The organism is Tenacibaculum ovolyticum DSM 18103 (genome assembly GCF_000430545.1).
GTDB lineage: Bacteria > Bacteroidota > Bacteroidia > Flavobacteriales > Flavobacteriaceae > Polaribacter > Polaribacter ovolyticus.
Genome location: NZ_AUMF01000009.1, coordinates 115,344 through 173,014 on the forward strand (window position 1 = coordinate 115,344; position 57,671 = coordinate 173,014).

General features: G+C 29.7%; 49 protein-coding genes and 1 other RNA gene (2 of these 50 cut by a window edge). 22 read left to right on the plus strand and 28 right to left on the minus strand.

The features are described from left to right. The 3 genes from trkA to H518_RS0101820 all read left to right on the plus strand — a co-directional run. On the plus strand, positions 1–278 hold the final stretch of the coding sequence (gene trkA, locus H518_RS0101810; protein WP_028887492.1) for a Trk system potassium transporter TrkA. 1,069 nt of this gene lie to the left of the window's left edge; 278 of the gene's 1,347 nt are visible here — the last part of the coding sequence; its start codon lies beyond the left edge, outside the window; it ends in the stop codon at positions 276–278. Then, positions 278–1,777 carry a TrkH family potassium uptake protein gene (locus H518_RS0101815; RefSeq protein ID WP_028887493.1) on the plus strand — a complete coding sequence of 500 codons (1,500 nt, stop codon included), beginning with the start codon at positions 278–280 and terminating at the stop codon, positions 1,775–1,777. Before trkA ends, H518_RS0101815 begins: the two co-directional genes overlap by 1 nt. A 513-nt stretch (positions 1,778–2,290) precedes the next feature. Next, on the plus strand, positions 2,291–2,857 hold the full coding sequence (locus tag H518_RS0101820; protein WP_028887494.1) for a phage tail protein: 567 nt from the start codon (positions 2,291–2,293) through the stop codon (positions 2,855–2,857). A 38-nt stretch (positions 2,858–2,895) separates the two neighbouring features. Here H518_RS0101820 and H518_RS0101825 read toward each other — a convergent pair whose 3' ends face one another. Continuing rightward, complete coding sequence (locus tag H518_RS0101825; protein ID WP_028887495.1) at positions 2,896–3,894, minus strand: SAM-dependent methyltransferase; 999 nt, start codon at positions 3,892–3,894, stop codon at positions 2,896–2,898. Between the two features lie 254 nt (positions 3,895–4,148). Between H518_RS0101825 and H518_RS0101830 the strand changes: the two genes are divergently transcribed. The 4 genes from H518_RS0101830 to H518_RS0101845 all read left to right on the plus strand — a co-directional run bounded on the left by H518_RS0101830 (position 4,149) and on the right by H518_RS0101845 (position 10,097). Beyond that, on the plus strand, positions 4,149–7,592 hold the full coding sequence (locus H518_RS0101830) for a T9SS type A sorting domain-containing protein (protein ID WP_028887496.1): 3,444 nt from the start codon (positions 4,149–4,151) through the stop codon (positions 7,590–7,592). Positions 7,593–7,606: 14 nt separating this feature from the next. After that, on the plus strand, positions 7,607–7,777 hold the full coding sequence (locus H518_RS21260) for a hypothetical protein (protein ID WP_169720512.1): 171 nt from the start codon (positions 7,607–7,609) through the stop codon (positions 7,775–7,777). 150 nt (positions 7,778–7,927) lie between these two features. Then, a complete protein-coding gene (locus H518_RS0101840; RefSeq protein WP_043706348.1) occupies positions 7,928–9,034 on the plus strand; it encodes a phosphoenolpyruvate carboxykinase (ATP) in 1,107 nt (368 codons plus the stop codon). Then, positions 9,024–10,097: a nucleotidyltransferase family protein gene (locus H518_RS0101845; RefSeq protein WP_028887498.1), complete on the plus strand. Its 1,074-nt coding sequence runs from the start codon at positions 9,024–9,026 to the stop codon at positions 10,095–10,097. The genes H518_RS0101840 and H518_RS0101845 overlap by 11 nt, the downstream gene beginning before the upstream one ends. Here H518_RS0101845 and H518_RS0101850 read toward each other — a convergent pair. Further along, positions 10,094–11,446 (minus strand): UDP-N-acetylmuramate--L-alanine ligase, encoded by a 1,353-nt coding sequence (locus tag H518_RS0101850; protein ID WP_028887499.1) that lies wholly within the window; start codon positions 11,444–11,446, stop codon positions 10,094–10,096. The two genes, H518_RS0101845 and H518_RS0101850, sit on opposite strands and share 4 nt — an antisense overlap. Before the next feature lie 154 nt (positions 11,447–11,600). Here H518_RS0101850 and H518_RS0101855 point away from each other — a divergent pair, with 154 nt between their 5' ends. From H518_RS0101855 to H518_RS0101875, 5 genes are all read left to right on the plus strand, one after another. Next, positions 11,601–14,480, plus strand: a complete 2,880-nt coding sequence (locus H518_RS0101855; RefSeq protein WP_028887500.1) for a gliding motility-associated C-terminal domain-containing protein — start codon at positions 11,601–11,603, stop codon at positions 14,478–14,480. A 4-nt stretch (positions 14,481–14,484) separates the two neighbouring features. Next, positions 14,485–15,438 (plus strand): PorP/SprF family type IX secretion system membrane protein, encoded by a 954-nt coding sequence (locus tag H518_RS0101860; RefSeq protein WP_028887501.1) that lies wholly within the window; start codon positions 14,485–14,487, stop codon positions 15,436–15,438. Positions 15,439–15,448: 10 nt separating this feature from the next. Continuing rightward, positions 15,449–17,500, plus strand: a complete 2,052-nt coding sequence (locus H518_RS0101865; RefSeq protein WP_028887502.1) for an OmpA family protein — start codon at positions 15,449–15,451, stop codon at positions 17,498–17,500. Between the two features lie 188 nt (positions 17,501–17,688). Beyond that, the gene (locus H518_RS0101870; RefSeq protein WP_028887503.1) at positions 17,689–23,844 is read left to right on the plus strand and encodes an alpha-2-macroglobulin family protein; all 6,156 of its coding nucleotides are present in this window, start codon (positions 17,689–17,691) and stop codon (positions 23,842–23,844) included. A gap of 47 nt (positions 23,845–23,891) precedes the next feature. After that, on the plus strand, positions 23,892–24,338 hold the full coding sequence (locus H518_RS0101875; RefSeq protein WP_028887504.1) for a hypothetical protein: 447 nt from the start codon (positions 23,892–23,894) through the stop codon (positions 24,336–24,338). 32 nt (positions 24,339–24,370) lie between these two features. Here the strand turns inward: H518_RS0101875 and H518_RS0101880 are convergent, their stop codons facing one another. The 4 genes from H518_RS0101880 to H518_RS0101895 all read right to left on the minus strand — a co-directional run bounded on the left by H518_RS0101880 (position 24,371) and on the right by H518_RS0101895 (position 27,990). Continuing rightward, positions 24,371–24,721, minus strand: a complete 351-nt coding sequence (locus tag H518_RS0101880; RefSeq protein ID WP_028887505.1) for a TfoX/Sxy family protein — start codon at positions 24,719–24,721, stop codon at positions 24,371–24,373. After that, entirely contained in the window at positions 24,721–25,242 is a 522-nt protein-coding gene (locus tag H518_RS0101885) for a DUF4136 domain-containing protein (protein WP_028887506.1), read from the minus strand. The genes H518_RS0101880 and H518_RS0101885 overlap by 1 nt, the downstream gene beginning before the upstream one ends. 102 nt (positions 25,243–25,344) lie before the next feature. Then, positions 25,345–26,826 carry a S8 family peptidase gene (locus H518_RS0101890; protein ID WP_028887507.1) on the minus strand — a complete coding sequence of 494 codons (1,482 nt, stop codon included), beginning with the start codon at positions 26,824–26,826 and terminating at the stop codon, positions 25,345–25,347. A 168-nt stretch (positions 26,827–26,994) separates the two neighbouring features. Then, positions 26,995–27,990 carry a M28 family peptidase gene (locus H518_RS0101895; RefSeq protein WP_028887508.1) on the minus strand — a complete coding sequence of 332 codons (996 nt, stop codon included), beginning with the start codon at positions 27,988–27,990 and terminating at the stop codon, positions 26,995–26,997. 90 nt (positions 27,991–28,080) lie between these two features. Between H518_RS0101895 and kdsA the strand changes: the two genes are divergently transcribed. From kdsA to H518_RS0101910, 3 genes are read left to right on the plus strand one after another with little or no spacing between them, the layout of a single operon-like run. Beyond that, positions 28,081–28,899 carry a 3-deoxy-8-phosphooctulonate synthase gene (gene kdsA, locus H518_RS0101900; RefSeq protein ID WP_028887509.1) on the plus strand — a complete coding sequence of 273 codons (819 nt, stop codon included), beginning with the start codon at positions 28,081–28,083 and terminating at the stop codon, positions 28,897–28,899. Positions 28,900–28,939: 40 nt separating this feature from the next. Then, complete coding sequence (locus tag H518_RS0101905) at positions 28,940–29,893, plus strand: transglutaminase domain-containing protein (RefSeq protein ID WP_028887510.1); 954 nt, start codon at positions 28,940–28,942, stop codon at positions 29,891–29,893. 32 nt (positions 29,894–29,925) lie between these two features. Then, positions 29,926–30,264 carry a hypothetical protein gene (locus H518_RS0101910; RefSeq protein ID WP_028887511.1) on the plus strand — a complete coding sequence of 113 codons (339 nt, stop codon included), beginning with the start codon at positions 29,926–29,928 and terminating at the stop codon, positions 30,262–30,264. Positions 30,265–30,283: 19 nt separating this feature from the next. Here H518_RS0101910 and H518_RS0101915 read toward each other — a convergent pair whose 3' ends face one another. Both H518_RS0101915 and H518_RS20320 read right to left on the minus strand, forming a co-directional pair. Continuing rightward, positions 30,284–30,637: a DUF1801 domain-containing protein gene (locus tag H518_RS0101915; protein ID WP_028887512.1), complete on the minus strand. Its 354-nt coding sequence runs from the start codon at positions 30,635–30,637 to the stop codon at positions 30,284–30,286. 15 nt (positions 30,638–30,652) lie between these two features. After that, positions 30,653–31,918, minus strand: coding sequence for a sensor histidine kinase (locus H518_RS20320; RefSeq protein WP_051263630.1), 1,266 nt, complete (start codon positions 31,916–31,918; stop codon positions 30,653–30,655). A gap of 304 nt (positions 31,919–32,222) precedes the next feature. Here H518_RS20320 and H518_RS0101925 point away from each other — a divergent pair, with 304 nt between their 5' ends. From H518_RS0101925 to H518_RS20325, 5 genes are all read left to right on the plus strand, one after another. Next, complete coding sequence (locus tag H518_RS0101925; protein WP_028887513.1) at positions 32,223–32,831, plus strand: hypothetical protein; 609 nt, start codon at positions 32,223–32,225, stop codon at positions 32,829–32,831. 2 nt (positions 32,832–32,833) lie between these two features. Continuing rightward, the gene (locus H518_RS0101930) at positions 32,834–33,130 is read left to right on the plus strand and encodes a winged helix-turn-helix domain-containing protein (RefSeq protein WP_028887514.1); all 297 of its coding nucleotides are present in this window, start codon (positions 32,834–32,836) and stop codon (positions 33,128–33,130) included. Between the two features lie 53 nt (positions 33,131–33,183). Beyond that, the gene (gene creD / locus H518_RS0101935) at positions 33,184–34,569 is read left to right on the plus strand and encodes a cell envelope integrity protein CreD (protein WP_028887515.1); all 1,386 of its coding nucleotides are present in this window, start codon (positions 33,184–33,186) and stop codon (positions 34,567–34,569) included. A 69-nt stretch (positions 34,570–34,638) separates the two neighbouring features. After that, positions 34,639–35,004: a ribosomal maturation YjgA family protein gene (locus tag H518_RS0101940; protein ID WP_043706349.1), complete on the plus strand. Its 366-nt coding sequence runs from the start codon at positions 34,639–34,641 to the stop codon at positions 35,002–35,004. 104 nt (positions 35,005–35,108) lie between these two features. Next, positions 35,109–36,014, plus strand: a complete 906-nt coding sequence (locus tag H518_RS20325; protein ID WP_028887517.1) for a transporter — start codon at positions 35,109–35,111, stop codon at positions 36,012–36,014. Between the two features lie 104 nt (positions 36,015–36,118). Here the strand turns inward: H518_RS20325 and H518_RS0101955 are convergent, their stop codons facing one another. From H518_RS0101955 to H518_RS0101965, 3 genes are all read right to left on the minus strand, one after another. Next, complete coding sequence (locus tag H518_RS0101955) at positions 36,119–36,946, minus strand: GEVED domain-containing protein (RefSeq protein ID WP_028887518.1); 828 nt, start codon at positions 36,944–36,946, stop codon at positions 36,119–36,121. A gap of 272 nt (positions 36,947–37,218) precedes the next feature. After that, positions 37,219–37,434 (minus strand): DUF3820 family protein, encoded by a 216-nt coding sequence (locus H518_RS0101960; RefSeq protein WP_028887519.1) that lies wholly within the window; start codon positions 37,432–37,434, stop codon positions 37,219–37,221. 44 nt (positions 37,435–37,478) lie between these two features. Beyond that, entirely contained in the window at positions 37,479–38,687 is a 1,209-nt protein-coding gene (locus tag H518_RS0101965) for an NAD(P)-dependent oxidoreductase (RefSeq protein WP_028887520.1), read from the minus strand. A 196-nt stretch (positions 38,688–38,883) separates the two neighbouring features. On the opposite strand from H518_RS0101965, the gene ssrA reads away from it, so the two are divergent. Both ssrA and H518_RS0101970 read left to right on the plus strand, forming a co-directional pair. Continuing rightward, positions 38,884–39,278, plus strand: a transfer-messenger RNA (tmRNA) gene (gene ssrA, locus H518_RS20725). Between the two features lie 222 nt (positions 39,279–39,500). Next, entirely contained in the window at positions 39,501–40,274 is a 774-nt protein-coding gene (locus tag H518_RS0101970) for an XRE family transcriptional regulator (protein WP_028887521.1), read from the plus strand. 134 nt (positions 40,275–40,408) lie between these two features. Here the strand turns inward: H518_RS0101970 and H518_RS0101975 are convergent, their stop codons facing one another. The 17 genes from H518_RS0101975 to tssR all read right to left on the minus strand — a co-directional run. Next, positions 40,409–41,458 carry a hypothetical protein gene (locus H518_RS0101975; RefSeq protein WP_028887522.1) on the minus strand — a complete coding sequence of 350 codons (1,050 nt, stop codon included), beginning with the start codon at positions 41,456–41,458 and terminating at the stop codon, positions 40,409–40,411. Between the two features lie 31 nt (positions 41,459–41,489). Further along, positions 41,490–42,536, minus strand: a complete 1,047-nt coding sequence (locus H518_RS0101980; protein ID WP_028887523.1) for a hypothetical protein — start codon at positions 42,534–42,536, stop codon at positions 41,490–41,492. A gap of 11 nt (positions 42,537–42,547) precedes the next feature. Then, a complete protein-coding gene (locus tag H518_RS0101985; RefSeq protein WP_028887524.1) occupies positions 42,548–43,033 on the minus strand; it encodes a hypothetical protein in 486 nt (161 codons plus the stop codon). A 4-nt stretch (positions 43,034–43,037) separates the two neighbouring features. Beyond that, positions 43,038–43,541: a hypothetical protein gene (locus H518_RS0101990; RefSeq protein WP_028887525.1), complete on the minus strand. Its 504-nt coding sequence runs from the start codon at positions 43,539–43,541 to the stop codon at positions 43,038–43,040. Between the two features lie 13 nt (positions 43,542–43,554). Beyond that, positions 43,555–44,382 (minus strand): hypothetical protein, encoded by an 828-nt coding sequence (locus H518_RS0101995; RefSeq protein ID WP_043706352.1) that lies wholly within the window; start codon positions 44,380–44,382, stop codon positions 43,555–43,557. An 8-nt stretch (positions 44,383–44,390) separates the two neighbouring features. Further along, the gene (locus H518_RS0102000; RefSeq protein ID WP_028887527.1) at positions 44,391–46,853 is read right to left on the minus strand and encodes a hypothetical protein; all 2,463 of its coding nucleotides are present in this window, start codon (positions 46,851–46,853) and stop codon (positions 44,391–44,393) included. Continuing rightward, on the minus strand, positions 46,843–47,340 hold the full coding sequence (locus H518_RS0102005) for a DUF4280 domain-containing protein (RefSeq protein WP_043706353.1): 498 nt from the start codon (positions 47,338–47,340) through the stop codon (positions 46,843–46,845). Before H518_RS0102005 ends, H518_RS0102000 begins: the two co-directional genes overlap by 11 nt. Positions 47,341–47,361: 21 nt before the next feature. Then, positions 47,362–48,372, minus strand: coding sequence for a hypothetical protein (locus H518_RS0102010; protein WP_028887529.1), 1,011 nt, complete (start codon positions 48,370–48,372; stop codon positions 47,362–47,364). A gap of 15 nt (positions 48,373–48,387) precedes the next feature. Beyond that, on the minus strand, positions 48,388–50,079 hold the full coding sequence (locus H518_RS0102015) for a T6SS phospholipase effector Tle1-like catalytic domain-containing protein (RefSeq protein ID WP_028887530.1): 1,692 nt from the start codon (positions 50,077–50,079) through the stop codon (positions 48,388–48,390). A 4-nt stretch (positions 50,080–50,083) separates the two neighbouring features. Continuing rightward, positions 50,084–51,109: a DUF2931 family protein gene (locus H518_RS0102020; RefSeq protein WP_081411138.1), complete on the minus strand. Its 1,026-nt coding sequence runs from the start codon at positions 51,107–51,109 to the stop codon at positions 50,084–50,086. Positions 51,110–51,165: 56 nt separating this feature from the next. Beyond that, positions 51,166–52,122 (minus strand): DUF2931 family protein, encoded by a 957-nt coding sequence (locus H518_RS0102025; protein WP_028887532.1) that lies wholly within the window; start codon positions 52,120–52,122, stop codon positions 51,166–51,168. Positions 52,123–52,191: 69 nt separating this feature from the next. Continuing rightward, the gene (locus H518_RS0102030; RefSeq protein ID WP_028887533.1) at positions 52,192–52,632 is read right to left on the minus strand and encodes a hypothetical protein; all 441 of its coding nucleotides are present in this window, start codon (positions 52,630–52,632) and stop codon (positions 52,192–52,194) included. Positions 52,633–52,649: 17 nt separating this feature from the next. After that, on the minus strand, positions 52,650–52,820 hold the full coding sequence (locus H518_RS0102035; protein ID WP_155995105.1) for a hypothetical protein: 171 nt from the start codon (positions 52,818–52,820) through the stop codon (positions 52,650–52,652). Between the two features lies 1 nt (position 52,821). After that, the gene (locus H518_RS19040; RefSeq protein ID WP_051263631.1) at positions 52,822–54,633 is read right to left on the minus strand and encodes a type VI secretion system Vgr family protein; all 1,812 of its coding nucleotides are present in this window, start codon (positions 54,631–54,633) and stop codon (positions 52,822–52,824) included. Between the two features lie 378 nt (positions 54,634–55,011). After that, positions 55,012–55,410, minus strand: coding sequence for a type VI secretion system tube protein TssD (tssD, locus tag H518_RS0102045; RefSeq protein ID WP_028887535.1), 399 nt, complete (start codon positions 55,408–55,410; stop codon positions 55,012–55,014). Positions 55,411–55,709: 299 nt separating this feature from the next. Continuing rightward, positions 55,710–56,486: a DUF5457 domain-containing protein gene (locus H518_RS0102050; protein WP_028887536.1), complete on the minus strand. Its 777-nt coding sequence runs from the start codon at positions 56,484–56,486 to the stop codon at positions 55,710–55,712. 1 nt (position 56,487) lies between these two features. Continuing rightward, a protein-coding gene (tssR, locus tag H518_RS0102055; RefSeq protein ID WP_028887537.1) for a type VI secretion system protein TssR domain-containing protein crosses the window boundary here: on the minus strand, positions 56,488–57,671 show its 3' end. It continues 1,219 nt past the right edge of the window; only the last 1,184 of its 2,403 coding nucleotides appear in the window; its start codon lies off the right edge, out of view; it ends in the stop codon at positions 56,488–56,490.

Below are 57,671 nucleotides of genomic sequence, written 5' to 3' on the forward strand. Positions count from 1 at the left end.
ATATTTTTCGCCATATACGTAAAGGAGAAATTTTAGCTTTAGCGAACTTACATAATATTGATGCTGAAGTTTTTGAATTTGAGGTACAAGAAAGAGCTAAAGTAACATTAAAACCAATTAAAGAATTACGTTTTCCTAGAGAGGCTGTATTTGGTGGTGTTATAAGAGATGGAAAACCTCATATGTCTTTTGGTAATTTTCAATTACAAAGTGGTGACAAAGCAATTGTTTTTTGTTTACCTGAAGCAATATCAATTGTAGAAGATTTGTTCAACTAATGGAGAATCTTAATCTAAAACTAATTTATCGTTTTTTAGGAATAACAGCTATTCTTAATGGGCTATTTATGTGGCTTTCATTACCTTTTAGCTTTTATTATGATGAACCTTCTAAATGGGGTATTTTAAGCGCAGGTATTATTACAATTGCTATAGGTTTAATTCTTTACTTTTTTAATAAGCCTGATAATAAAAAAATTCAAAAAAAAGAAGGTTATCTTATTGTAACTTTAGGTTGGTTAATATTATCAATTACAGGAATGCTCCCATATCTTTTATCTGGTAGTATTCCCTCAACAACAAATGCCTTTTTCGAAACTATTTCAGGTTATTCAACTACAGGATCATCTATCCTAACAGATATAGAGTCTATGCCTAAAGGAATTTTATTTTGGCGTAGCGCTACTCATTGGATTGGTGGTATGGGTATTATAGTACTTACCATAGCAATCTTACCTTTATTAGGTATTGGTGGAATGCAACTATTTATGGCTGAAGCTCCTGGGCCATCCACAGATAAATTACACCCGCGTATTACAGATACTGCTAAACGATTGTGGCAAATTTATGTATTACTAACTATTGTTCAGTTTTTGCTATTAAAAGTAGCGGGTATGAACTGGTTTGATGCTCTTAATCATGCAATGGCTACTGTTAGTACTGGTGGTTTTTCGACTAAAAATGCAAGTGTTGCTCATTGGAATGGAGCTCCTATGATACAATATATTATCATATTTTTTATGTTTATTGCTGGTACAAACTTCGTACTTACTTACTTTGCTTTAAAAGGAAAAATAAGAAAAGTAATACAAAGTGAAGAGTTTAAATATTATTTATTTGGTACCTTAATTATATCAGCTGTTGTAGCGACAATGATTATTTTTTATCAAGATCCTTTATTACACACCACTATTAAACACCCAATGGTTTATGGTAAAGTTGAAAGTGCTATAAGACATTCTCTTTTTTCTGTAATATCTGTAATTACCACTACTGGTTTTGTTACAGCCGATTTCACTATGTGGAGCTTTTTTGTAACCGCAATTTTCTTTTCTTTATTTTTCTTAGGTGGTTCAGCTGGTTCTACATCTGGTGGCGTAAAAATTGTTAGACACATTGTAATGCTAAAAAGCAGTTTTTTAGAATTTAAAAAATCATTACACCCTAATGCCATTATTCCTGTTCGTTATGATGGTAAAGCTGTAAAACAAACCATTATATTCAACATACTTTCTTTCTTTGTTTTATACATGTTAATTTTTGTTATAGGTACAGTAACACTTGCTTTTTTGGGATTAGACTTTTATTCTGCTCTAGGCGCTTGTGCCTCTTCTCTAGGTAATATTGGTCCTGCATTAGGTAGCGTAAGTCCTGTTAATAATTTTAATCACTTATCTACAGGAGCTAAATGGTTTTGCTCTTTTTTAATGTTAATTGGTCGTTTAGAACTTTTTACAGTATTAATTTTATTCACTCCATTTTTTTGGCGTAAAAATTAACCTTCCTTTCCTTAAGTTTTTTAACTTCTCCTACCTCCATTTTACAGAAATCGTAAATACTTTACAGCGACTATATAATTTTAGGTGTTTTTTAGACAAAAAACAGAATACATTTATTCTAAAATAACTTTCTAGTAATGTTATATTTTATCTAATTTTTAGATGACTAAAAAATTAGACAAAATTCAACTTCACAAAAAAAGCCTCAAACTTCACAAAAATTAAAATTAATCACTTAAAAAAATTTTCTTTGTATTGAGAACAAAATATAAGAGTCTACACCTATTCCTAAAAAAGAAACACTTAAACCTCAATCTCCCCCATTTAAGTGTTCTTTACAAGAAAAAACAAAGCCTCTTGTTATCTTTGAAAAGAGAACTTAATAAAAGTAAATATATTCAAATAGCCCGTAAGTAATTGATTTAAAGTTAAAAACAAATATTTACACTAATTGTTTAATGCTTTTTTTATTAAACTGTAAAACGAAACATTAACTACTAAACATTAACTACTATGGATCCATTTTTAGGACAAATCGTATTATTCGGTGGGAATTTTGCACCAAGAGGCTGGGCATTATGTGAAGGTCAATTATTACCAATTTCGCAATACTCTGCTTTATTTTCAATTTTAGGGACAATTTACGGAGGAGACGGAAGAACAACTTTTGCTTTACCAGATTTACGTGGTAGAGCTGCAATTAGTTCAGGTCGTGGACCAGGATTATCTGATCGTAGGTTAGGATCAAGAAGCGGACAAGAAGTTCATACTCTAACAACTCTTGAAATGCCTTCACATAATCACCTTACTCAAAACAGCATGAAAGTAAGTTCACAAGATTCGACTAAAGCAACTGCAACGACAAATTCGTCAATTGCGACTCCAGGCTCACCTGGAGGTAGAGGGTTTGATTCTACAATGGGGTTCAATGATGTTACACCAGATATTTCTTTAAACCCTACTTCAAACAGTGTTACTGTTTTAAATAACGGTGGTAATCAAGCGCATAATATTATGCAGCCTTATTTAACTACAAATTATATTATTGCTTTACAAGGAGTTTTCCCTTCAAGAAATTAAGATCTTAAATAATAACAAAACACTCAATAATTTTAAAATTACTGAGTGTTTTTCACATTCCATTTAGGGATTTTTTTTGTGACATAACCTAACTTATATGATGATTCATTCACTGAATATAAAGACTTAACGCAATAAGGATTTGTTATTAACGATTCTCCTTTACCAATATAAACATCATCAAAAACTCTTATTTCAGTATAAATACAAATATCAGGAGTTTTTTCAAAATATTTATCAAAAACAATATAATCTGATTCAAAGCTAAATTCATTTTTAGTTTTTTTAATATTTTTGGTTATCGAAAATAAACCTTTAAATTCTTTATCGTTAATATATTCTTCATCAAGAACTACATTATTACCAAAACAATTTTCTTTAGCTAAAAAAGAATTTCTAGTTGACAATTTAATTTCTTCAGGAACTAAAACACCTCCTTCAGATAGTTGTGCAACTAAGTTTTGTGTTATTGAAATTTGAGGTTCGTTAATTAAAGCTTTATCCATTGTTTCAGTTATCACAACATGCAATGAGTCTTTTTTATTGTGTACATATTTCGTTGCATCTGTTAAGCAATACTCTTTTATATATTTTTCATAATTTAAATACTTAATAATTTTCTTTACTGAAATCATTGACGCCTCATGTATATCAATTAATACAATTCTTATTTTTTTTGAATCATAATAAGACAATAAAGGTATTATTAAAGTCCCTAAAGGTCCACACCCCGCATACACAACCTCTAGTACTTCATCAACAAATTTCTCCTTCGTACTATTAATAGCTTTATAAACTCCTTTAATAAAACGAGCTGTTCTAATATAATCATACAAACAATCTTTAGCGTGTCTAGGCGATAGAGCAATCCCCCCATTAACTTCTAACTTTGTCTTATTTAATTCTTCGGATGAAACTTTTCTAAAAATGTTTTCATAAAAACAAGATAACAACTTAACCGAGTTAATTTCTTCTTTTTCAGTTTTTGATGCAAGTAACAATTTAGTTATTTCATTTAAATTTTCTTTAATATTCATTATTAAAATTTAATTGACATTAATAATTTAGTCCACTTTTTTAAGACTACCTAAACAAAGTATTAATAAAAGTTAACAAAAAAAATGTTTTAACTAAAAATAAAGTCTTTTTATACCTAAAAAATCAATGTAGAAAACGCTCATAACACCAAGAATCACATTTATACCTCTTTTTATAACAAATATACATAAGTTTGAATTTTGATTAAATAAAAGCATATATTTGACAGTTAACTACTTAAAAAACAAAGCAAATGACACAAAAAACTACTTTTTTAACATTTAAACATCTTCCTGTATTTGCAGTGTTGTTGTTTTTAAGCTTAGTAAGCTTAAAAACAAGTGCACAAACTACAGAAGCTTTTGAAGATGAAACTGTTGGCCTAAAAACATTTTCAGATAACGGACAAGCTTTTACGATTATTGATGGCTCTGGTGAAACTACCTATGATATAGAAACTTTTGCTGGTGGTGGATGGAACGGAACTTCTGGTGACAATAATTTTATTGATAATACTGGAGGAAGCCCTGGAAATAATGATGGCTCTTCTTTCACAATTAAAACTACCGACGGAACCGATATAACAATTAAAAGTTTGTATTTATTTGTTTCTAATAGAGCTGTCAATGGTCCTGCTTCAACAACGTTAACTTTTACTGGAAAAAAAGACGGAACTACCATTTACACAATAACAAAAAGTTCAGGAATTATTAATGGGGCGGATTTCACCCCTAATAATGGTTTTACTTTTATAGACTTTTCTTCTGAAGGAGGGACAGATAACTCTAATAATAATATTGATGAGTTAATTATTTCAGCAACAGGTAATGCTGATTATTTAGCATTAGATGCATTAACTTGGGCACTTGCTCCTGTTGATGCAACTGCACCTCGTATTACAAGTATTGTTCGTCAAACACCAGCTACAAGCCCAACTAATGCAGATGCATTAACATTTAGAATTACCTTTGATGAAAATGTTCAAGGTGTAGGAGCTGCTGATTTTACTATTACTGGTGCTTCAGGAGTTTCAATAGGCGTAGTTGGTTCAAACGCAATATATGATGTTACCCTTTCGGGAGGAGACCTTGCTTCAGTAAACAGTACAATTACCTTAGGATTTGCAGGCGGACAAAACATTACAGATATTTCAGGTAATGCATTAACTAATTTAACACCAACAGGAACAAACAACAATACTTTCGTATTAGATAATCAAGCACCACTTATTAGTAGTATTGCTCGTCAAAGCCCTACAACAAGCCCAACAAATGCAGATGCTTTAGTATGGGATATGACTTTTGATCAAGCAGTAGCGAATGTGGATGCAGCTGATTTTGCAGTAATTGGAACTACAGGTACAATTACTTCGGTAACTAACCCAAGTGGAAATGTCTATCGAGTAACTGCTTCAGGTGGAGATTTAGCTGGATTAAATGCAACTGTTACTTTAGGATTTGCTGGTGGTCAAAATATTGCGGATGCTTCAGGTAATACATTAACTAATTTAACGCCTACAGGTACAAATAACAATACTTTTGTAGTAAATAATACTGCACCACGTATCAACAGTATAGCTCGCCAGAGCCCAACTACTAGCCCAACAAATGCAGATGCTTTGGTATGGGATGTTACTTTTGATCAAGCAGTAGCGAATGTGGATGCAGCGGATTTTGCAGTAATTGGAACTACAGGTACAATTGCTTCGGTAACTAACCCAAGTGGAAATGTCTATCGAGTAACTGCTTCAGGTGGAGATTTAGCTGGATTAAATGCGACCGTTACTTTAGGATTTGCTGGTGGTCAAAACATTGCGGATGCTTCAGGCAATGCATTAACTAATTTAACGCCAACAGGTACCAATAATAATACTTTTGTAATAGATAATACTCAACCACTTATTAATAGTATTGCTCGTCAGAGTCCTACAACAAGCCCAACAAATGCAGATGCTTTAGTATGGGATGTAACTTTTAATGGAGCAGTAGCGAATGTAGATGCTTCAGATTTCACTGTAAGTGGAACTACAGGAACAATTGCTTCGGTAACTAACCCAAGTGGAAATGTCTATCGAGTAACTGCTTCAGGTGGTGATTTAGCTGGATTAAATGCAACTGTTACTTTAGGATTTGCTGGTGGTCAAAACATTGCTGATGCTTCAGGTAATGCATTAACAAATTTAACACCAACAGGAACAAACAACAATACTTTTGTAGTAGACAATACACCTCCCGTTTATACTTGGACAGGAACCACTAACAATGATTGGGGTACAACTTCAAATTGGGACTTAAATTCTGTACCTACTGCAACAGCTGATGTAGTTATTCCTAGTGGTTTAATGATGTATCCAACAGCTAGCTCTGCTGTAACATTTAATTCATTAACAATTAACTCTGGAGCAAGTTTTATTCCTAATAGTACAACAACAGGTGCTGTTACTTATAAAAGAAACTTACCTACAACAGGTGATTGGTATTTAGTTTCTTCACCTATTGCAAATGAAACATTACAAAATGTAATAGCAAATAATACTTTTGCAACAGGTACTGCTCCTGGTAATATCGGTATTGGTCTTTATGAAAATAGTAATGCTTCTCAATGGGCATATGTAAACGCAAGTAGTACAGGTAATATAATTCCAGGAATAGGAATATCGGTACAATTAGCTACTGCAGGTGATATATCTTCTACAGGTACTGCTTTAAACACTTCTAACGTAATATTTGGTGTATCAACAGGAACTGTTACAAATTTCAACTTACTTGGTAATCCATTTACTGCCTTTATAAATTCTGCAACGTTTGCAACTACAAACACAGGAGTTTTAACTGAAGAAACTATTTGGTTATGGAATGGAACAGCGTATGTAACATACAATAACGCTAGTCCTATAGAAGTTGCTCCAGGACAAGCATTTTTTATAGAAGCTTCAACTAACGGTGCTATAACCTTTGCAACTGCCAATAGAAGTCATCAAAATACTGACACATTTATGAGAGAAGCTCCAAAATCTACTTTTGAATTATCTGTAGAAGAAGGAACTAATAAGAGTGCTACTAAAGTATTTTATGCTGATAATAAAACTACTGGTTTTGATAATGGATACGATTCTAAGATGTTTGGAGGTACAGATTACAAATTCAAAGTATATACTGAATTAGTTTCTGATAGCAAAGGTAAAAAATTAGCGATTCAAACTTTACCGAATCAAAATCTTGAAACAATGGTTATACCTGTAGGTTTAATTGCTGAAGCTGGTAAGAAAATTACCTTTTCTGTAAAAGCACAAAATCTACCAGATAATACTAATGTATTTTTAGAAGATAAATTTAATAATACTTTAGTCAATATTTCTAAAGAAAATCATTCAGTAACTTTAAAAAGTGATTCTAAAGGTACTGGTCAATTCTACATTCACACAAGTGCAAAGAACTTAGAAGATATTGATATTACAAAAGATTTACAAAATGTAAGCATTTATAAATCGGCTAATAATAGCTTAACTGTTGCTGGTTTACAAACAGATAAAGCTTCCGTAAATGTGTATTCAATTTTAGGTAAAAAAGTGATTAGTACTGAACTTAAATCAACAGGAGTTCATGTAATTCAGTTACCTAAAACTGCTGCAGGAGTTTACATTGTTGAATTAAACTCTAGTTTAGGTAAAATTAGTAAAAAAATTATTTTAGAATAATACAATATAGCTTTATGAAAAAACAAACTCAAAATAAAAGTCAAGACATCTCTAGAAAAGAGGCGTTAAAAAAAATAGGAGGTTACGGTAAATACGCTGCATTAACAGCCCTAGGAACCTATTTAATTTTAAACCCACAAAAAGCGCAAGCACAAAGCCCTGCTGCTCCAGGTGGTGGATTTTAACATATAACTATTCTCTAACAACAAACCCTCGGCCTCCCGAGGGTTTGTTATTTTAATGATGTTACAATACTATAAACACTTAAAAAACATATTTCAATTAAAAGATAAAAAAACAGTTTAAAGTATATTAATTATTTATTTTTACTGATTATGATAATAAAACAAATAGGTAATAAAAAGGTTGTCTGGTTCAAAGACACCAATGAATATATAGTTATTGAACCACTCATAGCAGACGCACTATCGCTATTATATCACAAAACTGATAAACAAGAAATTATCTCTAAGATATTTAGTCAAATAGATATACCTTATAAAGAAGCTGAAAACTTAATATCTGATATTGAAAACTTATTAAACACTCATAATTTCACAAAACAAGAATTAGCTCCTGTTTCAAAAGTGAAACATTTTGAATACGAAAAGTATTATAAAATAAATGACATCATTTTTAAAGTCTGTTATTTATCTGAATTTGAATTTTCTTTAGTACATCCAAAATTTACACATTTAGAAGTTGAAGCCACATTAAGTAGCAACCACCTTTTTGAAGTTTATAGTAATACCGATTTAATTACCTTTTCAATTAACAATACTATTATTGGAACATGGGCTCTTAGTGATGTTCATTTTTTTCAAGGGAAGTTCTCTATGAAGATTACTGAATTAATGCACCACAAACCTGAAGATGAATGGTTAGGTGTATTTCATGCCTCGGCTGTGAGCAATAATAAGGAATCAATATTATTCTTAGGAGATTCTGGTAATGGAAAAAGCACATCTTTAGCTTTATTACAAGCAAATGGCTTTACCTGTTTAGCTGACGACTTTGTTCCTATTGATGCTAAAAAACAAGAAGTATATAGTTTTCCTTCAGCTATTTCTATTAAAAAAAATAGTTTAGAAACTTTACTTCCTATATACCCTGAACTAAAAACTTCAGCTGAATATCATTTTAAAAGGTTAAATAAAATTGTAAGATACCTACCTACAAACAACATCAATTATCAATCAAAAAAGCCTTGTAAAGCATTAGTTTTTATTAAATACAAAAAAGACAGTGATCTAGTTGTCGATAAAATATCTAATATTAAAGCCTTTGAACAGTTAGTTCCTGACTCTTGGTTGTCTCCAATGCAAGAAAATGTTGAAGTTTTCTTAAATTGGTTCTCAAGCTTACCTTGTTACCAACTTACCTATTCAGACAATTCTAAAATGATAACAACTGTTTCGAAAATCTTTAATGATGAACTATAAAGAAACTTTATTTTTTGTTGGGAAATGTTTAACAATTACTCATGAAAAACACAATCGTGACTTAGTTGAACAAGAATTAAAATCTAATACTGTAAACTGGGATAATGTTGTTAAATTAAGCACTAGTCATTATGTTTTCCCTACACTATACTGCAATTTAAAACGAGCAAATTTTCTAGACTACTTACCCGAAGATTTGGTTACTTACATGCAACATATTACCGATTTAAATCGCGAAAGGAATGAGCAGATTATTAAAGAAGCAAAAGAGATAAATGAACTATTACTTTCTTATAATATAATCCCTATTTTTTTAAAAGGTACAGGTAATTTACTCGAAGGTTTATATGAAGATGTAGCTGAAAGAATGGTTGGTGACATTGATCTTTTATTTGAACAAAAAAACTGTACAAGTGCTTTTAGAATACTTCAAGAAAATGGTTATACACATAAAGTCTCAGAGCTATTTAACGATCATAGGCATTTACCTAGAATAACACATGCCAAAAAAATAGCAGCTATTGAAATTCATAAACAAATGTTACGGATAGAAAAGTCTTCCTTTTTTAATCATAGCTCTATTAAAAACAAATTACAGACTATTAATAACACTACTTTTTTATCTTTCTCTGATCAAATTAAACTAACAGTCTATTCCAAACTCATTAATGATGATGCATATTTAACTAAAAAAATAAACCTTAGAGCTGCTTACGATGTTTTTTTACTTGATAAAAAACTTGAAACAAATTCCATTATTCAAGATACCAAACTATTTAAAGAATTAAATGCTGGTTTAGAGCTATACAATACAATACTTCCTAGTTTTAAAAATATTGAATTCAAATCAACCAAGTCTAGTAAGAAATACTTAAAAAAATATTTAAAAAACTTAAACAATAGTTTTTATAAAAATATAAAAGCTACTTTTCTAAAGTATTACATTTTCTATAAAGACAGAATTGTAATAATATTTAAAGCTTTTTATAAAAAATCTTATTTATTATTTGTTTGGTCTAAAATAACTGATTACAATTGGTACAAAAGAAAAATGGGGGGTTAAACTAAGTTTTTAACCTCATTAAAATCTAAACCTCCATAATTTCCAGAGCTCATTAATAACAAAGCAGTACTATCTAAATTCTGATTAAATAAAAACTCTTTAAATGCTATTGGGTTTGTATAAATAATTAAATTATCACGTTCAAAAGCACTTGCTATCTGTGCTTCAGTGACTTCTTCTAACTGTTTTATTTTCACTGCATGCGGTGAATAAAATACTACTGCCTTATCAGCTTTATCTAAGGCTCCTTTATATTCAGCTAAGAACTCAGCATTTAAACTACTATATGTATGTAACTCTAAACAAGCTAAAACAGTTCTCTTATCGTATTGTTTTTTAACAGCAGTTGTTGTTGCTTCAACTTTACTAGGACTATGAGCAAAATCTTTAAAAATCACAGTAGATTCATTTTCTGCAATTTTCTCTAAACGCTTACTTGCTCCCTTAAAACTAGCAATAGCTTCATAAAATTCATCTTCATCAATACCCATATGCTGACAAATCCACTTAGCACCTGCTAAATTCTGTAAGTTATGGTCTCCAAAAATTTCTAGAGGTAAATCACCTTCAGGAGTATCAAGATAAGTAATTCCGTTTTCAATAAAATAATTAGGTGTTTTATATGGATATTTTTTTATTGGATGGCTTGAATTTTCAACAACATCTTTTAAAACTAAATCCTCCTCATTATACACCATCATCCCTCCATTGGTAAGAGAATCATTAAAAATTTTAAATTGTTCTATATAATTTTCAAAAGTTGGAAATACATTTATATGATCCCATGCAATTCCACTTAACAAAGCAATATTTGGTTTGTATAAATGAAATTTAGGACGCATATCAATAGGAGAACTCAAATACTCATCACCTTCTAAAACAATAAATTCATTTTCTTCAGTTAAATGTACCATCGTATCAAAACCATCTAACTGTGCTCCTACCATATAATCAACAGCTACATCATGATAATTCAATACATGTAAAATCATAGATGTTATAGTCGTTTTTCCATGAGAACCACCGATAACTACACGCGTTTTGTTTTTAGATTGTTCAAATAAAAACTCAGGATAAGAATATATTTTAATTCCTAACTCTTGTGCCTTCAGTAATTCTGAGTTATCTTTTTTCGCATGCATTCCTAAAATTACAGCATCTAAATCATTGGTAATCTTTTCTGGAAACCATCCAAATTCTTCAGGTAACAACCCTCGTTTTTCTAATCTAGATTTAGATGGATCATGAATAGTATCATCACTTCCTGTTACTTGATATCCTTTTTCATGTAAAGCAATTGCTAAATTATGCATTGCACTTCCTCCGATTGCTATAAAATGTACTGTCATTTTAATCTCCTAAATTTTATGTAAAGATAACGAAGTAAAAGAGCTTAAGAAAAAGAGAAATGATCGTTTTTAAAAATTAATGCTTTTTTTTTCTTAAACCGCTGATTTTTATGTTGCTTTGTATTTTCTAAAACTGTTATAAATAATTACTACTATGCAAAAAAAAATACTTTTTTCTTTGCTCTTATTTTCATTATCGTTATTTAATATTTTCTCTCAATGTGCAGGAGCAGATAATACGGTAACTATTTGTAATAAAGAGTCTGACACCAATTATCAATCGTACAATCTTTTTAACCAATTACAAGGAACACCTCAAGCAGGTGGTCATTGGTTTGCTAATAGTCCTATCAATCAAAACGCGATAAATAATAATACTGGTATTGTTAATTTATGGGCAATAAATAGATTTGGCGAACATACATTCACCTATACAAACCCAAATTGTAACGAAAGTTCAGAGATTACCATCTTTTTAGGAGGATACCCTGGTGAAGACAATATAAATGGAGGTGCAAATGCTTGTAGCAATGATACAACTGTTAATTTATTTACTTTTTTAGACAATAACTTAACAAATTTAAGTGCTGATATTAATGGCGAATGGAAAGAAGCCACGGGCACGCCTACTGGTTTTTTAACCGATAATATTTTTAATGCAGAACTTGCAGGAGCAGGTACTTACGCTTTAAATTACATTGTTAGTAATGTAAATTCCTGTGCTTCAAGAACTGCAACAATAATATTAGAAGTTCATCGTAGTCCAAATGCAGGTATAGCCATGAATCTTGAAATTTGTGACACCGATAATTTAAGCCTATATGATAACGTTAACTTGTTTGATTATGTTATAGGTCAAGATTCTAATGGTGTTTGGACTGACGTAAATAATACAGGTCAGATTGAAAATGCATTAGATGCAACAATCAATATTGAAGAAATTTATCAACTTTTTGGTTCTGGAAAGTACGATTTCACATACACTGTATATCCGCTTGGTGTCTGCGACGAACAATCTGTTACCGTTTCAATTATATTACCAAAAATAGCTGCTGCTTTTTCAGTTACAAATCAATGTAAAGAAGATTCATTACTAATAGAAATTTTACATGAAGCTACTTTAGGTTCTTCAATGACGTATGATTTAGTATATGAAATTGTAAATACAACAACTAATGGCATTGTTTATACCGGACTCCTAAACGACATTAGTTTAACCGATGATGACGGTAATATAAGTTTAGAAAAAATAACACTTCCTAGTAGTACCTTAACACCTGGTAGTTATATTATAAGAACTAACTCAATTAATAATATAAATGGTATTATTTGTAATTCTTTTACGGTATTAGAAAAAAGTTTTATCATTTATGAAGCTAAGGCCAAAATAGAAGATACTTGTTATAATGAAGATGATTTAAACTTAACCATTTATGATTTTTATGATGATAATGGAAGTTTGTTTACAGGTACAAAAACAGTAGATTATACAATAAAAGGTAGTACTAATGACTTAAATATAACTGCATATGACCTTACTTTTTTAAATGGTGAAGCAATAATACCTGTTAATTTTTCAAGCTTTCTTACTAATGAAAATGATTTTAACTTTACAATTTCATCAACAAACCAAAGCGGTTTAGACTGTATAAATTATGATTTTTCTATTAATAGAGTACCAGAAGACATTCAACTAGACCTTATTATAGATAATGTATGTAACGCCTCTGACATAAAAGTTGCTATAAACGCCCCAACTTTGGCAGATGGAGAATATACTATAAATTATGAAGTTTTAGAAATAGGTACAGGTAATATATTAACAGAAAATACCATTGTTTTTTCAGCTGGTGGTGGTAGCGCAAATTACAATATTGATATAACTAATCTAGAAACGGGTACTTATAATGTTGTATTAAAAAGTACTCAAAACGATACAACTCCATGTAGAACAGTATTTGATTTTGAAATACGAGAAAGTTTTTCTATAAATGGTATTCCCGACGCACCAATACTTAACGCAAATCAATCATTCTGTTTATCAGACTATCACCCTAACTCCCCTACACTTGCTAACATCGCTATTACTAGCGGAGAAAATTTAACTTGGTATGCTGATAATACATCTACTGTCCCTTTAAGTTCTTCAACAATTCTTGTGAATGGTGAAGACTATTATGTAAGTTCTAAAGATACAAATAATAGTTGTGAGAGTTCTGACCGTACAGCTGTAACAGTAACTATTTTAACACCAGAGATTGTAACATCTACAAATACTACTCCTTTATTTTGTGGTATCGAAAAAGCTACTATTGCTAATTTAGATGCAGAAGTAAATTCAGGAGAACTTTTATGGTACGATAGCCCTACTAACGGAAACTTATTAACTACAGATACCATACTAACTAATGGTGTAACTTATTATGCTACAGAAAGCATTACTGGTTGTGAAAGTGTTTCTAGATTACCATTTACAATTACTGTAATTGCCCCTCCCATACCAGTAGTAGAAGGAACAACACTTTTATGCGGATTAGAGAAACTAACATTACTTGATTTTGAAATGTCTTTAACCAATACCGCTAATTATAATTTTATTTGGTATGATGCTTTATTAGGAGGTCTAGAACTTGATAACTCAGAATTACTTGAAGAAAACACCGTTTATTATGTTGCTAATATTCATCCAGACTCTGGTTGTGAAAGTGAGCGAACTCCAATATCAGTAAGCCTTAACAACTGTAATCCTGAAGACTATGACTTTTTTATTCCTGATGGATTTTCACCTAACGGAGATAGTGTTAACGATTTTTATTACATCCCTAACATCAACTATTTTTACCCAGATTATCAATTAGAAATATTTAACAGATACGGACAATCTCTTTTCAAAGGAGATATTGACACTCCTAAATGGGATGGAAAAAACACTTCATCTAAAAACAATACCACAAGTGGTGTTTATTTTTACATTTTAAAATATAACAAAGACAATATTAAACCTAAACAAGGTAGAATTTACTTAAGTAAATAAGACTATGAAAAAGATACTTTTAGTAATTATATATATAAATACTGTCGCTGGTGTTTTCTCACAGCAAGACCCACAGTATACACAGTACATGTACAATCAAAATGTTATAAACCCTGCTTACGTAACTAATGAATTAGGGGTACTAAATTTTGGATTCATGCACCGAACGCAATGGGCAAGTGCCGTAGGATCTCCTAAAACATATACTTTTTTTGCACACGCTCCAATAACTGATAAATTTGAAGTAGGTTTATCTCTTATTTCCGATAATATTGGTGACAATGCTTTAAAAGAAAATAATGTGTATGCCGATTTTGCCTACACATTACAGTTAAGTGAAAATCACAGATTATCTTTAGGTTTAAAAGCAGGTTTCAGTAGTTTTAAAACAGATTTCGCTAACTTTAGATTTCCAGATGATGACACCATTAGTGGTGTTTTAACGAACGATTTAGCATTTGACAATCAAAACAAAATAACTCCGAACTTTGGTTTTGGTGCTTTTTACTTTACTGATAAATATTACCTTGGAGTTTCTGTACCTAACCTTTTAAATTCAAAACATTTTACCGAAAAAAACGGTTTAAAAAGTATTGGTGGAGAAGAAATACATTTATTTGCGAATGCAGGATATGTTTTTACACTAAGCGATCTTATTAAATTAAAACCTTCTTTTTTATTAAAAGCCATTAAAGGATCTCCTATTGTTCTAGACACTTCTATCAACGTATTATTTAATGATCGTTTTGAAGGAGGTTTATCCTATAGAATAAACGATTCTTTTAGTGCGATGTTTAACGTAAAAGCTACTAATAATTTAAGAATTGGGTATGCATACGATTACACAACAACAAACCTTAGTAATTTTAATTCAGGAACACACGAAGTATTTGTCCTTTTTGATTTTGACACCTTAGGTCTTAAAAAAGGATATGATAAATCTCCTCGATTCTTCTAAAAAAAGCTATATGAAAAAAACAATTACAGTCTTATTTACATTCTTCATTGTTATTTGTAGCAATGCCCAAGAAGATAGGGACTTTAAAAGAGCAAAAAAATACTTTGATAGAGCTTTTTATAGTCACGCTATTCCTTTATTCGAAAAAGCTATAAAAAAAGATAAGAATTTTAAAACAATAAAAAACTTAGCAGATTCATATTATTTTATAAACGATATGAATAAAGCAGCTACAAATTATAAGCTACTTTTTAAATATTATAAAAAATTAGTAGACGAACCTTATTATTTCAGATATGCCAATACTTTAAAAGCAACAGGTGATTATAAAGAAGCTGATAACTTATTACGATCATATTACAAAAAGAACGACGCTAAGAAACTTCAAAAATTAGAAGCGGAAATAGAATATCTTGAAAACATAAAAGCAATAGGTAATCGATATACTATTAAAAACTTAGCTATTAATACACCAAATTCAGAATTTGGAGCAATACAAAAAGGAAACAGTATTATCTTTTCTGCAGCTAAAAAAGATAATGAAGGCACCTCTAAAACATATGGTTGGACAGGAAATGGTTATTTAGACATTTATAAAGTCTCATTAAATAACGAAACAGAACCATTTTCAACTTCAATAAACACAAAACTTCACGAATCTAACATCATTTTTACGAAGAATGCTAAAACAGCTTATTTTACTAGAAATAATCTAGTAAAAGGAAAACGTAAAAAGGATAATAAAAAAATTACTCATTTACAGATTTACAGAGCACAATTAATTAATGGTGAATGGAAAAACATAACCTCACTACCATTTAACAGTGATGAATACTCATCAGAACATCCCGCTTTAAGTGATGATGAAAAAACATTGTATTTTTCTTCAGATATGCCTAACGGATATGGCTCTTTTGATATTTACGCTGTTGCTATAAATAATAATGGTACTTACGGAAATCCAAAAAACTTAGGAGCAACTATAAACACCCCTAAAAAAGAGCAATTTCCGTTTATTAGTAAAGATAATAAATTATACTTTTCGTCTAACGGTCATCCAGGTTTTGGATCTTTAGATGTTTTTGTTAGTACAATTTCTAATAACAAATACAGCCAGCCAGATAATGTTGGTTTACCAATAAACTCTGGTTACGATGATTTTTCATTTAATATAAATAACAAAACAAAAGAAGGCTTTTTTGCTTCTAACAGGCCAGAAGGAAAAGGAAACGATGATATTTATAAAATTGTAGAAGAAAAAGCTTTAATTATTGAAGATTGTAAACAATCTATTTCAGGTGTAATTACTGATATTGATACCAAGGAAACTTTAGGAAATACTCTAATTTTAATCGGCACAGATAATAATGATTTTAAAAAAACATATACAAATGCTAATGGGGCTTTTAGTTTTAGGGCAATTTGTGAAGCTTCCTATATCGTTATAGCCTCTAAAGAAGGGTATCAAGAGAAAAGAAAGACAATCCTTACAAGCAAGGAAAGAAATAAAGACAACGATGCATCTATAGCCTTAAAATCGATTACTGAAATTGAAAAAGAAAAGAGAATTGCACTGCAATTAAAAGCTAAAAAAGCACAAGAGTTAAAAATAACAGCCACAAATAAATTAAAACTACAAAACAAAACAAAAATTGAGCAAACCATTGCTAAAGAAAAAAGTTTAGAAAAAGATAACGGTAGAATTATTATTAAAACTGATGAAATAAACTTTGATTACAAACTTTGGTATTTACGTAAGGATACTAAAAGAGCAATTAACTATGTGATTAAATTAATGAAAAAGTACCCCAAAATGGTTGTCGAAATAGGTACACATTCAGATATTCGAGGAAATAATCGTTACAATTTAGAATTATCACAAAAAAGAGCAACCTCAGCAAGAATGTATTTTATAAAAAACGGAATTAAACCCGAACGTGTTATAGCTATTGGTTATGGAGAAACGCAACCTCTTATAAAATGTAAAACTGAAGATGCTTGTACAGAAGAACAACATGAAACAAATAGGCGATGTGAATTCGTTGTAAAACAAATATATTAAATAAAAAAACGAGCCAATTGGCTCGTTTTTTGTTTTGTAAACAATCTAAATTTTACAATAATTATTAATTATCTTTATAGCTAAACTCAGTCAACACACAATTTTACCTCATAAAATAGGTTGTTAACTAATTATCGATTGTTTTTAATTTTAATTTACGCGTGCTTTAGGGCATCAAAACATAAGTTATGAAAAAAATCACAACACTGTTATTTATGATTACACTATTCTCTACCACACTAAATGCCCAAGAGAATTATAAAAATCTTTGGAAACAAGTACAGGAATTTGAAAAACAGAATCTGCCCAAATCTGCTTTAAAAGTTGTAAATACAATTTACGTTAAAGCGGAAGTTGCCCAAAATGCTCCACAAATTATAAAATCATTATTTTATAAAAGTAAATTCTCATTAACTTTAGAAGAAGATGCGCAATTAAAAATCATTAATCAGTTTAAAAAACATATTAATAAAAGTAGTTTTCCTACCAAAAACGTATTAGAAAATATTTTAGCCAATCTGTATTGGCAATATTTTAAAGAAAATAGATGGAAATTTTATCAACGAACTAAAACTTCAGATAAAGTTAACAAAAACGATTTTAGAACCTGGGATTTAGATACACTGTTTACTGAAATTCATGCCTATTATCAAAAATCTTTAGAAAACGGTTTATTATTACAACAAACAGACATTAATAAATTTAATGATATTTTATACACTTCTAAAGATTCTGAAAAATATCGCCCTACCCTATTTGATTTCTTAGCACACAACGCTCTTACTTTTTATAAAACGTCTGAAACTAATATTACAAAACCAGCCTATCAATTTAAAATTGACACTAAAAATTTAATAAGCAATGCAAGTGCTTTTTCTAAAATAAATTTAAAAACAAAAGATGCATTGTCTCTTCAATTTAATGCTCTAAAAATTTACAAAGAGCTACTTAACTTCCACTTAAAGAACGGAAATTTAAATGCATTAGTTGATGTAGATTTAGAACGATTAAATTTTATAAACCAACACGCTACTTTTCAAAATAAAGAGCAACTTTTTTTACAAACACTAAAAACAAGTGAAAAAAAGTATCAAACAAATAAGGTTTCTGGGTTGTATACATACAAAATAGCTAAAATATACAACCAACAAGCAAACTCATATACATATCAAAAAAATGAAGAAGTTCGTTTTAAAAACAAAGAAGCACTTGCTATTTGCAATCGAGTAATCAAGCAATTTCCTAAAAGTACTGGAGCTAAAAAATGTGAATTATTAAAACAACAAATAACGAGTAAAGCACTTGCTGTTGTATCAGAAAAATTCAGCCCAATAAATACATCTTCTTGCCTATTAGTAACTTATAACAATATTAGTAAATTATATTTTACAACTTTTAAGATTAATAGAACTCAGATAGAAGAATTAAATAGAACATACAAAGAAGAAGATCGCGTAAAGTTCATAAATAAACTAGATAAAGTTAATTCTTGGAACAATGATTTAAGAAACGAACATGATTATTTATCTCATAGTACCGAAGTAATTATACCTAAACTAACACAAGGTAGTTATTTAATTGTAGCCCATGAAAACAATATATTAAACAATACAGGTTTATATGCCGTTGCAAATGTTCAAATAAGTGATTTAGTTTTAATTGAAAACTCAAAAAACAACATAAAAACCTATCAAGTAGTTAATAGAAACACAGGTAAACCTATTAAAAATGCTCAAATATTATTAAAAAATAATGAACGTAGAGCAGAAACAAATCTAAATGAAAAATTAACTACCGATAAAAATGGTTTTGCTACTTTTAAAAGCAACCACACACATTATAATGTTTCGGCAACAGTTACTTCTGGTAACGATAGTGCTGTTTTTGGGAATTACTATTTATATAAACACCAAAAACAAAATATAAATACGTTAAATGAAACTATTAAAATAAAGCCATTTATTTTTACTGATAGAAGTATTTATCGCCCTGGGCAAACAGTGTATTTTAAAACAATTTTTATTCAAAACAAAAAGGAGAAATCAACTCCTTTTACAAACGAATACATACAAGTAACTTTAAATGATGTTAACAACCAAGAAGTAAAAAAGCTTGATTTAAAATTAAATGAGTTTGGTGCAGCATCAGGAGAAATTATACTACCTAACAATGGCTTAACTGGTGAATATACCTTCTCTATAAACAGGAGTAATAAAAAAGAAAGCCTCTTTTATAATAATGTTAACTTTAATTTTGAGCGAGAAGACTATATAACTTCAATATCTGTAGAAGAATACAAACGTCCGAAGTTTGAAATAGCATTTAAGCCTATTACCAAAACATTTAAATTAAACGATAACATTACTGTAAACGGATTTGCAAAAGCTTTTTCTGGCGCAAATATAACTGATGCAAAAGTTGTATATAGAGTACACAGAAAAGTACAATATCCTAACTGGTGGTATTGGCGTAAACCTAGCTATTCTTCAGACTCACAAGAAATTACACACGGAGAAAGCATTACTGATGCATCAGGTAATTTTTCTATAAATTTTAAAGCACTTCCTGATGAAAGTGTTTCTAAACACGATTTACCTATTTTTAACTATGAGGTTACAGCTGATGTTACTGATATAAATGGAGAAACACGTAGCGAAACAATAATTGTAAAGGTAGGGTACCATGCTTTAACAGCCTCTTTACAGATAAATTCGACTCTTAACAAAGAAGCTAAACAGCAAAAAATAAAAATTACGACTAAAAACTTAAATGAAGAGTTTGCTGCTGCAATAGGAACTGTAAAAATATATAAATTACAAGCTCCAAAAAATCCATTACGAAAAAGACCTTGGAATACTCCCGATTATCAAGATATTTCTGAAAATGAATTCAGAAAATTGTTTCCGCATGACTCATATAATAAAGAGGAAGTAAATGAAAAAGATTGGAAAAAAGGGAAATTAGTTTTTGATGAAAAGTTCAATACTAAAAAATCAAAAGAAATTACTTTGAAGAGCATTCAAAATTGGACTTCGGGTAAATACATTGCCGTTTTAAACACAAAAGATAAATTTAATCAAAAAGTAACTGATAAAACTTATTTTACCATTACCAATACAATCGAAAAAGAAATAGCCGACAGTAAATTATTTTTCTACAATTTAGATAAAACCAATTACAATGTTGGCGATAACGTTTGTTTACAAATTGGTTCTGCTTCAAAAAACATTACTATAATAGTTGAAACAGAAAAGAATCATAAAATTACGAACACACAATTAATTCACTTAAATAACGGTGTAGAAACAATTGAAATCCCAGTAAAAAAAGAGGATATTGGTGGGTTTGCAATAAAATATTATTTTGTTAATTATAATTCTTTTGTTTCAGGAGTTGTTAATATTCCTGTAATCAACAAACAAGAACTTATAACTATTGAAACAAATACATTTAGAGACAAACTACAACCTGGCACACCCGAAAAATGGAGTTTCACAATTAAAAACGACAAAGAAAATAAAGTTACTGCTGAAGTTTTAGCAAGTATGTACGATGCTTCTTTAGATGAATTTAAACCTCATAATTGGCAATTTACCCCAATAAGTACACCAACGTATTACTCGTACGGAAACACTCTAAATGCCCAACATAGTTTTGGAACTAACAATTTTAGACTTTATAACAACAAATACACTAATTACAATTATCAAAACCAACAATACGCACAACTAAATTGGTTTGGGTTTGCATTTAACAATAATCATCGACCAGGTAAAATGATGATGAGTCGAAGAGCTAAAATGAGTGCGCCTTTAGCTGAAACATCTCAAGAGCTAAAAGGAAGAGCTGCAGGTATAAACATGCAAGAAAATGATGTGCAAGAAGAATATGAATTTACAGAAGATGCTCCTCTTGCTATGAATACAAATGCTCCTGCAAGTAAAGAAACTCAGAAAAAAACAGCTTTAAAAGGAATTAAAATTCGTAAAAACTTACAAGAAACTGCTTTCTTTCTTCCACATTTAAAAACTGATAAAAAAGGAAACATTACTTTTAGTTTTACAACTCCAGAAGCATTAACTAAATGGAAATTACAATTACTTGCCCATACTAAAGAATTACAATCGGCAACTAAAACGCTAACAGCTGTAACTCAAAAAGAGTTAATGATTACCCCAAATGCTCCACGTTTTTTAAGAGAAGGGGATAAAATAACATTGAGTGCTAAAATTTCGAATCTGTCAGATAAAAACTTACAAGGTGTTTCTCAATTAATTTTAACAGATGCTATTACTGGGAAAGAAATTAACCTATTAGATAACTCAACAAAGAATAAAGACTTTAATGTCGATACAAACGGAAATACAAGTGTTTCGTGGAATTTAGCGATTCCTAATAACACCCAAGCAGTTCAATATAAAATTGTAGCTAAATCAGGAGATTTTTCTGACGGAGAACAAAATGTTTTACCAATTTTATCTAACCGCATGTTATTTACCGAAACTTTGCCAATGTGGGTTCGTTCAAATCAAACAAAAACGTTTAGTTTAGATAAGCTAAAAAACAATGCTTCTTCTAGCTTAAAACACCATAAACTTACTCTAGAAGTAACATCAAACCCTGCGTGGTATGCTGTACAAGCATTACCATACTTAATGGAATATCCGTATGAATGTAGTGAGCAAACTTTCGCTCGTTATTACGCCAATACCTTGGCAAGTCATATTGCAAATTCAAACCCAAGAATTCAAGAAGTATTTAAACAGTGGAAATCTAGTGATGCATTGTTATCTAATCTTGAAAAAAATCAGGAATTAAAATCGCTAATTATTCAAGAAACTCCTTGGTTACGAGATGCACAATCTGAAACAGAACAAAAAAAGCGTATTGCATTATTATTCGATTTAAATAAAATGAATAACGAGCAACAAAAAGCTATTAATAAGCTTACAAATATGCAAATGAGTAACGGAGGTTTCCCTTGGTTTAAAGGTGGGAATTATGCGAATAGATATATTACACAACACATCGTTAATGGTTTTGGTCATTTAAAACAATTAGGAGTACATAATCTTGAGACCTCAACAACACAAATGCTTCAAAAAGCTATCCACTTTTTAGACGAAGAAATAGTAGCACAATACAATGATTTATTAAAGGAAGCGAATAAAATAAAAGCCACAAAAGGAATTAATAAATATGAAGCTTATTTAAAGAAAAATCATTTAAGCTACTTTGCTATTCAATATTTATACATGCGTAGTTTTTATGAAAAAACAGCTGCTTCTAGCACTGCTAAAAAAGCAATTGCATATTATAAAAATCAAACAACTGTTTACTGGAATGATTATCAATTATATGCGAAGGCACAAATCGCATTAATTCAATTTAGAAATAACAATAAAGCTATTTCAACAAAAATTATAAAATCATTAAAAGAAAATAGTATTACTTCTGATGTGTTAGGAATGTATTGGAAAAGTAACGTTGCTGGTTATTATAATTACCAAGCCCCTATTGAAACACAAGCTTTATTAATAGAAGCTTTTGCTGAAATTGAAAACGATACTAAAACGGTTGATAATCTAAAAATATGGTTACTTAAAAACAAGCAAACCAACCGTTGGAAAACAACCAAAGCCACAACAGAAGCTGTATATGCCTTATTATTACAAGGAAGTGAATGGCTTTCAATTACAGATATGGTTGCCATAAAAATTGGAAATCAAAAAATTGAAGCGAATAAGCTAGAAAATGTAAAAGTAGAAGCTGGTACAGGATATTTTAAAACTTCATGGAGCGGAAATGAGATAACACCGACTATGGGCGAAGTAACAATTTCTAAAAAAGGAAAAGGAATTGCTTGGGGTGGTTTATACTGGCAATATTTTGAAGATCTAGATAAAATTACATCTGCTAAAACACCTTTAAAGTTAACTAAAAAATTATTTAAAAAAGTAAATACTGATACAGGAAAAGAGCTTATTCAAATTACTGATAAAATCAATTTAAAAGTTGGCGATTTAATTACTGTAAGAATAACTCTTAGTTCAGATAGGGATATGGAATTTATTCATATGAAAGATATGCGTGCATCTGGTGTAGAACCAATAAATGTACTTTCACAATACAAATGGCAAGATGGTTTAGGTTATTATCAAGCAACAAAAGACGCTGCAACAAATTTCTTTTTTGATCGTTTACCTAAAGGAGTTTATGTTTTTGAATACGATGTTCGCGTTAACAATGCTGGTGATTTCAGTAATGGTATAACAACTATACAAAGTATGTATGCTCCTGAATTTAGTAGCCATTCTAAAGGAAAACGATTAATAATTAACTAATTTAGCAGCTACATTAATAGGTATTACTTTTTAATATAATTTAAATTATGAAAAAACTATTTTTATTTATTGGGTTTTTAACCATTTCAACACTAACAGCCAATGCACAAGACATTGCAGACAATGCAATTGGTATTCGTTTTGGTGACAATAGTGGTTTTGGTGCCGAAATATCTTACCAAAGAAAATTAAGTGGATCTAATCGATTAGAAATCGACTTAGGTATTAGAAAAGGGAATGCTTTTAAAGCAACCGGACTTTACCAATGGGTATGGGAAATAGAAAATCAATTTAACTGGTTTGCTGGTGCTGGTGGTGGTATTGCTTCTGCTAGTGGTAATAGCGCTATTTTTGCTGCAGGTGTAGTTGGAATAGAATACAACTTCGACATTCCATTAGTACTTTCTTTAGATTATAGACCAGAAATTGGTTTTAGTGATTATTATGATGGTTTTAATTCTGATTTTGGTTTAGGGTTACGTTACCAATTCTAAATTATCAAAATAAACAACAATACAAACCTCCATTATTTGGGGGTTTTCTTTTTACTAGCTCTAGCTAAAGGATTATAATCTAAAGCCAGTTGTAACCAGCCTTTAAAATCTTCATCTAAATCAATTGCTTCTTCAGTTAAAAACACAAAACCTTTCATTGGCTTCCCCGTAAAATTCATTTCTTTACACCCTTTTCTCTGTAAACAATTGTCATATATATTAGGATCTATGCGTGCCATTACTTCGTCTCTAATTACCGCAACACACATTTTATCATTTACCATAAAACAGAGACCTCCAAACATTTTTTTCTCATAAAAATGTACATTACTCTCGTTAAAAAACTGTGCTATCCTATCGGATAAAAATTCATTGTACGCCATTAATTCTTTTTATTCGGTGGATAACTCACCAACACTTTTTCAATTACTTTTTTATAATGCAGTTTCCTTTCTTCAGGAGTAGTTCTTTCTTTTATCTCACTCTCAACAATTCCTTGCCAAATGAGCTCATTATTTTTACGCTCTACAAAATCAATTGTTAACTGCTGATTCATTTTTTTACTTCCTATAGGTATTCCACCTGAAATACCAAAACCAACAGTACCGCCACCTCCTATTCCTAGTCCGATAGTATTTCTATTTGCAGCTTCACTTTCTTTTGAAACAATGTTTATATATACATCAGGAGTATCAGACAATTTCATTCCCTTTTCTTGTAACTTATACAACAATTCATTGGCAACTCTCTTTACATCCAATTCATTTAAACCATTACCTGCGTCTTCAAAAAAGTTGAATGTTTTATATTTATCAAAATTGGTTTTACTATCATAATCATAAATCACTTTAGTTGAAGAACAACCTACAATAAATAATAAAAAAAGATACTTTAATCGTTTCATAAAAATAATTTACAATGCTACATCAATAATCATACCTTATAAAATGCAAAAAGCTTCGATTACTCGAAGCTTTTTTAATTAATTAATTAATTAATATATTTTTTATTGAACAGCTTTTAAAGCATCAATGTTTCCATACCCAAACTCTGCATGTTTACTTGGATAAAAATCTGCAGATTCTTTCATTTTTTGCAATACCTGTGCGCGAGACCAAGATGGATGCTTAGCCCATACTAAAGCTGCAATACCTGCAGTTGTTGCCGTAGCAACAGATGATCCCCCTACATAGTTAGCTTGATTGTTATAATAACTTAATGAAGGTACTTTATTATCTGTACCATTTATTCTTTGCATTTGAATCGTAAAATCAATTTTAGATCCAGTATGGCAAACATCACATTTATTATATTGATTTTCTCTTACACCCGTAACTGCAACAGTTTCTGACATACTCGCTGGGAAAATCACCCCATACCAAGTAGTAAACGATGTTGAAGTACCACCCGCAGCTAAAATCATTTTACCTTTACTATGTGCATATTTAATTGCATCAGAAACATTACCTATATTAAAAGGTGAACCTATCGACATAGAAATTACTTTTACATCACTTCTATTTGCTAAGGCTGTTAGCGCTTCTACAACTCCTCTTTTTTCATGATAATCATTAATAATTACGTTTTCTACAGCTCTATAAGTTACTAAATTAGCATTATAAGCAACCCCTACTGGTAAATTATCATTGTTTCTTGGCGCTGTTGCAACTGCTGCCATTTTAGTTCCATGACCACACTTATCGTTAACCCCATCGTAATTATTAGACCAAGCCCACCAAGAATCTACAAATGTTCCATATTTTTGAACTGTTCTTCCTGAAGAGTAACCATCATTAAAATATTGATTCATCCATTTTTGTTCTGGTGATAAACCTGAATCTATTATAGCCACAGTTACTCCTGCTCCTGTACTATAGTTCCATGCTTGTGGAATTTTATGTGCATCAAAAGACCAAGGTACTCTTGCTCCTGGAGAAACAGTACGGTAATCATTGCTACTTAAACTAGCAGTTCCATATCCACAACCCGAACCTCCTGATGAAGAACGTTGTTTAGCATTTAATTCCATGAAATTATAATTACTTGGTTCTATATATCGTACTCTACTATCTTTTAATAAAGACTCAATAGTTTCTTTATTCGTTACTTTAATATCTAAAACATTTATTGTTTCATTTACATATAACTCACTAGTTCCTCTTGCTGAAGTTTTTTCTGTACTACGAACTAGTTTAATTAATTCATCTTTAATATTTTTAGATTTAGCATTTCTTGCAAAATTACTTTTAGAAGTACCATAACCAATTGTTAAAATATCATCTCCATGTTTTACAGCACTCCATATTGTATGAAGCTCTTGAGTAGTCCAATTAAAATCTCCAGTAGATTCCAAAGACTTCTTAATAATTGTATTAATTTCTTTCTTGGTAAGTAATTCTTTTTTTTGTTCTGGAGCTTCTAATAACTCATTATCAGAACAAGAAAACATTGCTAAAACAATAGCTAAACTTAATAGTTTTTTTTTCATTTTTTGAAGGGATTAAATTTAAAATTTAACGAATATAATAAATTAAACACCCAAAATCAACACATTACGCAATAAATTAATTAATTTAATATTAATCACGCAACTAGCTGTAAAGATAAAAAGAGCCAATTGGCTCTTTTTATTAATTCCTTTTTTAAAAATATATTGCTATTTTACAACAACTCGTGTTGGTGTATCTTTTCCCTTAATTATACTTTCGGTTCCTTTTGCGACTGCTTTAATTGTTTCAGTAACTACAGTCATATTTAACGTTTCTGCTTCGTCTGATACTTTATGATAATCTTTATCAACATCAATTGGTGTTGTAGAAAAAGTATGAGAAGGAACACCTAAACGAGCCAAAGAAGCATTATCAGATCTAAAAAATAAATTAAATTTTTTATATGGATCTGGAAATAATTGGTATCCTGTACCAACCAAATTCTTTTGAATAATCTTACCAAAATCAGAACGTTCAAAACCTGTTAACCAAGCTGTATTAGGCCCAAAACTTGGCGTTTTACCAATCATTTCTAAATTAATTCCAGCAACAAATTTACTAGCATCAATTCCCTTACCAAAATGCTTCGAACCAATTAGCCCCATTTCTTCAGCAGTAAAACACACAAATAAAATGCTACGCTCATTAATACCTTTTTTTGTAAAATATTCAGCTAAAGACAAAACACCAACAACACCAGAAGCATCATCATTTGCTCCATTAAAAATACGGTCTCCTTCTCCATCTTTCTTTGTACCTAAATGATCGTGATGTGCAGATACAACTACAAATTCATCTTTTTTACTCTTTCCTTCTAAAACCCCAATAATATTACTCATTTTAATACCTTTATAAGTAAATTCTTGGCGATACGTTTTTAAACCAGCAAATGTTTTTAAACCAATACGTTTAAATTCCTCCTCTATATACCTCGTTGCCTTTTCCATTCCCTCAGTTCCAGGCTTACGCCCTCCCATCTCATCTGAAGCCAACGTATATAAGTGTTTTTTAACAAGAGTAGAATCTATACTAATTAAATTAGCATCAACATTTGTTGATAATACTGCGCTATTAACATCTACTTTTTGATTACCTTTTTTTACTGTTTGACATGATAACATTGACGAGGCAATAAGTGCCGATGCATATATTATTCTTTTCATCATATTCTATTTATACTATTGATTCTTATTTAATTTAAAAGGTTAAATATAGCCAATTAAATTTCTTAATTTTGTAGAAAATTTATAATGATGGACTTGAAACTTATTCCGAATATAAAACACACAGATTCTAATAATTTTTTCCTTTTGGCAGGACCTTGTGCTATTGAAAGTGAAGAAATGGCTATGCAAATTGCAGAAAAAGTAATTACGATTACCGATAAACTAGAGATTCCTTATATTTTTAAAGGAAGTTTTAAAAAAGCTAATCGTAGTAGAATTGATAGTTTTACAGGAATTGGTGATGAAAAAGCATTAAAAATTTTAAGAAAAGTTTCTGAAACTTTTAATGTTCCTACGGTAACTGATATTCACGAAGTTTCAGATGCATATAAAGCAGCTGAATATGTTGATGTTTTACAAATTCCTGCTTTTTTAGTTCGTCAAACCGATTTGGTTGTAGCTGCTGCAAAAACAGGTAAAGTTGTGAATTTAAAAAAAGGGCAATTTATGAGTCCTGAAGCTATGCAACATGCCGTTAAAAAGGTACACGATGCTGGTAATGAAAAAGCATGGATAACCGACAGAGGTACTATGTTTGGATACCAAGATATGATTGTTGATTTTAGAGGTATTCCAACAATGCGTCAATACGCACCAACAGTTTTAGATGTAACACATTCATTACAACAACCTAATCAATCAAGTGGTGTTACAGGTGGAAGACCAGATATGATTGAAACAATTGCAAGAGCTGGAGTAGTTAACAATGTTGATGGTTTATTTATTGAAACTCACTTTGATCCTGCAAACGCGAAAAGTGATGGAGCAAATATGTTACATCTTGATTATTTAGAAAAACTACTAACCAACCTAGTTACCATTAGAAAAACGATAACAAACTTATAGGCATAATTTTTGATAAATAAAGTTGTTCTAAATCATTAAAATGAAACAACTTTATTTTCTTTTACTCTTTACTGCATTTTCTTTATCTGCCCAAGATTATTCTTATGTAGATACTAAAGTAAAAACATACCCTAAATTAATTACGGCTGAAAAACTAGCCAGTAAAATAGCTATTGATTTTAATTCAGATGAAGAAAAGGCAAGGGCTGTTTTTAGTTGGCTATCTTTTAATATTAGTTATGATTTAAAGGAGTTTTATAACCCTAGACAAAAAAGAATAGGTTTTAGCTATAAAAATGAAACTGAAAAGCAAGAAAAATTAAAGGCTATAAAAAATGCTTTTGTTACAAAAACATTCATTAGCAGAAGTGCTTTATGTGAAGGTTATGCACAAGCTTTTAGCAAAACGTGTACGCTTTTAAATATTAAAAATAAAGTTATAAAAGGTTATGTACGAAACTCTTCTTATGATATTGATAAAGTAAAAAAACGTGCCAACCACGCCTGGAATGCAGTAAAAATCAACAATAAATGGATTTATATTGATGCAACCTGGGCTGCCGGTGCAGTTACTAACGGTCGTTGGCAACGTAATTTTAATGACTACTATTTTAACATTCCTAAAGAAAAATATTTTTACACTCATTTTCCTGAAGATTCTTTATGGAGATTACGTGTAAAAAAAATGAGTTTAGCTACTTATTTTAAACAACCAATTTACACTTCTTCTTTTCTTAAAAAGCAATATCATTTAGTAAAACCAAATACTGGTATTATTCACAGAAAAGCAAATACTCCCATTGTTTTTACACTCAAAAATGTTAAACCGAATCAAGCTATTTACTGTGGTTTTAGAGGAGTAAAATATGCAAAAAAAGCAAAAACTACTTTTAAGGGAAATACAGTATTAATTAGTATCACTCCACCTAGTAACAGTAAAGAACTTTATTTAATTATAGACAAAGAAGTTGTCTTAGAGTTTCTTCTAAAATAGATTTACTATATTTATAATAAAACTATTGCGCTATGAAAAAACTTGCTTTACTTTTTTTATTTATTTTAATAAATAAAAATCTATTCTCTCAAGATTTAAAAAAAGTTGATAAAATAATAGCTTCTTACATGAAAGCTGAATCTGTTGAAAGTCTTACCAAAAGAATTGACTATGATTTTGAAACTGAAATAGAAAAGGTTAGAGCTATTTACACATGGATTGCTTTAAACATAGACTACAACATACTAAAAAGCAAAACATTAACGCCTCCAAGTTTTATAGTTCATACAACTGATTCTGATTTTAAAAGGGCTAAAGAACGAAAAGAAATACCAATATTCATATATACATTGAAAATGAATTGGCTTTAGAATATAAAATTAAATTACACTAATTTGATATTCTAATCGTATAAGCTTCTAGTAAAACTGATACTAATATTTCTTCTTTAACTTCCTCTAATGCATAATAACGCAACGATTTCACAGCCTTTCTTTTTTCTAAAACTAAAAAATTATTGTACTTTTTTAATGTTTTTTTAGAATAAAAACCTACATCAACATACCCTTTTTTAGTGGCATTAAAGTAACACAAAGGCTTCCCTTTTAAATAATAGAAAGGAATTTTCCACTTATATAATAATTCTATTTCAGTAAAATTAGTTTCTATTAAAACCTGAAGATGTAATAAAATGGCTCTTAACGGCTCTTGTTGTTTTAATATATATTCTTCTGCTGGTTTCATTCTCCTCTTTAAAAATTATTTTGGTATGGTAAAATAAAAAGTTGTTCCTTCTCCTAATTTACTCTTTAACCAAATTTTACCGCCCATCATATTAATTATTTTTTTAACTAATGCCAAGCCCATTCCAATAGAATCCTTTTTTTCAAGCACTTCTAATTTTTGAAATAACTTGAAAATTTTTTCAAAATACTTTTCTTCTATTCCAATACCATTATCTTCAATAGAAAATTGATAAAATTGATTAACCGTTTTGTAACTTATACTTATCAATTTCTCTTCATTTTCGTTATACTTAATAGCATTTTGAATTAAATTTTGGAATACTTGTAATAATTGATATTCAATACCTTTTACCTTTGGAAAAGTATTTTTTAATAAGATTTTACATTTTACTCTAGAATTTGCTTTTGCAATATTGGTTAACATCTTATTTAAATCGATATCAGAACTATAATTACCTTGCTTTTTTTGTAATGAATATTCTAAAATACCATTTACCAACAACTCCATTTGGTTACTTTGCTCTATTATTAATTGCAGATTGCTATTTATTTCTTCATTAAAAACACTTTTATGATCATCTATTAACCATTGTGTTATAGTATATACATTTCTTATTGGGGTCTTTAAATCATGAGATATAACGTATGCAAACTCTTCTAGTTCTTTATTTTTTTCTGTTAAAACATTTGTTCTCTCAAGCAAATCTTTAGTTCTAATCTTAACATCTTCTTCTAACTTTGCATTATTATTTATTAGCTTTTTTTTATACGTTAGAGAATTATTTAAAATAATAAAGGAAAAAAAGAAAATAGTAGTCATTGATATTAAAATGGCTACTTCATCTATATCTGGTATGTCTGAATTAAATAACCTAAAATAAAGATGAAATAAACATGTTGCAGAGAAAAAAATTATTAAAAAGCGGTCTTTAAGTAATAATACTGTACCGAAAACGGATACATAAGTTCCTAATAAATAATCTAAACTAAAGTTATTAAAATAAGAAGTATATATTAAATAATGCCCAAAAATAAATAAAGAAAAAAACGTAATCCATCCATAATTTTCAAGTACTTTTTTATTTTTTGTAAAAGGTAATAAACCAACAATTAAAAATAAAAATAATAGCACTTCTCTAGCTCCATAAATTTCAGTTGCGTTTGGGTTTACACTTAAAATTAAAACAGAATATAAAAATAAGCCAGGACTCATTATAAGAAAAACAATACTTATGTTTTTAATTTCAAAATCTTCTAACCCCCCAATACTTTTTAACATCTTAAAAATTATTTATTTAAAATTAACATACAAGATAAAAGTATATTCTTAATATATACTTATAAAAATGTTTTTTTACTTTAAAGTAGCTTTTATAATCAATTAGTGCGTAGCATAACTTAAACATTTCACTTCATTATCATTTTTAAAATTTTACCATACCGATTAACCTTATTTATATCAGAAAAATAATATTTTATAGTTTATTTTCTGTTAAAATTTTATTCACTACCAGTTTTATATAAAATTTAATTTGTTAAAATGAAATAAAACCACTTACTTTGCATTTCAAAGTTCTTTAAAAATGAATTCACAAGATTATTTAAAAGATATTTCAGAAATTAAAAACTTAATGAATAAATCATCTCGATTTATTTCATTGAGCGGTCTTTCGGGTATTTTAGCTGGTATTTATGCATTAATTGGTGCTGCTTTTGCTTATTGGTTAGTAAATAATCATTCTAACGGTAAATTATTACTCGATGGCTGGGTGTTTCGACTTGCTTTTTTAGATTTATTACTTGTATTAATTCTAAGTATTGGTACTGCTATTTTTTTAACAACTAAAAAAGCAAACAAGAGTAATATTAAAATATGGGATGCAACAACAAAACGATTATTAACAAATTTTATGGTGCCTTTAGTTGCTGGAGGGATTTATATCATTATTATTTTAAGTCAAGGTCGTTACGGACAAACAGGCGGATTAATGTTACTTTTTTATGGTTTAGCTTTAATAAATGCTTCTAAACACACTTTTGGAGACATAAAATATTTAGGATATATAGAAATTGTTCTTGGTCTTCTAGCATCATACTTTATTGGTTACGGCTTTTGGTTTTGGGTAATTGGCTTTGGTGTTATGCATATAGTTTACGGTACTTTAATGTATTATAAATACGACAAAAATTAATTTTGAAAAATATTATTCTAAATATTAATAAGGCTTTTGACCATAGAATACGGCTAGGAATAATGTCTGTTCTTATGGTTAACGAATATGCCGAATTTACTACTTTAAAAGAATTATTAGGCGCTACTGATGGTAATTTAGCTAGTCATAGTAAAGCTTTAGAAAAAGTTGAATTTATTAGGGTTGAAAAACAATTTATAGGTAGAAAACCAAATACTAGATACTATGCAACAGACTTAGGTAAACAAGAATTTAAGAAACACATAGAGGCTTTAGAAAAGCTAATTAAAAATAAATAATATTTTTTTACACATCAACTTTGAAAAACAAAGTTCTTTTAAATAAACACACTATGGAAACATTAAACAAACAAAACGGAAGATTTGGTAAATGGGTTAAAACATCAATCACAGCAAGAATGCTTATGGTTGGTTTCTTAATATTAATCTTATTAATTCCACTATCATTTATTAAAAGCTTAATTTATGAACGCATGAACAGGCAACAAGAAGTTGTTAAAGAAATAAATAAAAAATGGGGTAAAGAAGTTTTACTATATGGTCCTATTTTAAAAATACCTTACAAAACATATCATAAAAAATCAATTGTAAATCAAAAAACCAAAGAAGTCCAAACCGAAATGGTTGAAGAGATAAATTACGGTTACTTTTTCCCTAAAAAACTGGATGTAAATTCTACTATAAATCCTGAAGAAAAGAAACGTGGCATCTATAAAACAGCTGTTTACAACAGTAATATTAATATTTCGGGAAGCTTTACACAACCTGATTTTAGCGAAATGGATATTTCAAAAGAAGATATTCTTTGGAATAAAGCACGGTTAATAATAGAAACTTCAAACTTAAAAGGTGTTAATAGTTTGGTTGAAATTAAATTGAATAAGAATACATACTCTTTTACTTCTAAGTATAAAAACAACAATTCTAATAACACCTATAATAACGGCTATCTTGATTTACATAAACTAGAAAGTAAGTTTATAAACAAAGACGATATTCCTACTAAAAATGATGTTGACTTTAGTTTAAACATAAACATTAATGGTAGTAAACAAATCCGTTTTATACCTGTTGGTAAAGAAACTAATATAAATATAAAGTCTGATTGGAAAACCGCTAATTTTATTGGTGAATACTTACCATATAATTCTGATAAAATTTCTAAAACTGGTTTTGATGCTAGCTGGAAAATTTTAGATATCAACAGACCCTTTCCTCAACAATCTTTTAAAGGGATTCCTAATTTAAAAGATTATGCTTTTGGGGTAAACTTTATGATTCCTGTAGATGAATACCAAAAGAGTGAGCGCTCTACTAAATATGGTTTTTTAGTTATTGGTTTAACTTTTTTAATCTTTTTCCTTATTCAAACAATGAGTAAAATTTCTATCCATCCGTTTCAGTACTTAATGATTGGTGTTGCCTTAACAATGTTTTACACATTATTAATTTCTATTTCAGAGCATAGTAGTTTTTTAAAGGCATATATAGTTTCAGGAATTGCTGTAATTGGATTAATTTCGCTTTATTCAAAATCGATATTAAAAGGAATGAAATTCCCAATATTTATAGCACTATCATTAACAGCTTTATATGCTTTTATTTTTATAATAATTCAATTAGAAAATTTCGCTTTACTTGTTGGTAGTGTTGGGCTTTTTGCTATTCTAGCATCGGTAATGTATGCTTCTAGAAAAATTGATTGGCAAAACGGATAATTAGATTTGTTACTAAACAACGTAAGACTTCATGTACATGAAGTTTTACGTTTTAAAAACTATATATATATGAAATTCAATTTAAAAAGTTTTATAACCTTTGTATTACTATTTATAACTGAAATTATTATTGCACAAACATCAGGTTTTATACGACATACCTTTGGTGATTTTCTAGTTGTAATGCTACTTTACTATTTCGTAAAATCTTTTTTTAATATTGCCCCTAAAAAGTTAGCTATCTCAATTCTAATTTTTTCTTTTAGCATTGAAATATTACAAAATTTTAATTTGGTTAAAATGCTTGGTTTAGAAAGTTCTAGAATGGCAAATATTATTATAGGAAACACCTTTAGCTATGGAGATTTAATTGCCTATGCACTAGGTATTGTTACTGTATTAATTATTGAGTTGGTGATTCAAAAGAAACAATAATTCATTTATTAATAAAAAGGCAGGTTTTGTTATTTTAATAAATTTATTTTTATGTAATGTTTCATTTTTATTTCGACGAATAGTTGAAACTAATTTTAAAAAAAATGAAAATAAAAAAACTAATCGCATTATCTGTTGTTACAATCACAACAATGTATTCTACTGCAAATGCACAAGGTTTATTAGATGGGTTTACATCTAAAAAAGGGGATTTATCTATAACTTCTTCGTTCTCTATTAGTAAATACGATGCTTTTTACGTAGCTGATGTAAAAAATGAAGGTGTTCCTGTTCATGGTGAAATAAATCAAAATATTATTTCTCTTTATGCTAAATATGGAATTACTGATCGTTTGTCAGCAGTAATAAACGTACCTTTTGTTTCTGCTGATAATACAACAGGAGCTGCAGATCCTGTAAATGGAGAAAATTCGATATCTGAATTACAAGATGTTTCTATAGCTTTAAAATTAAATGCACATAAATTTAATTTTAAAAAAGCAAACTTAAATGTTATAACTGGTCTTACAGCTATTATTCCTACTGGATATGAACCAAATGGAATTTTATCACTAGGAAGTGGAGCATTCGGATTTGATGTAACAGCTGGTTTACATTTAAACACAGATAGCGGTTTCTTCTCTACAGTTTTAGCTTCTTATAACCTTAGAGGTAATGCTGATAATAACTTAACACCTGGTAAAGATTTTGGAGTTCCTAATGCTTTTGTTACTAAAGCTAAAATTGGATATGCTAGTAAGTTTATTTACGTTGAAGCTTGGGGTGATTTTTTTAACTCTGAAGAAGGTGTTGATATTGGCTCTCCTGCTTTTAAAGGTAATTTTCCTGAGACTAATGTAGATTATAGTAGTGTTGGTGTTACTATATATAAAAACATTATTCCTAAATTGGGCGTTAGTTTAGGCTTTGGTAAAGTAATTGATGGTAGAAACATAGGTGAATCGACTACTTTTTCGGCTGGTTTAACTTACAATGTATCTTTAAAATAACAGCTTAATAATAAAAACGAGGCTTATCTATAACTAGATAAGCCTCGTTTTTATTATTATAAATTTAGCAACTATTTATCTGTTCCTATTGTTTTAAAAACTCATTATTGTATAACCAATCTAGTTGTTTCTAATGCTTGCCTAGAAATTGTTTGTACTGTATAAATACCTGAATTAAAATCAGATAAATCTAACGTTAGTTTATTATTAATAGTATTTTGATTTAATATACTACGTATTAAAATACCATTACTATTAAATACTTTAAAAGTAATATTAGTAGTTGGTTTATTAAACGAAAAGGTAAAGTTACCGTTAGTACTTGGATTAGGAAAAGCAATACTTTCTTGTACAGAAACCATACGCTCTCTTTTTGAACGAGATGCAACTACATTAATCATATAATCTTCTGTTTCTCCAAACCACTCATCACCACAAGAGCTTATTTGATCAGCATAAACTGCTCTAACACGCATTCTTGTTCTTCCTAGTTTAGCCGAATCTGGAACTACAAAAAAACTTAACCATTCATTTTTTGTTGGATATTTTACATTACTTAATATCATTTCTTCAGATGCATCATCAAAATCTCCATCTTGATTCCAATCAACCCAATACCCAATTTTTGTATTTCTCCAAGCCGTTTCAACCTTTATAGTAATTAACCCTGCCTCATTTAAATTTGTATAAGGTCCTTTGGTTACATTTACATTATTAAACTCATAAAGTTCATAGCCATTATTATATGTAGTTGTATTTCTAACTCCAGAAAAACCAACTTCTGTAATATGTTGCCCTCTTGGATTCTCATTAGTACTTTCACAATATATCTGCGTAGTATCTTGTAATCCGTTTGATTTGTTATTCTGAGCAATAAATAATTGCGCTAGTAATACCAATACTCCTGTTAATAATTGTTTTTTCGTATTCATCTTTTTTTTCTTAGTAAAATTTAAACTTTAGTTTCATTTTATAAGACAAAATTAATTTGCTATGGTTAATTAACGTGGCTTTAAATGTTACTAAACTGTATTTATAAGAAAAATAAAACAACCAATAAATAAGCGAAACAACCATCTATTAAACAACAAATTACTAAAAATAAAAACCTTAATTTAATATAAGAATAACATAAAAACGAAAAAAAAATCACTTTAAAAGTGATTTTTTTAATAGAATTCGAACTCAGAATAATAATATAAAATTAATCTCTAATTTTTCGCAAAATTTCTTCTAAACCATTTAATTGCATTTCGTATACCAGCCCCATCATTTTACCTAATTTTCCTTCAGGGAACCCTTTATTTTTATACCACACTAAATAATATTCAGGAATATCAACTAAGTAAACTCCTTTATATTTACCAAAGGGCATTCTCATTCTTGCAGTATCAATTAAAAACTGTTTATCTGGCAACATATTTTTGGTTATAAAAACCCCCGCATTTAGCGGGGATTTTATTTTTATTCTTTTCCGTCTACGTAATCTTCCAAATATAAATATCGTTCGGTTAATTTCCCTTTATTTGTTGTCATTTTAGATCTCTCTAAAATTCCATCTTTATCATTGTTATAAAAAGAAGGAATTACATGTTCTAAAAACATTTCTCCAAAGCCTTCACTAGCATCTTTTGGTAGCTCGCAAGGTAAATTATCAACAGCCATTACCGTAATTGCTTTTTCATCTCTAAAATCTACCTCATCTCCTGTTTTTGGGTTGTAGCCGTATATAGGATCTGCAATTGTAGAAGAACGAATCGTAGAAGGAATAGGCCCGTTAACATCACAAGAAATATCTGCAATGTATTTTATTCTAAAACCGTCTTGTTTAGCATCTTCTTTTGTAAAAAAGTACGGAGCCCCGTCTCCATAAAAATGACCAGCTATAAAAAAGTCTGTTACTTTAGCATACGGCATAAAGTTACTTTCATATCCACTAGGGTCTTTATAAAAAGCGAATCTTTCTCCTACTTTACCATCTGTACGTTTATTATATTCCATAACATCAGCCATACAATATACTGGTTCAGAAAAATCAGCCGTTAAATACAATGCATCACTAATTTCTTTAATCTTTAAATGATCTAAAATTTCTTTTGCTCCATTGGCAACTTTACCTGTACCCGTAAGTAATATTTTAATATTTGGTAAGGTTATTTTACTAAGTGCTGCTTTTACCGCATCTAAATCGTTAAGTGTTTCTACTTTTGGTAAATCAAATAATTCTTCTCGTAAACCTAAAGCTCTAAAACCATTGTATGCTCCTACCAAACCAGCGTAACGTCCAAAACCTATTAATCGTGCACCATTTTGTTTTATAATGGTTTCGTGGTCATACATTTCAATATTTTTTTCTAACATCGCTTTTAACAACTTACGATTGTATGGCTGTTTTTTTATGGTATGTGAAAAGAAAAAATATTTTTTTCCAGATATTAAAGCTTCTAACGGAACTTCTTTTACGCCCAACAACACGTCGCAATCAGAAACATCGTTTACCACCTCTATTCCTACATTTTTATATGCTTCATCTTTAAAAACACGAATATCTGAACTTTCTACAACTATTTTTGCTGTTGGAAATTGTTGCTTAAATTCTTGAAGTTTTTCTGGTGAAAAAACCACTCTTCTATCTGGCGGGTTCTTGCGTTCTTTGATGATACCGAATTTCATTCTTCTTTTTTGTATAAAATTAAACAAATTAACTACAATTGTTGTAAATTAATACAACGTAGGCGAAAATACTTGATTTAAAAGTATTGTACAAATAGTATTTTCATATATTTGCTCCCCACAATTTTTAGGTTTTAAACAAATATATTGTAACTATTGTTTTTAAACTTTACTATTTGTGTTCTTTAACATATTTGGGGACGACTGGTTTTGACAGCGAGGCCAGCGATAATGTAAGCATACCGAGGAGTGAAGAGACAACTCGTTAAACTTTTTTTCAACTTTTTAAACGGCGAGAATAACTACGCTTTAGCTGCTTAATCCGAATCATAGTAGGATTGGCCTAGGCACACAAGGTGTGCAAGCTTTATGTCCACGGATAGCCTTGATTTACGGCGCTTCACTTTTGGATATCGTAAAAGTAAATATAGAAAACTTGAAACTTCGGCAGGTTTTTGAAACTAAAGAAGATAAGCTATTAACAGAATGTTCTTAATCAGTTACTAGTCGAAAATTAAGAAAGAAATAAGTATGTAGAAAGCATTTGAACTGCTTGTTTGGACCCGGGTTCGATTCCCGGCGTCTCCACAAAAAACCCTGTAAACATAAGTTTACAGGGTTTTTCATTTTAAGTTTTCAATTAAAAATAATTTAATTGTTTTAAACACAATTATGAAACAGTGCATTTTTATAGTTAAAACTCCCCTATTACTTAATCTTCAAAAGAGTAACTAAATTCCATCGTAAAATATTTTTTTTACACTAAAAAACTAGCTACAAATACATACATTTGCTGCTCACAAATGTAGCGACATGGAAAGTTTATCAAAAAACATCAAACATTTAAGAACTTTAAAAAAGCTAACTCAAGAGGCTTTAGCTGAAAAACTATCAGTAACGCGATCAAGAATAAGTTCTTACGAAGAAAATAGATCTTCACCAACGATTGAGTTTTTAATAGATTTTTCTAAATATTTTAAACTTCCTATTGATATTATTGTTAAAAATGATTTAACCAAAGCCAAAGATGTTTCTTTTATTGAGGTTGGTAACAAGCGAGTATTATTCCCAATAGCAATTGATGATAATAATGAAAATTTAATAGAAGTTGTACCTGCTAAAGCTTCTGCTGGTTATTTGCTAGGTTATGATGATCCTGAATATATAGAGCAACTAGAAAAAATAAAATTACCTTTTTTACCTACTGGTAAACACCGAGCTTTTCCTATAAAGGGAGATTCTATGCTACCAATGAAAGATGGTTCTTATTTAGTAGCTGAGTTTGTTGAGAACATAAAAGAAGCGAAAAGTGGTTATTCTTATATTGTAGTAACTAAAGATGATGGAATGACTTATAAAAGGTTAGAAAATTTAGTTGAGGAAAAACAGTCTTTTTTATTAAAACCAGACAACACAAGTTATCAGCCTTATGAGGTTCCTGTTTCTGAAATATTAGAGTTATGGAAGTTTACATGTAGTATTAATACACAAGAGTATGAAGAGCATGAATTAAAATTAAGTAGTATTATAAATATGTTTAATGAGTTGGGTGTAGAGTTAGAAGCGCTTAAAAAATCGATAGGGTAATTTATATTACTATGCTACATGCCTTTTTAACTGTATTAAAAACAGGATTAAATTATAAATAACTTAATCCTGAGTTTAAAAATTTATACACTTTTATGATAGTGTTACATTTCTCATAAATAATTTATCATAACTTATATAACACTTAAAGTTGCTCCTTTTTTCTTACGGTGAAAACGAAAATCTAGTGTTACTATTTCGTCTGGATTTTCTTTATTACGCAAGCGAATAATACCTTCACCATCGCGTACATCACTTAAAATTCCTAATTTCCCATAACCTTGATATTCTAGAACAATCGTTTCTTCTGCTATTGGCAGCATTTCATAATTTTTATCTTCTAGTAAATTTATAAATTCCGCATTACGTTTTTCTTGTTCTTCTTTAGTTAAATAAAAAGCGTTACTTATTCTATTTTCTCTTAGTTTTACAGCTTCTAAATACGCTAAAACATCCCTTTTCGCTATAATTTTATACAACTCTTTATAAGCTAAAAGTAATTCGCTCTTTAATTTTTTTTCTTCTTGTTCTTCTTTTAAATTAATAGAATTTAACCAACCTTCTACCTCAAAAGGAACAGACGCTTCAAAAGTAGTACGCCATTCGTAAACAGGTAAGCCTTCGATTTTATGTGGTGGATTCTCCGCTCCTCTTATTTCTCCTTTATGATATTCTGACTCTCCAATACTTATACCTATTTCACCTCCCATTTTTTTATTGTAAGTTTGATTCCTTAAGTCATCAATAAAATAGTAAAAATTCATTGAAACAGTACCACCTCTATTATTAAAAGCTAAAAGAGGATATTTTGGATACATTCGTAACTTAATTTCATGTACACCACTAAACATTAAATTTTGATTAATTGGCATAGCCCCTGTTATACCTCCACCTCCTTTGGTTATTTCTCCCATCGTTCTAGACACCAAAACATCATTCACAAATAATTCATACTGACAATAAGAACTACGCAAATAAATGCGATTTATTCTTTGTTCTTTTGTTTGTAAACTATCTATTTTTTTAGGGAATACATCTTTATCTGTAGTAGCCTTTTCTATTTTATTTTTTTGCTTCCAAAAAAACTGATTTTCAGTTAAATCCTCTGAAGTAATAACTTGAGCAGGTACCTTTTTACAACCAGTTAATAAACTAACGACTAGTATGATGCAATATCTTGTCATTCTATCTAATTTTTAAAAACATGTCCATAACTTATATAACACTTAAAGGGGCTCCTTTTTCCTTACGGTGAAAACGAAAATCTAACGTAACCTCTTCGTCTTCGTCTTTTTTGTTTCGTAATCTAATAATACCTTCTCCATCACGCACATCACTTAAAATAGCTAATTTTCCATAACCTTGATATTCTAAAACAATCGCTTCTTCTGTTATTGGTAAAAGCTCATAGTTTTTATCTTCTAGTAAATTTATAAACTCAGCATTACGTTTTTCTTCTTCTTCTTTAGTTAAGTAAAAAGCTGTTTTTATTCTTTCTTCTCTTAGTTTTACAGCCTCTAAATACGCTGAAACATCCCTTTTCTCTATAATTTTAAACAACTCTTTATAAGCTAAAAGCAATTCGTTCTTTAATTTTTTTTCTTCTTGTTCTTCTTTTAAATTAACAGACTTTAACCAACCTTCTATCTCAAAAGGAACAGAAGCTTCAAAAGTTGTACGCCATTCATATACTGGTAAACCTTCTAACTTATGTGGTGGATTATATTTTGTACGAGGCTCTCCCTCATAATCCGTATCTGAATTATCAATATTGATACCTGATTCTCCTCCCATTTCCTTATTATAAATCCGACTATTCAAATCGTTTATAAAATAAAAAAATTCCATTTTAAAATAACTTCTTTGCCCTAAAGTCGTATCACCATATTTAGGGTACATACGTATTTTTATCTCGTTTACACCACTAAATAAAACATGTTGATTAATTGGTGTTGCCCCTGTAGTTCCTCCACTTTTTGCTATATCTCCCATAAATCGTGAAGAGAGTACATCGTTTACAAATACTTCATATTGACAATTAGCACTATGTATATAAACTCTATTTCTCCTATACTCTACTGTATTTAAGCTATCTGTTTTTTTAGGAAATAGTTTTTGTTCCTTATCTTTCTTTTCTTCAGTTTGTTTCGTTTGCCAAAAAACTTGGTTTTTAGTTAAATCTTCTGAAGTAACAACTTGAGATGGTACTTGTTTACAGTTAGTAAATAAGCTAACGATTAGTACGACGTAATATCTTATCATTCTATTCAATTTTAAAAAACAATTAACTCATTTTTTAATACAGCTTCACTATAAAACGAATTTTGAGGTAAATTAGGATATGCCTTTGTATAAGTTAGTGCATACAACCTACTTTCTGTACTCCATTCATATTTATACCCAAAATCATTCTCATATATTAATTTACTATCTCCATATAATTCATTTAACTTTTCAAAAATAGCTTCAACATCATCGGTATTCTCTTTCTTTACAGTATAACCTACAATACTACTTTCTTTACAAAATATAAAAGTTTCTCTACCTGAAACTAAGGGGTGTGAGAAAGCTGCATATGGTATTGTATAGTAAGAAAAATCACTATTACCTTCTTTATTAAAAGAAATCAATTCCTCTTCTGACCTTCCTATAATTTCATTTAAAATAACTTCTTTTTTAGAACAAGCCAACGTTAAAGAACTAATTGACAACCCTGTAACTCCCAATATTGTGTTTTGTATAAATATTCTTCGTTTCATTGTTTTAATAAATAGATCCTATTTTTACTATTTCTTTATCTAAAATATAAAATTCCTGAGAAATAAATTTTTTTATTATTCTTATTACTTGATTTAAAGTATTATTCTTTGAATGAGTTAAATAATTGGGATTTATTTTTTCGACAGGAGCACCAAAAAATATTGCAAAATTTGACATTCTTACTTTTACAGGCCTCATATACTCTATAGAAAACAGGATATCATTTTCAGAAAAATCAGTGTCTTTTGCGAAATTAGGCACAATGTTAATTAGTTTCCTACTTTTTAGATGTTCTGTCTCTATACCAAAATACCAATAATCGTTGTATACATATCTTTCTTCTTCGCCTCTTAATCCGTAATTATGACTATAAAATATTTCCATTATATTATCATACCAACTTATTTCTTCGAATTTTTTTATAACATCCTTTTCTTTATCTACTTTTATTTTTATCTCTTCCTTTTCAAAAGGAGATAAATACCTCACAAGTAAATTATTATTCATCTAACTTAAATTATTATATAATACTAAATCCTTTTTCTTCACTTCGCATATGTAACTTAACTTCTAATTCTATATTACTTTGATTCTCAATATTCGGACTCATATACTGTAAAGGTTCACTACCGTCTAATTTTATCAATCTAACTAATTTACCATACCCCATTATCTGTAATTTAAGTTCATCTTTCATAAGAGGCTCTACCTTAAGGTTTTGACTAAAAAGACTAAGAGCACCTTCATAAAATTGTTTTTTTCGTTCTTCTGAAAAATAAAATGCCTGCTCTTGTAATTGCATTTTTTCTTTTGAAAGTTCTAAAAATTTAGAAACATTGTGTTCTGCTAAAACAGCATGTATCTGTTGATAATGACTAAAAACCTTTCTAAATAAAATTTCTTCTTTTATTTCTGTTAAATCTTGCGAATTCTGCCAACCATCCAATACATATGGAAGCTCAACTTCTATTTCTGTTTTTAGTTCAAAAATTGGGTAATTTATACCTTCACTTAATCCATTCCATGGTGATTCTATTTTTGGATGAAATTTATGGCTAGTTTCTTTCCAACGACCAGGGCTTACATCTGACAAATAAAAATCCGCAAAAAAAGTTTCTTCTTCTGTTAAAGTTTTCTTATTTATTCTTGGCAACATAACAATTTTTACAGCATGCTTCCCAGACTCTAGAACCAACTGATTTATTGGTATATCTCCTCCAAACCCCCCTTCCTTTGTTTCTTCTCCAAGCCAAGTTATGGCAGGTACATCATTAATATATATAATACCAGAACAATATATATGAGGATATATTGTATAATAAGGTTTTTCAAAATCGTGTAATTTCATTTTATCTTTTAATTTAAATATCTTTTAGCTAAAGTTTTCGTTTCCTCTTTTAATACTTTTTCTTCTATCTTAAAATTGCTTTTCCACCAACCAACTTCTCCTTCTATCTCAACTGTAAGCATTACTCCAGAGAATTTTAATATGGGCTGCATGTATAATCCTTTATCATCTGAATCGAAAACCATCTCACCTCCAAAAAAAGCATCTGCTTTAGCTAAAGCTCTAAAATTGATTATTGCTTTTTTCTTTCTACCTTTTAACTTACCTATTCCTACTTCCATTTTGAGAATAATAGTTACTCCCATTTTTCCTCCAATAGTAGTTTTCCCAGACATGTCAATACCATTAATACTATGTATTTTTAAAGCTTCACACATTATCTCTAATTCGCCATAAAATGTTGCCGTAAAAGTAACTGATGCACCTAATTTATCTAAACCTTTTCTAAATTTATTAATAAGTCTTGCTGCTGCAGGATTCCCAGTTGTCCCGTAAGATGCTGCTGCTATAGCTACACCAATAATATCTATAATTAATTCAGCTCCAATTAAAGGCTTAAATCCAAATCCAACATCTCCAACAATAGCTGTTCTATTTTTATACGGAACTAAATTCCATGTCCCGACTATGGTAAACTTCGGATATCTTACGTCAAAACCCACTGGGATCGCTGTTTGTTTCGCTACCCCCTGAGCATAGTTAATCGCATTTTGTACAATTTCTGCTGCTGTAGAAATAGTTTTTACAAATGGTTTTATTTTAGTTTGAAACTCATTAGTAAAACTTCTTTTATGACTCCCATTATCCCATTCTGCCGAGAGACCCACACCTAAAGAAATAGGTAATTCTCCTTGTTTATTCATTAACCATCTTGCATACCCTGCCTCTCTAGATTTTTCGTTATGCTTTGTATATATGATGCCTGCAGGCATATTCGCAGCCTTGTAATTAGATACGTTTACTAAAAACTCAAATGCCAATTCCCATTTAATATCTGGATATACATTTACTAATAAAGGTCTTGCATAACGACAAGTAGCAACATGGGTTCTGTATACATTTGGAGATATAAAACTTGGCCATATATATTTTAATGGATATAAATTGAATTCACTTAAACTTGATACTACTTCTAAATTTATAGTTGTAACACCTTTTGGCTTATCAGCCATAGCCATTTCGGTAGTTTTTCCATCATTAAAAATAATAAGTTTGGCATTTTTATGTTCACCATTACATTCCGATCTATCCAAACCACTTATTGCTATTTCTATTTTTGGTTTGTTTGTTTTGTCTCCTGCTATAACAGCAAATGTTGGTATGTTTTCATTAGTAGATAAACAACCATCGGTTTCTTCTAATATTGTATACTCTCGTTTTTCTTTAGTTTTTTTACCAGCATCATTTGTTTTTTCTATATCGTGGCTTACCGTTAGTTTGGTGTATCGGCATTCTTCAAACTCCATAGTTACCACTTGGGGTTCAAATATTTCTGCTATTTGAGGTACTGCCTCAACTTCTTCTTCATTAATACTCCAAGCTTCTTCATAAAACACGTTTTTTTGTATGCTCTTTTTTATTTTACTAGCATCTACATCATGTTTAAAACAACTAGGGTCTTTTAATTTAAATGCGACATCAAAACTATAAGATTTACTGCTGCCTTCTTCATGACCTAAGAGTTCAACCCATTTTAAATCTAAATATACTTTACGTTTTATGTATGTAGCATTATAAGCTGGTGTACCTTCAAACTGAGGTAATACATGGCTTTCATTTAGCTCAATAGTTTCTAATATGTTTCCCTCACATTCTACGGTAATGCTTCCTGTAAAATCTTCAGTTAATATATTATGTGTTTTTATAGTAAACTCTATAAAATCGCAATAGTGTATTTCATCTTGAAGTTCTTTCGTTTTTGCATCATATACACAGAGGTTTTCTTGCCCTACCATTTTATTTACAACAAACTCCTTTATATATGGTGATGCTACTGGTATTAAAAATGCTCCTTGACTACCGTAACTTGGGTAATAATTACATGCTTCTAACCAAATACCCTTACCTTCTTCGCTACCATTATAACTAATAGACTTTGGTTTATAAATAAATTCTCCTTTAACGACCTCAAATGATTTTATATAATTGCTTTTTACACCATAGTCTTTCCACTTACCTGGCTCATCATCTAACATATCTAAAAACTCATGTAGTTCTTTTTCTGCCGCACCACTTTTCCAACCTAAAAAAGTAGCACTTTTAAACTCCTTTGTACTTTGTGCAATCCAATACACACGTTCTTGAGTTTCTTTTATATTTATAGTACCTGTTGTTGCTTTTAATCTAAAACCGATAGATTTCCCCTTAGGTATTTCAAAAACTTTATAAGAAATTCCTGAAGCAACTCGTTTTTTTTCTACAACCCTATTAAGGTCTTCTTTTTTTACGATTAATTCTTTTTTAGATGCCATTATAATCTCTTGATTTTAAATTATGACCACCATCTGTATCTTCTCCATTTGAAAAATTTGCCAATGGATTTATTTGATCCATAACCTCTTCATCGGCTTCTTCTTCATGTTGCTGGGTGGCTTCTGCTGTTTGCCCGTGAAATGTAATACTTATACAAGGGGCTCCTCCTATTGGGCAAGTAGCTTTACTGTCTTCTAAAATAGGGTTTCCACCGTTATCTAATGTTACTTTATCGTAAAACCCTCCCCACTCTGTAACCATAGATTGGCATGGCTTGTAGCCTCCTGGAGTTGGTTGCATTTTGCATTGCCCGAAAGTTTTTTTCTCAAATGGTTGTCCTAGATCCATGGTAGATACAATCATCTTTTTTTCACCATCGGCATCGTTTACATATTGCTTATGCTGACTTATCGATATTATTTTATCTGGCATGGTACCAAATTGGCACTCACACTCTGCTTCTTGACATACTATTGCTTTTCCCATAATTCATTTTTTTATCTTTTATTACCAAAGTTGGTACCACTTTTTCTCAGAATTCTCATCAAAATACATTCCTTTTTGCTTCTCATAGGCTATTTGCTGTGCAACGGTTTTATCCATACTCTCTTGCCAAATAGCTTTAAATTGTATTGTTTTATCTACATTATTCTGCACATAATTAAAGGTACCATCTACACGTAGTAGTGAATTATCTTTGGCATCTAACTCATATTTTATCTGTGTTTCTCCTTTTTCTAATCCTCCTACAGGTTTCATATTTCCTTTATAGGTTATTAGCATACGATTGTTTTCTTTTAGTATTGGATTTACTGATTGATTACCATAAAAGTTCACTTTTTGAACTCCCGAAAACCATTTAAATCCTTTTTCTAATGATTGGCTAAACTTTTTGGTGTAATTCATATATATTTCTGAAAACAGTATATCATACCCTACATCGTTGCCAAGGCTTTTTACTATTTTTTCAGAACTATTTACAGCTTCAGTAATTTTTTTACAATAATTTACAAATGGTTTTCCAGTATATCGTTTTGCCAGTTCTTTTTGCTTTGCTTCCCAACGTTCTTTAATTTCTTCTTGATTGGTTACATTTATTATTTGCCCTAATTTGTTAACTTTTACTTTTAAAGGGTATAAACAGCTAGCACTTTGTGCTGCTAATTGCTCCATAAATCCGCCCAGTTCTTCACCATCTTTAAAGAACTGTTTTCGTTGTAAGCTATAATCAAATATTCCTTTTTTATAACCTTCGCATTTTACTTCTAATAAATAATGTATGGTTTTTTGATTGTTGTAAGTAATTTGTAAACCATAAGTACGGTGTAAAAAAAATGCTTTATTTTCTAGCAACCAATACTGTACTTTTCTTGAAAAAGGAATTTTATCAGTCTCTTTTTCAATTTCTTTTGTTTTTAGTGTAAAGCGTGCCCGCTCCTCTTTATTAAGCTGAGAAGCTAATGCGTTTGTCGTATTATCGTCTTCATTAATTAGTAAAGAGAAACGTTTGTTTGTCATAGCTTATACTATTTATTATTCTGTATCATTATTCACTTTTCTGTTTCCGCTTTTTCTCGGCGCCATAGGCTCTTGTAAATTTAATATTTCGTAAATAACAGGCGTGTAATGCCACCAACTAGATGCTTTAAGATTTTCGTATGTAAAAGATATATGTAAATATTTATTACGTAACGCTCTTATTAATTGTGTGTCGCTTAGTTTTGTATAATCTACTTTTTCTTTTATTCTTAATTTAGATGCATTAATGTAACGCTTAGGCAATGCCACCCTTGTATTGTCTTTTGCTATTTCTGGAATTTTATAATTTACTATTAAAGAGTTTTTTTGTATCGTTTCTTTTACGTCTTTGGCTTTTATTTTTTTTATCAACGCTACAACTTCTTCATCTTTTTGCTCTAAAAGTTCTTTTTCATTTTGTTTACTACTAAACTTTAATAAATCGATAGCTAAATTGCCTTTGGTACTTTTATTTGCTAGCGCTGCATCTAAGCGATTTTGTACTTCGGTTAATAAACTACCTGTAACTTTAAACTTTTCTTTTAATGTTGTTAAATTAATCTTAGCCTTATGTTTTGTAGAAAAATCTGCCATTAACTGTAGTGCTATTACACTATAGCTGTTGGTTAACTTTTTTCTTCTACCCCATACTTCATCGCGTGTCCAACCATCTTCTATGTCTATTTCATATCCTTTATACCAACCTTCTGCGATAAAATCGCATCTTATTTTTTTTGCCTCTTTTTCATCATTACTTAAATCCCAAAGCAACGTATTCTCTTTTGGTATGATTTCTTTATAGCCTCCACCAATATCAGAATGTACACCAGGCAACCCGATTGTTAATCCTTTAGCGCCTGCACTTTCTATACCTGTTAAATTAAAATTCTTTCTAATTTCGTCTTGCGCTACTAGGTGTATGGTTTTATTAGCGTGGTACATTTGATTTAGCTCTAAATCTTTATTATCATCTGAATGATCTATACCATAAGCTGATACCGAATCGTACAAACCTGCAAAACCTATTTTCACAACACTTATTGCTGTTTTCTTCTTTTTTAGAGCTTTTCCTAAATAACCATAAGCAGGAGTATCAATTACCTGTAGTTCTCCTTCTTCTCTACTAACAAATTCAAAATGTGAAGCTCTTTTTTTTACTTGCGACACAAAATGCCTTGCTGCTACTGCACCACGGCTAAAACCATAAACATCAAAATATACCTGATCTATAAGTTTAAACTTATTTTCATCTTTAAGAGTAGATTCTACCTTTGGTAAAATTTCATTTACAATTCGCTTACAAGCTTCTTCTACCCTTGCTGGCACCCCCGTGCTTCCTTTACCAAAAGCACTACCAATACCTGCATCACTTTCAAAATTTTCGGTACCAATACCTTCTATATAAAGTTTAAAAACTTTTGAATCATCAGTTATATAATGAGGCTCTAAACGAGATACATTAGACTCATCTGAATTATAACTATTATCACCATTACCATCATCTTTATGCTTCTTGTAAGCCTTTTTATAGGTTTCTACATCTTCACCAGCATCCATCGTTATAGCCTCGCCTTTGTAAGCTTTATAAGCACGTACATTTTTACGATTATTACCTGTACCATCAAAAAAAACGCCTATTACAACACTATTACCACGCTCTATAGCTGTACGTGTTTCTTTGTATTCTCCAAAAACAATTCCGCTCATAGTTTTATTTATAAAATGCTCGTTTTACTTTATTTTCTTTTAAATGTATTTCTTGCTTTTTAGTACCTGTTATTAAATACAGTTTTAGTTTTTTCACGTTATTTTCTACATAAGGTACTATTTCAAAACTACCTGTACGGTTGTTTTCTTTAAACGCAGCTGCAATAGCTGTATAATCACTCTCTTTAAAAATACAGGTTGCCGTAAAACATTCCTTTACTTGATCTGGCTCTTCCCATTGCATATTAAATTTTCTTGGCAAAGCACTGTATATACTATCTTCATTTATTTCTAAAGAATCATCATCTATCCTATATTCTTCCCCATTAATAGCATACGCATTTAAAAATACCATGTGCGGGTTATCTTTAATTGCTACACTCCAAGTAAATGGTTCTCTATAGGTTTCCCATTTTTTTAAAGACAACTTATTTTCTTTATACTGCGTTACTATTTCGGGCGAAATAACATCGGTATATATTTTAACAGATTTTTCACGGTCTTGTTCGCCATGTGGGTTGTACTCTTTCCAAACTACTTCTGTTTTTTTAGCTTGATAAAAACCAACTTCGCGTTGAAACCCGTCAATACCCGTTAACCAAACAGCTACAGTACCTCCAGGAGCTACATTAATTACAAAAAACATGTCGTGAGACATTATCACCCCTTTATCAGTATCTTCTTTAAATCCTTTTTCGAATATTTCGGCTATTTTTTTATGATCTAATTCAAAATGCCCTTCATAAAATTGATTTTCTAAATAAGAAATCCAAACTAAATGTAGTTCTTTAGGTAATGCTCTTTTTTCTTGAGAACCTGTAAGGGTCCCCATTTTTCCCCAACCACTATTTAATGTACCTTTACCTCTAATACCTGTTTCTCCTAAATAACCATAATGTAAGGTTGCTGGGAAATTTTTGGGTGCATTTACAGATACCGACCATTTATATTTTTTATCCATTTTACTACTTTTACAGTGTATTAATGTTAATGCAAAAAGCACAAGTACTATGTTTAATTTAATTTTCATTTATGCTTATTTTTATCATTTTTTCATATTCTTCATAAATAATTCCACTCATAGTTTTATTTATAAAATGCTCGTTTTACTTTATTTTCTTTTAAATGTATTTCTTGCTTTTTAGTACCTGTTATTAAATACAATTTTAGTTTTTTTACATTATTTTCTACATAAGGTACTATTTCAAAACTACCTGTATGGTTGTTTTCTTTAAACGCAGCTGCAATAGTTGTATAATCACTCTCTTTAAAAATACAGGTTGCCGTAAAACATTTCTTTACTTGATCTGACTCTTCCCATTGCATTTTTATTTTTCGAGGTAAGGCACTGTATATAGTATCTTCTTTAATTTTTAAAAATTTTTGGTGTATTCTATATTCTTCCCCATTAAAAGCGTATGCATTTAAAAATACCATGTGCGGGTTACCTTTAATACCTACACTCCAAGTAAATGATTCTCTATAGGTTTCCCATTTTTTAAAAGACAACTTATTTTCTTTATACTGCGTTACTATTTCGGGCGGAATAGCATCGGTATATATTTTAACAGATTTTTCACGATCTTGCTCGCCATGTGGATTGTACTCTTTCCAAACTACTTCTGTTTTTTTAGCTTGATAAAAACCTATTTCACGTTGAAACCCGTCAATACCCATTAACCAAACAGCCACAGTACCTCCAGGAGCTACATTAACAACAAAAAACATATCGTGAGACATTATCACTCCCTTATCAGTATCTTCTTTAAATCCTTTTTCGAATATTTCGGCTATTTTTTTATGATCTAACTCAAAATGCCCTTCATAAAATTGATTTTCTAAATAAGAAATCCAAACTAAATGAAGTTCTTTAGGTAGTACTCTTTTTTCTTGAGAACCAGTAAAAGAACCTGTTAATCCCCAACCACTATTTAATGTGCCTTTACCTCTAATACCTGTTTCTCCTAAATAACCATAATGTAAGGTTGCTGGGAAATTTTTGGGTGCATTTACAGATACCGACCATTTATATTTTTTATCCATACTACTGCCTTTGCAGTGTATTAATATAAATGCAAAAAACACAAGTAGTATATTAAGCTTAATTTTCATTTATGCTTGTTTTTTTTGAACATAGTTTTTGTGTATAAAAAAAACAACAACTGTTATGAGTAACATTATAAACTGAAATACTATTTGCATTATAAATTCGGTACCAGACACCAGTGCATTTCCTGCCGCATCGCTATTAAAACTTAGTGTGTTGTTAGATAATTTGTCTTTTGCATAAGGCAAAATAGTAAACACAGTATTAATTAAAATCCACCAAAAAATAAATTTATTCAACTTACTTTTTACTTTGTGAGTTTTGTAAATCGTAAAACTTAAAACAAGTAGTGTAAGTAATAATGATATTGGTGCTGTAAAATATGCTACTAATAATAAATAAACATTAGTATTCATTTTTAATTTAAATGACGCTCTAAAAATAAGGGTGTACACTATAACTCCCACCAATAAAATTACACTGATAATTGAAGTATTTTCATCCATTTTTATATTTTTAAGCGTTAACCATTATCTGCCTTAATATTTACTTTTGTTGCTCCTGCAATTGTCATACTTTCTTTAGATGATTCAATCGTTGCTTTATCTGAAACTTTATTTAGTTCTTTCGCTTTAATAGCATATTGCTGGTGTGCTATTTTTTTTATATTTAATGCTCTTTTTATAATAGCCATTTTAAAATAGGTTAGATTTTTCTTTAGCATTAATATTTACCTTTTTAGCACTAAGCATATTTATTTCTTCTTTTAAACTTTGCACATTTATTTTTTCTGCATATTCTGTAGATTCTTTTGATACGATATCAAAAGTATTATCTGCAATTTGTTTAATATTATTAGCTTTTTCTTTAATATCTTTAGATGCTGTTTGTAAAATATCGTTACCCGCATTTGAGGTTATATTACGACCTGCTGTTTCTTTAATGCTTTGCCCTGCATTTACATTAATATTTTTACCTGCAGTAATATTTAAATTCTCTCCTGCATTAATATTAATATCTTTTAAAGCATTAATGGTTATTGTTTCACCAGCGGTATCTATAAAAATAGAATTTCCTTTTTTATCAGTAATTTTTATACTTTCTGACTTATTGGTATCATTAAATTCTAAAATATGGCCGCTTTTAGTAATAATACTTTTATAATTATTATCTGCTTTACCACCAGCTCCGTTATTACCATGAAATAAACTTCCCATTACAAATGGTCGGTTAGGATTATTGTAACGAAAACCTACCATTACTTGATCGCCTTTTTCGGGTATAAATACGTGCCCTCTATTTTCTGAATGATTATCACTGCTTCCTGCATCGGGTGTCATTACACGTATCCAACTTGTTTTTTGTTCGTGTTTTTGCCACTGAAATTGTACTTCTACTCGTCCTTTTTGACTCGGATCTTCATTTGAGAGTACGGTAGCTATTTGGGTAGCTGCTTCTGGCAAAGCAACTTCTGGCACTGGTAAAATCGCCGTACCTGATGATATTGCCTCAAATTCATTGCCATATTTGCTTGACCCTGTAGCTGTATGGGTAATTTTGGTGATAATATATTCACCATAATTTTTAACTTCAAAAGCATCAACTCCTCGTTGAGCTCCTGTTACTTTTATAATAGTACCTACAGTAAGACCTTGTTTGGTACTGGTAGCACTAAGTACATTTGCGGTTGCTATTTTGCTTCCTTGTTGATTATGTACAAAAGTGTCTATTTCACTTTTGTTTTCTGCTTTGGTTGCTAAGTATTCTTGTGTATTTATTGAAAATAGTTCTTTTGATACATCAAAGGCATAACTACCTAATTCATTTAACCCCTCTACTCTTCCTCTTGATTTTGATTCGTCTCTAACATTATGTAACGCATTGTATGAAAAGTTAGCAGCAGTACTTGCTATGGCTTCTATGGCAATATTAAGAGTATCCATATCGGCTCCATACTCTATTGTAACAGCAGAATCTAAAGATGGCTTTCCAAAAACCAATTGTACCCCATCATAATACAACCATTCGTTGTATTGTTTAGCTAATCGTTGTATAAACTGAAAATGGTTTTCTTTGTATTGTGCTTGGTAGGTTATTGGAGTTTTAAATGCTGGTTTTATTTTAGCGGTTAAACCTGCTGCCCTAACAGTATCGTTTACAATTGTATCTAAACTTTTATGCAACCAAGAATGCATGTGTGGCCCGTTTTCTAATAAAATAGTTTTAGAGTATCCACTAACAAGTAGCTTACCATCAAAACCATTGTTATGTTGTAGTTTTACATTGGTAATTACACCTAAAAAATCGGTATCGTTAAAGTTTATAACAATCGATTTACCTAACCATTCTTTTGAGTCGTCTAACGTATAAGAGCCTACAGCTTCTATAGTATCATAATCAACTATTATAGAAAAGGTATGGTGGTTATTTATTGTTTGATTAAGGGTTGCTTTTTCAAAATTATATAGCGTTTCTCCGTCTATATTAATCGTTGTTATGGGTTTCATATACAGTATTTTTTTACGTATAGTAGTATTAACTACAAATAGTATACTATTTACCTGTATTGATTTATATATTTTTAGTGTAAATTTTAAAAGTAATTTATTACACTAAATCGTATCGAGAGCTATTTTAATAACGAAATTTATTATTTTCTTATAATTTTTCACTCATTTCAATTATAAAAACTACTCGAATTGACCAATCCATTTTAAACGCACAACAGGTTATTATATACTACTATGATATTCGTATAATCTTAATAAAATTTTCTTTTCTTTCTTTATAAATAGCTACTCTTTAGCAAAAGCGCTACTATAAACAACAATATTTAATAAATAATAAAGAGCAAACTATTAAAGCTTGCTCTTTATAAATTGTACTTATGCTACTGGCCAACGATTATCGATAGATGCATTACCAATACTCATTTCTTCTGCAGAAATAGTAAAGTTAATAGTCATTGGTACATCTCCGTTTACGTTTAAGTTTTCTTTGTAGTATACTATGTATGCGTTTTTAAACTCAACTTCTTTCATTTTTGAATCTTCTTCAGATTTCTTAAAAATGATTTTTCCTTCAATAGCTTTAAATTGGCTATTTAACATCGCTTCGATTACAGATGAATCTGCTGTAGACTCTATTGTTACATTGATTCTTCCTCCGTAAACATTAGATGCAATTTTACCTTTTTTATCAGTATCTCTACTAAAAGCGTATTCTGTTGCTAATACGTCAAATTCTTTTCCTCCTAATTCTAGTGATGCTCTAAACGATCCCATAATTTTGTTTTTTAATATTAATTTTTAAATTTCCTTTTTGCTTTATGCATAGCGTAACTAGTATTATACAAACATAAAACTAACTCTCTACAACAATAGATAATTTTCTAAACTAAAAAAACAAACGTGCTTTACTGGGAGAAACCCCACATAGGTATACTTAAAATACAGACTAGATTCGCCTATATTATACAAGTATGACAGTTTATTTTACAAAGAAGAAGAAAATTCTAAATTGTCATTTTGTTGGTATAAATATACATTTTTTTTTCGTATAAAAACATATATTTATAAAAAAACTATATTTTCCCTTTAAAAAAGGTGAAAATAATTATTACTAGAAATAAAATATTACAAAGTATTATTTTCTTTAATATATCATTCGTGTAATTAATGCTTTTATTTAAATTTACATCTAATTTTTTCTGAATTATATTTAGTTTAGATTGCTGTTGCTTTTGTAAACTATCTGTTACTTTATACAGTCGTGCTATTTCCTTTTTTATATTTTTATTATTCTTATTCTGTTTAGAAAACAAATATGCAATGTTTTCTATTTTTTTATTTACATTTTCATTTTCATCATCTTCATTTGAAAGAAATAAATTTCTTATTGCAGTTTGCTTTTTTTCTATACTACTAGCAGCTATTTCTTTTGTTGTAACTTCATAATCTCTTAGCATATTAACATACAAATAAGTTACAAAACAGAGTACTAGCGTTCCTGTAAAAAAAAATATTTTACTCCTTATATTTTTTATCTTTTTTTTAGATGGTTTTATATAAAAAGTTTCTTTTTCTGCTGATAAAACTTCCTCTTCTTCCTCTTCTTCATTTTTAACTTTTTGAGCCAAAAACTCATGCCTATCTAAACTATATTTTTCTAAGTATAATTTAACTTTTCGTTCTCTTACCAACCAACCTAATACTTCTCTTACATAGCGTTCGGTAATTTCAGGATTATCAATCTTCCATAAAATATCTGAACTAGTTAAGCCAATTGGTTTTTCTCTATCGGCGTTATACATTATTTTTAGTATAACTTCGTGTATCGGTAAAACTGTAGGTGTACTCATTTTAAAGAATTTGATTGTTTGAAATAAAATAATATTCTTTTTTACTACCGTCTTTATACTTTTTAGCTTTCTTATTTGATAATATTTCTTCTAACATCGCTATTTTAGCTCTTAGCTCTTTCATTATAGTAGCAAAATCAGCATGTGAGGTTTTTCCTTTTCGCTTTATATGTTTGATTTTAGTTTTTAATAAAAACTCACTGTTTACAGGCATTCCAGTTTTTATATAAACTAAATCTGCCATGTAATTTCTTCTTCTTAAGATTTTAACGAATAGGTTTTTATTAATAAGTCTACTGTTTTTTCTGTATATACGATATAATCGTTTTCTATCTTTTCTCTTTACTTTCTTAGAGTATAATGGTATTAACGATTTATACCCATCTATAACTAGTTCTAACTCTTCTTTACTAAGTAAATAACCTAATACAGCATTTGGGTTGTCTTTTTGTGTATATTTTTTGTTCTTATAATATTTTTCAAACATATAATTTCTTGGCAACATCCCTAAATTATTAGCATAGGTACTGTCGCTTAAAATCATTTCTTTTATTTTACTCTCTGATTTACTTCTAAGAAATCCTAATCTTTTAGCATGATACTCTAAAGACCCTGTAAATACAGTATTAAAATGTATTGTTTTACTTAATACTGAATCGAGTGTTTTATCAAAAGACGTTGCCGATAATATCTTATTTATTTTAGGGAATGTAATTCCTCCTTGATAAGTACTATTAGCGGGTGCATCGTATAAATAAATATTATCTACAGCTGGTATGTTTGTAAATGTGTTTTTATTTTTAATCAAATCATTTTCCACTATAAAAGACCTAATAAAGCTAGCATGACTAGTACTTACTTTACTTAAAATATCTTTTGCTTGTAAAATGTAATCTTGGTGCTGATCATCAACCTTATTCTCTAATTGGTAAAAAATAATTCTAGATGATGTTTCTCCTAATTTTTTAGTAATTTCTTTAATGTTAGGTGGTGTAAAAAAGCGTTTTTCACCAGACACCATTATAATATTATTTGTAAAACTTCTCGCTGGTAAATCTCTAATAGCATACTCAAAACATTGCGCTATACCTCCTGTATTCACTTCAGTAACGGCTTCATTATTTACATCTAAAAATATATTTTGAAGATAATCCATCCACAACGAAAAAGATTTTGTTTTCGGTA

What these genes read in the sequence shown, in the direction of transcription:
- tssD (WP_028887535.1), bottom strand. Translation starts at nt 55,410, where the DNA reads ATGGGATCGTTTAGAGCATCACTAGAATTAGGAGGAAAAGAATTTGAC.
- H518_RS0101990 (WP_028887525.1), bottom strand. Translation starts at nt 43,541, where the DNA reads ATGAATAATAATTTACTTGTGAGGTATTTATCTCCTTTTGAAAAGGAA.
- H518_RS0102020 (WP_081411138.1), bottom strand. Translation starts at nt 51,109, where the DNA reads ATGAAAATTAAATTAAACATAGTACTTGTGCTTTTTGCATTAACATTA.
- H518_RS0101915 (WP_028887512.1), bottom strand. Translation starts at nt 30,637, where the DNA reads ATGAAACCAGCAGAAGAATATATATTAAAACAACAAGAGCCGTTAAGA.
- H518_RS0101860 (WP_028887501.1), top strand. Translation starts at nt 14,485, where the DNA reads ATGAAAAAGATACTTTTAGTAATTATATATATAAATACTGTCGCTGGT.
- H518_RS0102010 (WP_028887529.1), bottom strand. Translation starts at nt 48,372, where the DNA reads ATGACAAACAAACGTTTCTCTTTACTAATTAATGAAGACGATAATACG.
- H518_RS20320 (WP_051263630.1), bottom strand. Translation starts at nt 31,918, where the DNA reads ATGTTAAAAAGTATTGGGGGGTTAGAAGATTTTGAAATTAAAAACATA.
- H518_RS0102050 (WP_028887536.1), bottom strand. Translation starts at nt 56,486, where the DNA reads ATGAGTACACCTACAGTTTTACCGATACACGAAGTTATACTAAAAATA.
- H518_RS0101880 (WP_028887505.1), bottom strand. Translation starts at nt 24,721, where the DNA reads ATGGCGTACAATGAATTTTTATCCGATAGGATAGCACAGTTTTTTAAC.
- H518_RS0101845 (WP_028887498.1), top strand. Translation starts at nt 9,024, where the DNA reads ATGAACTATAAAGAAACTTTATTTTTTGTTGGGAAATGTTTAACAATT.
- H518_RS0102025 (WP_028887532.1), bottom strand. Translation starts at nt 52,122, where the DNA reads ATGGATAAAAAATATAAATGGTCGGTATCTGTAAATGCACCCAAAAAT.
- H518_RS0101850 (WP_028887499.1), bottom strand. Translation starts at nt 11,446, where the DNA reads ATGACAGTACATTTTATAGCAATCGGAGGAAGTGCAATGCATAATTTA.
- H518_RS21260 (WP_169720512.1), top strand. Translation starts at nt 7,607, where the DNA reads ATGAAAAAACAAACTCAAAATAAAAGTCAAGACATCTCTAGAAAAGAG.
- H518_RS0101820 (WP_028887494.1), top strand. Translation starts at nt 2,291, where the DNA reads ATGGATCCATTTTTAGGACAAATCGTATTATTCGGTGGGAATTTTGCA.
- H518_RS0101955 (WP_028887518.1), bottom strand. Translation starts at nt 36,946, where the DNA reads ATGAATACGAAAAAACAATTATTAACAGGAGTATTGGTATTACTAGCG.
- H518_RS0101910 (WP_028887511.1), top strand. Translation starts at nt 29,926, where the DNA reads ATGAAAAAACTTGCTTTACTTTTTTTATTTATTTTAATAAATAAAAAT.
- H518_RS0101925 (WP_028887513.1), top strand. Translation starts at nt 32,223, where the DNA reads ATGAATTCACAAGATTATTTAAAAGATATTTCAGAAATTAAAAACTTA.
- H518_RS0101895 (WP_028887508.1), bottom strand. Translation starts at nt 27,990, where the DNA reads ATGAAAAGAATAATATATGCATCGGCACTTATTGCCTCGTCAATGTTA.
- H518_RS19040 (WP_051263631.1), bottom strand. Translation starts at nt 54,633, where the DNA reads ATGAAACCCATAACAACGATTAATATAGACGGAGAAACGCTATATAAT.
- kdsA (WP_028887509.1), top strand. Translation starts at nt 28,081, where the DNA reads ATGGACTTGAAACTTATTCCGAATATAAAACACACAGATTCTAATAAT.
- H518_RS0101985 (WP_028887524.1), bottom strand. Translation starts at nt 43,033, where the DNA reads ATGAAACGAAGAATATTTATACAAAACACAATATTGGGAGTTACAGGG.
- H518_RS0101830 (WP_028887496.1), top strand. Translation starts at nt 4,149, where the DNA reads ATGACACAAAAAACTACTTTTTTAACATTTAAACATCTTCCTGTATTT.
- H518_RS0101875 (WP_028887504.1), top strand. Translation starts at nt 23,892, where the DNA reads ATGAAAAAACTATTTTTATTTATTGGGTTTTTAACCATTTCAACACTA.
- H518_RS0101890 (WP_028887507.1), bottom strand. Translation starts at nt 26,826, where the DNA reads ATGAAAAAAAAACTATTAAGTTTAGCTATTGTTTTAGCAATGTTTTCT.
- H518_RS0102035 (WP_155995105.1), bottom strand. Translation starts at nt 52,820, where the DNA reads ATGGCTATTATAAAAAGAGCATTAAATATAAAAAAAATAGCACACCAG.
- H518_RS0102030 (WP_028887533.1), bottom strand. Translation starts at nt 52,632, where the DNA reads ATGGATGAAAATACTTCAATTATCAGTGTAATTTTATTGGTGGGAGTT.
- H518_RS0102000 (WP_028887527.1), bottom strand. Translation starts at nt 46,853, where the DNA reads ATGGCATCTAAAAAAGAATTAATCGTAAAAAAAGAAGACCTTAATAGG.
- H518_RS0101815 (WP_028887493.1), top strand. Translation starts at nt 278, where the DNA reads ATGGAGAATCTTAATCTAAAACTAATTTATCGTTTTTTAGGAATAACA.
- H518_RS20325 (WP_028887517.1), top strand. Translation starts at nt 35,109, where the DNA reads ATGAAAATAAAAAAACTAATCGCATTATCTGTTGTTACAATCACAACA.
- H518_RS0101995 (WP_043706352.1), bottom strand. Translation starts at nt 44,382, where the DNA reads ATGAAATTACACGATTTTGAAAAACCTTATTATACAATATATCCTCAT.
- creD (WP_028887515.1), top strand. Translation starts at nt 33,184, where the DNA reads ATGGAAACATTAAACAAACAAAACGGAAGATTTGGTAAATGGGTTAAA.
- H518_RS0101865 (WP_028887502.1), top strand. Translation starts at nt 15,449, where the DNA reads ATGAAAAAAACAATTACAGTCTTATTTACATTCTTCATTGTTATTTGT.
- H518_RS0101885 (WP_028887506.1), bottom strand. Translation starts at nt 25,242, where the DNA reads ATGAAACGATTAAAGTATCTTTTTTTATTATTTATTGTAGGTTGTTCT.
- H518_RS0101905 (WP_028887510.1), top strand. Translation starts at nt 28,940, where the DNA reads ATGAAACAACTTTATTTTCTTTTACTCTTTACTGCATTTTCTTTATCT.
- H518_RS0101870 (WP_028887503.1), top strand. Translation starts at nt 17,689, where the DNA reads ATGAAAAAAATCACAACACTGTTATTTATGATTACACTATTCTCTACC.
- H518_RS0102005 (WP_043706353.1), bottom strand. Translation starts at nt 47,340, where the DNA reads ATGGGAAAAGCAATAGTATGTCAAGAAGCAGAGTGTGAGTGCCAATTT.
- H518_RS0101840 (WP_043706348.1), top strand. Translation starts at nt 7,928, where the DNA reads ATGATAATAAAACAAATAGGTAATAAAAAGGTTGTCTGGTTCAAAGAC.
- H518_RS0101980 (WP_028887523.1), bottom strand. Translation starts at nt 42,536, where the DNA reads ATGATAAGATATTACGTCGTACTAATCGTTAGCTTATTTACTAACTGT.
- H518_RS0102015 (WP_028887530.1), bottom strand. Translation starts at nt 50,079, where the DNA reads ATGAGCGGAATTGTTTTTGGAGAATACAAAGAAACACGTACAGCTATA.
- H518_RS0101825 (WP_028887495.1), bottom strand. Translation starts at nt 3,894, where the DNA reads ATGAATATTAAAGAAAATTTAAATGAAATAACTAAATTGTTACTTGCA.
- H518_RS0101940 (WP_043706349.1), top strand. Translation starts at nt 34,639, where the DNA reads ATGAAATTCAATTTAAAAAGTTTTATAACCTTTGTATTACTATTTATA.
- H518_RS0101970 (WP_028887521.1), top strand. Translation starts at nt 39,501, where the DNA reads ATGGAAAGTTTATCAAAAAACATCAAACATTTAAGAACTTTAAAAAAG.
- H518_RS0101965 (WP_028887520.1), bottom strand. Translation starts at nt 38,687, where the DNA reads ATGAAATTCGGTATCATCAAAGAACGCAAGAACCCGCCAGATAGAAGA.
- H518_RS0101975 (WP_028887522.1), bottom strand. Translation starts at nt 41,458, where the DNA reads ATGACAAGATATTGCATCATACTAGTCGTTAGTTTATTAACTGGTTGT.
- H518_RS0101960 (WP_028887519.1), bottom strand. Translation starts at nt 37,434, where the DNA reads ATGTTGCCAGATAAACAGTTTTTAATTGATACTGCAAGAATGAGAATG.
- H518_RS0101855 (WP_028887500.1), top strand. Translation starts at nt 11,601, where the DNA reads ATGCAAAAAAAAATACTTTTTTCTTTGCTCTTATTTTCATTATCGTTA.